The 41,777-nt window shown below is 64.4% G+C and carries 37 protein-coding genes; 22 read left to right on the top strand and 15 right to left on the bottom strand.

Going from position 1 to position 41,777, the window contains the following annotated elements; genetic code table 11:
• Positions 1-92: 92 nt before the first annotated feature.
• Complete coding sequence (locus GYA94_RS08160) at positions 93-983, bottom strand: LysR family transcriptional regulator (protein WP_110676823.1); 891 nt, start codon at positions 981-983, stop codon at positions 93-95.
• 102 nt (positions 984-1,085) lie between these two features.
• Between GYA94_RS08160 and GYA94_RS08155 the strand changes: the two genes are divergently transcribed.
• From GYA94_RS08155 to zapE, 5 genes are all read left to right on the top strand, one after another.
• Positions 1,086-2,165, top strand: a complete 1,080-nt coding sequence (locus tag GYA94_RS08155; RefSeq protein WP_161892100.1) for an extracellular solute-binding protein — start codon at positions 1,086-1,088, stop codon at positions 2,163-2,165.
• A gap of 24 nt (positions 2,166-2,189) precedes the next feature.
• Entirely contained in the window at positions 2,190-3,155 is a 966-nt protein-coding gene (gene speB / locus GYA94_RS08150) for an agmatinase (RefSeq protein WP_161892099.1), read from the top strand.
• Between the two features lie 143 nt (positions 3,156-3,298).
• Entirely contained in the window at positions 3,299-3,616 is a 318-nt protein-coding gene (locus tag GYA94_RS08145) for a hypothetical protein (protein WP_009684192.1), read from the top strand.
• 22 nt (positions 3,617-3,638) lie between these two features.
• Positions 3,639-4,790, top strand: a complete 1,152-nt coding sequence (locus GYA94_RS08140) for a PQQ-dependent sugar dehydrogenase (protein WP_110676829.1) — start codon at positions 3,639-3,641, stop codon at positions 4,788-4,790.
• A gap of 33 nt (positions 4,791-4,823) precedes the next feature.
• Positions 4,824-5,936 (top strand): cell division protein ZapE, encoded by a 1,113-nt coding sequence (gene zapE / locus GYA94_RS08135; RefSeq protein WP_110676832.1) that lies wholly within the window; start codon positions 4,824-4,826, stop codon positions 5,934-5,936.
• A gap of 13 nt (positions 5,937-5,949) precedes the next feature.
• Here zapE and GYA94_RS08130 read toward each other — a convergent pair whose 3' ends face one another.
• The 4 genes from GYA94_RS08130 to trhP all read right to left on the bottom strand — a co-directional run bounded on the left by GYA94_RS08130 (position 5,950) and on the right by trhP (position 9,269).
• Positions 5,950-6,948, bottom strand: coding sequence for an alpha/beta fold hydrolase (locus GYA94_RS08130; RefSeq protein WP_161892098.1), 999 nt, complete (start codon positions 6,946-6,948; stop codon positions 5,950-5,952).
• Positions 6,949-7,023: 75 nt separating this feature from the next.
• Positions 7,024-7,461, bottom strand: coding sequence for a YqaA family protein (locus tag GYA94_RS08125; protein ID WP_161892097.1), 438 nt, complete (start codon positions 7,459-7,461; stop codon positions 7,024-7,026).
• Positions 7,461-7,889, bottom strand: a complete 429-nt coding sequence (locus GYA94_RS08120) for a DUF411 domain-containing protein (RefSeq protein WP_161892096.1) — start codon at positions 7,887-7,889, stop codon at positions 7,461-7,463. The genes GYA94_RS08125 and GYA94_RS08120 overlap by 1 nt, the downstream gene beginning before the upstream one ends.
• 45 nt (positions 7,890-7,934) lie before the next feature.
• Positions 7,935-9,269 (bottom strand): prephenate-dependent tRNA uridine(34) hydroxylase TrhP, encoded by a 1,335-nt coding sequence (trhP, locus tag GYA94_RS08115; protein WP_161892095.1) that lies wholly within the window; start codon positions 9,267-9,269, stop codon positions 7,935-7,937.
• 135 nt (positions 9,270-9,404) lie between these two features.
• On the opposite strand from trhP, the gene GYA94_RS08110 reads away from it, so the two are divergent.
• The 13 genes from GYA94_RS08110 to GYA94_RS08050 all read left to right on the top strand — a co-directional run bounded on the left by GYA94_RS08110 (position 9,405) and on the right by GYA94_RS08050 (position 28,533).
• Positions 9,405-10,469, top strand: a complete 1,065-nt coding sequence (locus tag GYA94_RS08110; protein ID WP_161892094.1) for an AI-2E family transporter — start codon at positions 9,405-9,407, stop codon at positions 10,467-10,469.
• 92 nt (positions 10,470-10,561) lie between these two features.
• Entirely contained in the window at positions 10,562-11,584 is a 1,023-nt protein-coding gene (locus GYA94_RS08105) for an AraC family transcriptional regulator (protein WP_054904903.1), read from the top strand.
• 67 nt (positions 11,585-11,651) lie between these two features.
• Positions 11,652-16,151 (top strand): NEL-type E3 ubiquitin ligase domain-containing protein, encoded by a 4,500-nt coding sequence (locus GYA94_RS08100; RefSeq protein WP_161892093.1) that lies wholly within the window; start codon positions 11,652-11,654, stop codon positions 16,149-16,151.
• Between the two features lie 99 nt (positions 16,152-16,250).
• On the top strand, positions 16,251-20,744 hold the full coding sequence (locus GYA94_RS08095; protein WP_161892092.1) for an NEL-type E3 ubiquitin ligase domain-containing protein: 4,494 nt from the start codon (positions 16,251-16,253) through the stop codon (positions 20,742-20,744).
• A gap of 157 nt (positions 20,745-20,901) precedes the next feature.
• Positions 20,902-22,548: an AMP-binding protein gene (locus GYA94_RS08090; RefSeq protein ID WP_161892091.1), complete on the top strand. Its 1,647-nt coding sequence runs from the start codon at positions 20,902-20,904 to the stop codon at positions 22,546-22,548.
• A gap of 14 nt (positions 22,549-22,562) precedes the next feature.
• Entirely contained in the window at positions 22,563-23,330 is a 768-nt protein-coding gene (locus GYA94_RS08085) for an SDR family NAD(P)-dependent oxidoreductase (RefSeq protein ID WP_110676843.1), read from the top strand.
• A gap of 11 nt (positions 23,331-23,341) precedes the next feature.
• Entirely contained in the window at positions 23,342-24,535 is a 1,194-nt protein-coding gene (locus tag GYA94_RS08080; RefSeq protein ID WP_009684177.1) for an acetyl-CoA C-acyltransferase, read from the top strand.
• A gap of 8 nt (positions 24,536-24,543) precedes the next feature.
• Positions 24,544-25,671: an acyl-CoA dehydrogenase gene (locus tag GYA94_RS08075; RefSeq protein ID WP_110676847.1), complete on the top strand. Its 1,128-nt coding sequence runs from the start codon at positions 24,544-24,546 to the stop codon at positions 25,669-25,671.
• A 13-nt stretch (positions 25,672-25,684) separates the two neighbouring features.
• Positions 25,685-26,458, top strand: coding sequence for an enoyl-CoA hydratase (locus GYA94_RS08070; protein WP_054911760.1), 774 nt, complete (start codon positions 25,685-25,687; stop codon positions 26,456-26,458).
• A gap of 282 nt (positions 26,459-26,740) precedes the next feature.
• A complete protein-coding gene (locus tag GYA94_RS08065; RefSeq protein ID WP_003250099.1) occupies positions 26,741-27,145 on the top strand; it encodes a TraR/DksA family transcriptional regulator in 405 nt (134 codons plus the stop codon).
• Positions 27,146-27,322: 177 nt separating this feature from the next.
• Positions 27,323-27,517 (top strand): hypothetical protein, encoded by a 195-nt coding sequence (locus GYA94_RS08060; protein ID WP_054904896.1) that lies wholly within the window; start codon positions 27,323-27,325, stop codon positions 27,515-27,517.
• A 336-nt stretch (positions 27,518-27,853) separates the two neighbouring features.
• A complete protein-coding gene (locus tag GYA94_RS08055; protein WP_033744322.1) occupies positions 27,854-28,324 on the top strand; it encodes a hypothetical protein in 471 nt (156 codons plus the stop codon).
• Positions 28,321-28,533, top strand: a complete 213-nt coding sequence (locus tag GYA94_RS08050) for a hypothetical protein (protein ID WP_029885263.1) — start codon at positions 28,321-28,323, stop codon at positions 28,531-28,533. The genes GYA94_RS08055 and GYA94_RS08050 overlap by 4 nt, the downstream gene beginning before the upstream one ends.
• Before the next feature lie 12 nt (positions 28,534-28,545).
• Here the strand turns inward: GYA94_RS08050 and GYA94_RS08045 are convergent, their stop codons facing one another.
• The 7 genes from GYA94_RS08045 to GYA94_RS08015 all read right to left on the bottom strand — a co-directional run bounded on the left by GYA94_RS08045 (position 28,546) and on the right by GYA94_RS08015 (position 35,703).
• Entirely contained in the window at positions 28,546-28,911 is a 366-nt protein-coding gene (locus GYA94_RS08045; RefSeq protein ID WP_009684171.1) for a Na+/H+ antiporter subunit G, read from the bottom strand.
• The gene (locus tag GYA94_RS08040) at positions 28,908-29,186 is read right to left on the bottom strand and encodes a K+/H+ antiporter subunit F (protein WP_009684170.1); all 279 of its coding nucleotides are present in this window, start codon (positions 29,184-29,186) and stop codon (positions 28,908-28,910) included. The genes GYA94_RS08045 and GYA94_RS08040 overlap by 4 nt, the downstream gene beginning before the upstream one ends.
• Entirely contained in the window at positions 29,183-29,671 is a 489-nt protein-coding gene (locus GYA94_RS08035; protein WP_009684169.1) for a Na+/H+ antiporter subunit E, read from the bottom strand. The genes GYA94_RS08040 and GYA94_RS08035 overlap by 4 nt, the downstream gene beginning before the upstream one ends.
• Entirely contained in the window at positions 29,668-31,347 is a 1,680-nt protein-coding gene (locus tag GYA94_RS08030) for a monovalent cation/H+ antiporter subunit D (RefSeq protein WP_161892090.1), read from the bottom strand. The genes GYA94_RS08035 and GYA94_RS08030 overlap by 4 nt, the downstream gene beginning before the upstream one ends.
• Positions 31,344-31,688: a Na+/H+ antiporter subunit C gene (locus GYA94_RS08025; RefSeq protein ID WP_003250128.1), complete on the bottom strand. Its 345-nt coding sequence runs from the start codon at positions 31,686-31,688 to the stop codon at positions 31,344-31,346. Before GYA94_RS08025 ends, GYA94_RS08030 begins: the two co-directional genes overlap by 4 nt.
• A complete protein-coding gene (locus GYA94_RS08020; RefSeq protein ID WP_054911757.1) occupies positions 31,688-34,603 on the bottom strand; it encodes a monovalent cation/H+ antiporter subunit A in 2,916 nt (971 codons plus the stop codon). The genes GYA94_RS08025 and GYA94_RS08020 overlap by 1 nt, the downstream gene beginning before the upstream one ends.
• Before the next feature lie 149 nt (positions 34,604-34,752).
• Positions 34,753-35,703: a DMT family transporter gene (locus GYA94_RS08015; protein WP_161892089.1), complete on the bottom strand. Its 951-nt coding sequence runs from the start codon at positions 35,701-35,703 to the stop codon at positions 34,753-34,755.
• An 84-nt stretch (positions 35,704-35,787) separates the two neighbouring features.
• Here GYA94_RS08015 and GYA94_RS08010 point away from each other — a divergent pair, with 84 nt between their 5' ends.
• Complete coding sequence (locus GYA94_RS08010) at positions 35,788-36,351, top strand: helix-turn-helix domain-containing protein (RefSeq protein ID WP_161892088.1); 564 nt, start codon at positions 35,788-35,790, stop codon at positions 36,349-36,351.
• Positions 36,352-36,429: 78 nt separating this feature from the next.
• On the opposite strand, the gene GYA94_RS08005 is transcribed toward GYA94_RS08010, so the two are convergent.
• Positions 36,430-36,984 (bottom strand): cysteine hydrolase family protein, encoded by a 555-nt coding sequence (locus GYA94_RS08005; protein WP_110676855.1) that lies wholly within the window; start codon positions 36,982-36,984, stop codon positions 36,430-36,432.
• A gap of 82 nt (positions 36,985-37,066) precedes the next feature.
• On the opposite strand from GYA94_RS08005, the gene GYA94_RS08000 reads away from it, so the two are divergent.
• A complete protein-coding gene (locus GYA94_RS08000; RefSeq protein WP_161892101.1) occupies positions 37,067-38,050 on the top strand; it encodes a GlxA family transcriptional regulator in 984 nt (327 codons plus the stop codon).
• A 90-nt stretch (positions 38,051-38,140) separates the two neighbouring features.
• A complete protein-coding gene (locus GYA94_RS07995; protein WP_110676859.1) occupies positions 38,141-38,521 on the top strand; it encodes an antibiotic biosynthesis monooxygenase in 381 nt (126 codons plus the stop codon).
• Here GYA94_RS07995 and GYA94_RS07990 read toward each other — a convergent pair.
• Together GYA94_RS07990 and GYA94_RS07985 are read right to left on the bottom strand one after the other, a co-directional pair.
• Positions 38,500-39,270, bottom strand: a complete 771-nt coding sequence (locus GYA94_RS07990) for an alpha/beta hydrolase family protein (protein ID WP_054906204.1) — start codon at positions 39,268-39,270, stop codon at positions 38,500-38,502. The genes GYA94_RS07995 and GYA94_RS07990 overlap by 22 nt on opposite strands.
• Positions 39,254-40,366 (bottom strand): DUF3182 family protein, encoded by a 1,113-nt coding sequence (locus GYA94_RS07985; protein ID WP_161892087.1) that lies wholly within the window; start codon positions 40,364-40,366, stop codon positions 39,254-39,256. The genes GYA94_RS07990 and GYA94_RS07985 overlap by 17 nt, the downstream gene beginning before the upstream one ends.
• Positions 40,367-40,552: 186 nt before the next feature.
• Between GYA94_RS07985 and GYA94_RS07980 the strand changes: the two genes are divergently transcribed.
• On the top strand, positions 40,553-41,777 hold a 1,225-nt coding region (locus GYA94_RS07980; protein WP_161892086.1), incomplete at its 3' end, for an aminopeptidase P family N-terminal domain-containing protein.

Below are 41,777 nucleotides of genomic sequence, written 5' to 3'. Positions count from 1 at the left end.
GCTTCGCGGGCACGCCCGCTCCCACAATGAATCGCGCAGGCTTTTCAAGTTTTGAGAAAGGCAGTGGCTCCTGCAGGCACCGTGCTTGGCTTTCAGGCGAAGGCCGCCAATACATCTTCGGCGAATGCCTGCTGTGCCTCGCCGGCCACCTGCGCCCGGTGCCGGGCCAGGGTAAACGGCACGACAAAATCCAGCCCCGGGTCCAGCGCCCACAGTTGCCCCTCGGCTTCCCAGGCCAGGGCGCTGTGACACGGCAGATAACCAATGTGCCTGCCCGACAGAATGAACGTCAGCACGCTCTCGATCTGTTCTGCCACCGCCATGCCGTGCCTGCTCTGGAACGGCTCGTCGCCCTCGATGAAACGGTACGGGTGGCGCACTTGGTCCTGCTCCAGCAAACGCTGGCGCGGCACCTGCGGCATGCCGAACAAGGGATGCCCTTTGCCGCAGTACAGCCGCTGCCGTTCCTCGAACAAGGGCTGATAGTCGAACGCCGCCTGTTTACCGGAAAAATAGCTGATGGCGTAGTCCAGCCGCTGCTCCAGCAACAACCGCTCCAGCTCCGCCGGTGGCGCACTGATCAGTTCCAGTTGCACCGACTCGACGCGGCGGCGAAATGCCGCGATCGCCGCCGCCAGCTTGAGGCTCACCTGCTTGTCCTGGTTTTCCGCCAGGCCGATGCGCACGGTGCCCAGCAGTCGCCCGGCAACACCGTTGGCCTGCTGGCGGAACTGCTCGATGTTCAGCAGCAGCGTGCGCGTGGCTTCCAACAGCATCCGGCCTTTCTCGGTCAGCCGGAAACCACCCTTGCCCCGGCTGCACAGGCGGTAGCCCAGGCGTGTTTCCAGCTGGGCCATGCGTTGGCTGATGGTGGGCTGGCTCAAGCCCAGCAGCCCCTGTGCAGCGCTGAAGCCACCGGCCTCGGCTACAGTGACGAACAGCCGCAGCAGGTGCAGGTCGGGGTCATGCACTTGTCCGAGCATTGCATTGCTCCTGGTGAATGTCAGCTTTGCAAACTTGCCATTTCTTCAATGTAACCCGGCTGACATGCTCGCGGCATCCACCCATTTGCCGAGGTGTCTGTCATGCGTTCATCGTTGTGCCTGTTGTCGCTGGTACTGGCCTTGCCGCTGCAAGCCGAAGAGAAAGTCGTGAACCTTTACAGCTGGGCCGACTATGTCGCCCCGCAGACCCTGCAGCGCTTCGAGCAGGAGACCGGCTACAAGGTCCGCTACGACACCTTCGATACCACCGAAGTGCTGGAAACCAAGCTGCTTACCGGGGGCAGCGGTTACGACGTTGTCGTGCCGTCCGCCACGGTGCTGGCGCGGGCGCTGAAGGCCAATGCCCTGCAGCCGTTGCAGGCCCAGGCCATGCCCGGCTATGCCAACCTCGACCGCGACCTGCTGGCCAAGCTCGCCGAGGCCGACCCCGGCAACCGTTACGCGGTGCCTTACACCTGGGGCACGCTGGGCCTGGGGGTGAACGTACAGGCGGTGCGCCAGCGCCTGGGCGAGGTACCGCTGGACAGCCTCGACCTGCTGTTCAAGCCCGAGTACGCCAGCCGCCTGAAAGACTGCGGTATCGCCATGCCGGACTCGCCGCAGGAAGTGATCGGGGTGGCCCTGAACTACTTGGGCAAGGACCCGTACAGCCAGAGCAAGGAAGACCTGGCAGCTGCCCAGAAGCTGCTGGGCCAATTGCAGCCGTCGATCAGCTACGTTGCCAATGGCCGGCAGATCAGCGACCTGGCCAACGGCAGCGTGTGCCTGGCGCTGACCTACAACGGCGATGCCGCCATGGCCGCCGACCAGGCCCGGCGTGCCGGCAAGCCGTTCGAGTTGATCTACCGCATCCCCCGCGAGGGCACGCTGGTGTGGCAAGACAACCTGGCCATCCCCAAGGATGCACCGCACCCGGAGGCGGCGCGGGCGTTCATCGCCTTCATGCTCAAGCCCGAGTCGGTGGCGGCGCTGACCAACACGCTGTTTTTCGCCAACGCCAACCAGGCCGCCACGCCGCTGGTGGATGAAGCCGTGCGCACCGACCCGGATATCTACCCACCGGCCGAAGTTCGTCAGCGGCTGTTCGCCGACCGCAGCATGGCCCTGGCCGACCTGCGCCAGCGCAACCGCCTGTGGACTGCCTTTCGCAGCCGCCAATAACCCTGCAGACCGAGGAGCCCGACCGTGGAGCAAGCCTTGAACAACGACCAGGCCATTACCCGCGACAGCCTGTATGGCACTGCCGCCGAAAGTACCTATGCCGGCATCACCAGTTTTGCTCGCCGCCGCTACAGCCGCGACCTGCGTGGGGTGGATGTGGTGGTCAGCGGCGTACCGTTCGATACCGCCACCAGCAACCGGCCCGGCGCACGCTTCGGCCCCAGGGCCATTCGTGCCGCCTCGGTGCAGCAGGCCTGGGCCCGCCACTGGCCGTGGGCGTTCGACCCCTTCGACCACCTGGCGGTGATCGACTATGGCGACTGCGCCTTCGACAGCGGCACGCCGCAGTCGGTACCCGGCAGCATCGAAGCCCATGCCGAACGCATTCTGCAAGCCGGGTGCGCGATGCTCACCCTGGGCGGCGACCATTTCATCAGTTACCCACTGTTGAAGGCCCATGCCCGCCACCATGGCCCGTTGGCGCTGGTGCATTTCGATGCGCACAGCGACACCTGGCCGGACGAGGAGGGCAAGCGCATCGATCACGGCACCATGTTCTGGCATGCCGCCCGTGAAGGCCTGGTCGACCCCGCCCACTCGGTGCAGATCGGCCTGCGGACCACCAACGACGACAGCCAGGGCTTCGCCATCCTGGACGCCCGGCAGGTGCACCGGCAGGGCACCGAGGCGGTCATTGCGGCGATTCGCCAGCGCGTGGGCGAGCGCCCGGTGTACCTGACCTTCGATATCGACTGCCTGGACCCGGCCTACGCGCCTGGCACCGGCACGCCGGTGTGTGGTGGCTTGAGCACGGTGCAGGCACTGGAGATTCTCGGCGGGCTGCGTGGCATCAACCTGGTCGGCATGGACTTGGTGGAAGTGGCACCGGCTTACGACCATGCCGACATCACCGCCCTGGCCGGGGCAACCCTGGCGATGGAGATGCTGTGCCTGTATGCCGCCCGGCACAAGGTCGATACCGGCCAATGAGGGGGGGCCGCCAGCCGCCTCCGCTGCGCCTGCTGAAACATCAGGATGCAACTCCACCTGCTTTCACACATCTGGCCGCGAACCCCTGGCGCCTCAGGCTATCAAAGCCAGCAGGCGCCGCGTTTTCGTACAGGAGGTGAAGCATGAGTCCGACATTGCCCACGCTGGCCCTTGGCCTGGCCTTGTGCCTGCCCGTGCACGCGGCTCCACAGCCACCGTTGCAGCTCGCTGCCGACTACCGCAACCCGTACAACAGCCCGATTCAGCGCGCCAACCCCAACAGCCGCCAAGGCAGCCTGCCGGCCACCCCGCCGGTGCGCGGCCCGTCTACCGAGCCGCAACAGCGTGTGCCCACGCTGGACAACCGCGGCATCGGCAATGGCGACAACCTGCGTCGCCAGCAGCAAACCCCGAACCTGGAACCGTCCCGGCCAGCGCGCGACAACCCGCGTGCGCCATAAGCCCACTTGAAAGGAATTGTGCATGCTCCGAGCACCCTGGCTAGCCACCCTGACCGCCGCTGCGCTGCTGCCCCTGCTGGCCCAGGCCGCGTCCGAACAGCAGTTTCCCAGTGAAGAAGGCAGCCTGACCGTCAGCACCGTGGCCGATGGCCTGCGCAACCCATGGGCACTGGCTTTCCTGCCGGGTGGCAAGGACATGCTGGTCACCGAGCGTGCCGGCAACCTGCGCCTGGTCAACGCCGAGGGCAAGGTCGGCCCGCCCATCAATGGCGTGCCGAAAGTGTGGGCCGAGGGCCAGGGTGGCCTGCTGGATGTGGCGTTGTCGCCAGACTTCGCCAAAGACCGCACGGTCTACCTGTCCTTCGCCGAGGAGGGCAGTGACGGCAAGGCCGGCACGGCGGTCGGCCGCGGGCAATTGTCCGAAGACCGCGCCCGGCTGGAGAACTTCAACGTGATCTTCCGCCAGCAGCCCAAGCTGTCGGTGGGTAACCATTTCGGCTCGCGGCTTGTGTTCGACCGCGATGGCTACCTGTTCATCGCCCTGGGCGAGAACAACCAGCGCGCTACCGCGCAGGACCTGGACAAACTGCAGGGCAAGGTCGTGCGAATCTGGCCAGATGGCGAGGTGCCCAAGGACAACCCGTTTGTCGGCCGGGGCAATGTGCGGCCGGAAATCTGGTCGTATGGCCACCGCAACCAGCAAGGTGCTGCGCTCAACCCCTGGACTGGCAAGCTGTGGACCCACGAACACGGCCCGCGCGGTGGTGATGAAATCAATATTCCCGAGGCCGGCAAGAACTACGGTTGGCCGGTCGCCACCCATGGCATCAATTATTCGCTGCTGCCGATTCCCGAGGCCAAGGGCAAGCATGTCAAGGGTATGGTCGACCCACACCATGTCTGGGAGAAGTCGCCGGGCATCAGCGGGATGGCGTTTTACGACAGCCCCACCTTCAAGGCGTGGGACCACAACCTGTTCATTGGTGCGCTGGCCACGCAGGAACTGATCCGCTTGCAATTGAAGGGTGACAAGGTGGTGCATGAAGAGCGCCTGCTCGGTGATCTGAAAGCGCGCATCCGCGATGTACGGGTGGGGCCGGATGGGTATGTGTACGTACTCACCGATGACAAGGACGGCGCGCTGCTCAAGGTCGGCCTGAGCAAGGAGCCCTGAACCTGGCGCGCCCTTGGCCGTGTAGAATGCGGCATGGCCATGACCCCGCAATTCCTTTACCAGCAAGCCCTGGCTACCCAGGGCTATGTCGCCGACCCTGCCCAGGCGCGCGCCGTTGACGCCTTGCAGGGCTGTTTTCAGGCCCTTGGACAGGGCCGCCCGGCCCAGGGTATATACCTATGGGGGCCGGTCGGCCGTGGCAAGACCTGGCTGATGGACCAGTTCCATCGCTGCCTCACCGTGCCCAGCCGACGCCAGCATTTCCACCATTTCATGGCGTGGGTGCACCAGCGCCTGTTTCAGCTGAACGGCACTGCCGACCCATTGCAAGCGCTGGCCCGGGAGCTCGCCGGCCAGATCCGGGTGTTGTGCTTCGACGAACTGTTCGTCAACGACATTGGCGATGCGATCATTCTTGGCCGGCTGTTCCAGGTGCTGTTCGACGAGGGCGTGGTGGTTGTCGCCACGTCCAATCAGCCACCCGAGCAACTGTACCGCGACGGTTTCAACCGCGAGCGCTTCCTGCCGGCTATCGCCGCAATCCAGCGCCACATGCAGGTGCTGCCGGTGGCTGGCGGGCAGGATCACCGCCTGCACCCCGGCGCAGCGCAGCAGCGCTACTGGGTGGTAGAGGCGGGGCAGGCCAGTCGGCTGGGCGAGGTGTTCCGCCAGCTTGGCCCCGACGATGGCGGCACCGACCGGCCGTTGCCGATCGGCACCCGGCAAGTCCAGGTGGTGCGCCGCAATGACCACGCCATCTGGTGCCGTTTTGCCGACCTGTGCGAGCAACCCCTGGCAGCCGTGGATTTCATGGCTTTGTGCGACCGTTTTGCAGCCATTCTGTTATCGGCAGTGCCGGCGCTGGGCGGTGAACAGCGGGCGGGGCGCATTGCCCGTGGCACCGAGGATGCGGCGCTGCGGGTAGTGGCGGGCGATCGCCAGCTACCCGCCTTGTCGCCCAAGGACGACGCGGTGCGCCGGTTCATTGCCCTGGTCGACGAATGTTATGACCGCCGGGTGGCGTTGTACCTGGAGGCGCACGTACCGTTGGATGCCCTCTACACCCAGGGGTACCTGGCGTTCCCTTTTCAACGCACCCTGAGCCGGCTACGGGAGATGCAACTGCAGCGGTTTGGAGGGGGCTAAGCCCGACAGCCGCTCAGCGCCCCAACCATTCGATCAGCGTGCGGTTGAACCTGACCGGCTCTTCGATCTGCGGCGCGTGCCCCATGCCTTCGAAGGTGATCAGCTCACCCTTGGGGATCAGCTTGGTCACCTGCGGCCCCAGTTCGGCGTACTTGCCCAGCCTGGCCTTGACCTGCGGCGGCGCGATATCACTGCCGATCGCCGTGCTGTCCTTGTCGCCGATCATCAGCAAGGTGGGCATCTGCAGGTCCTTGAACTCGTGGTACACCGGCTGGGTGAAGATCATGTCGTAGATCAATGCCGAGTTCCACGCCACCGCTTCATGCCCGGGGCCCTGGTTGAGCCCCACCAGCATCTGCACCCAGCGCTCGTATTCCGGCTTCCAGCGGCCCGCGTAATACGTTTTGCGCTCATACTCGCGTACACCCTCGGCATTGAGCTTCAGCTCGCGGGCATACCACTGGTCCACGGTACGGTAGGGCACGCCAAGCGCCTTCCAGTCTTCCAGGCCGATCGGGTTGACCATCGCCAGCCGCTCGACCTGTTGCGGGTACATCAGCGCGTAGCGGGTGGCGAGCATGCCGCCTGTCGAGTGGCCGAGCACGCTGGCACGCTTGACCCCCAGGCGCTCCAGCAGGGCATGGGTATTGTCTGCCAGCTGCTGGAAGCTGTACTGATAGTGCGCCGGTTTGCTGGACGTGCAGAAGCCGACCTGGTCGACGGCGATCACTCGGTAGCCGGCCTTGCTCAGCGCCTTGATGGTGGTTTCCCAGGTAGCGGCGCAGAAGTTCTTGCCGTGCATCAACACCACGCTGTGGCCGTTGGCCTGGCCTTGTGCAGGCACGTCCATGTAGCCCATCTGCAGGGCCTGGCCCTGGGACTTGAAGTCGAAATGCTGGAGCGGATGCGGGTAACGGAAACCTTCGAGCTGGGGGCCGAAGGTGGGCGATTCGGCAGCGACGGCCGAACCGCCGGCCAGGCACGCCAAGGCCAGAGCTGTTGCGCGCAGCATGGGGGAACTCCCTGTAGAACCTTGTAGGAAAAAAGCACTGTAACAGCCCATGGACCAAGGGGAGGGCGAAAGGTGTTACCGAGCGTGAAACCAGCCCGGGGTGATCATGGTGAGCACTGCATAGCGCCCTGCTTTGGCCACACTCACCAGCAGCAGGAAGCGCCAGAACGGTTCGCGCATGATCCCGGCAATCAGCGTCAAGGGGTCGCCAATCACCGGCATCCAGCTGAGCAGCAGCGACCATTGGCCCCAGCGCTGGTAGCGTTGCTGCGCACGCGCCAACTGCGCGGTGCTGAAGGGGAACCAGCGCTTGTCGCGCAGGTGCTCGATGGCCCGGCCCAACAGCCAGTTCACCACCGAACCGAGCACGTTGCCCAAGGTGGCGACCAGCAGCAGGGTGGCCCAGGCCTCGGGCTGACCCAGTAACAGCCCGACCAGCACGGCTTCCGATTGCAGCGGCAGCAGGGTGGCGGCGCCAAAGGCACTGAAAAACAGCGCCCACAGGCCGAGCATCAGTAGTTGGCGACCACGGTGTCCTGGCCGCCCTGGGTCACCCCGATCACCTGGTAGGCATCCTTGTGGTCGCCCATTTCCATGCCCGGTGAGCCCATCGGCATGCCCGGCACGGCCAGGCCCTTGAGGTCGTTGCGCTGGCTCAACAGGCGTACCTGTTCGGCCGGCACGTGGCCTTCGACGAACTTGCCGTCGATCACACCGGTATGGCACGAAGCCAGGCGTGGGGCCACGCCCAGGCGCTGCTTGACCGCGCTCATGTTCGGTTCGACATGGTCGTTGACGGTGAAACCGTTATCGCGCAGGTGGCTGATCCAGGCCTTGCAGCAGCCGCAGTTGGGGTCGCGGTACACGTCGATGGTGTCGCTAGCCTGGGCCAGGCCGCTCATGGCCAGCAGGCCCAGGGTCAACAGATGTTTACGCAGCATGTCGCAACACTCCTTCAGAGCAAACCGGGCCATAGTACAGGATTCTCAGCAGGTGGCTGTTTCGGGGGCAAGGTCACGCATCAGCAACGCGTGGTCGAGGGCGACCTGTTCCGGAATCGGCAGGTAGACCACGTGGCCATCACCCGGCGCTACCTCGATGGCCTGCCGCTGACCGTTGCATAGGCGCTGCAAGTCGAAATGGTAGTTGCCGCGCGGGGTCATCAGCTCGAGGTGGTCGCCCACCCTGAAGCGGTTCTTCACCTTGACCTCGGCCAGGCCGTCGACGCGCACTCCGGTCAGCTCGCCAACGAACTGCTGGCGCTCGGACACCGAGTTGCCACGCTGGTAGTTCTGGTACTCGTCGTGCACGTGGCGGCGCAGAAAACCTTCGGTGTAGCCGCGTTGTGCCAGCGACTCCAGGTTGTCCATCAGCGCGCGGTCGAAGGGGCGCCCGGCCACTGCGTCATCGATTGCCTGGCGGTACGCCTGCACGGCGCGGGCGCAGTAGAAATGCGACTTGGTGCGGCCCTCGATCTTCAGCGAATGCACGCCCATGCCGACCAGGCGTTCCACGTGCTGGATGGCGCGCAGGTCCTTGGCATTCATGATGTAGGTACCGTGCTCATCTTCGAACGCCGGCATTTCGCTACCGGGCCGGTTGCTTTCCTGCAGCAGGAACACCTGGTCGGTAGGGGCGCCCAGGCCCAGGGTGGGCTGCACTTGGCGAACGATGTCGCCCACGGCGTTCTCGGTGGCGGGCGTGGCATCGTACTTCCAGCGGCAGGCGTTGGTGCAGGTGCCCTGGTTGGCATCACGCTTGTTGAGGTAACCCGACAACAGGCAGCGGCCGGAGTAGGCCATGCACAGGGCGCCATGCACGAACACTTCCAGCTCCATGCCCGGCACCTGTTGGCGGATTTCGCCGATTTCTTCCAGTGACAACTCGCGTGACAGGATCACCCGGCCAAGGCCCATGCCTTGCCAGAACTGCACGCTGGCCCAGTTTACCGTGTTGGCCTGTACCGACAGGTGCACCGGCATGTCCGGAAAATGCTGGCGCACCAGCATGATCAAGCCGGGGTCGGACATGATCAGCGCGTCCGGCGCCATGGCGATCACCGGTGCCAGGTCCTTGAGGAATGTCTTCAGCTTGGCGTTGTGCGGGGCGATGTTGACCACGACGTAGAAGCGCTTGCCCAGCGCGTGGGCCTGGGCAATGCCCAGTGCCAGGTTGGTGTGGTCGAACTCGTTGTTGCGCACCCGCAAGCTGTAGCGCGGCTGGCCGGCATAGACCGCGTCGGCGCCATAGGCAAAGGCATAGCGCATGGTCTTGAGGGTGCCGGCAGGGGCCAGGAGTTCGGGCTTGCTGATCAGGGTCATGGTGCGCACCGGGGCAAAGGGCGCGGATGCTAAGGCACGGGGCTGGTGCATGTTTTGATATATATCAACGGATGTAGCGGCACTTTTGGCCAAGCGGCGCGAACTAATATCGCATACGCCATTCGAGGACCTGCAATGAACGAAACTGCCCTACAGAACAAAGCCCTCGGGGTACTCCTGGCGCTGGTGACCATCGCATTCGTGTGGATCCTGCTGCCGTACTACGGCGCGATATTCTGGGCGGTTGTGCTGGCTATCCTGTTTGCCCCGCTGCAGCGCAACCTGGTGATGCGTTTTGGTCGCCGGCGCAATCTGGCAGCGATCACCACGACCATGATCTGCCTGCTGGTGGCAGTGCTGCCGGTGATCATCACCAGCCTGCTGCTGGTGCAGGAAGGCGCGACCCTGTACCAACGGATCGAAAGCGGGCAGCTGGACATTGCCGGTTACGTCGAACGGGGCAAGGACATGCTGCCGGCGTTCGCGCAAAACGGGCTGGACCACCTGGGCGTGGGCAACCTCGATGGTTTGCGCGACAAGATCACCAAGTGGGCGACCCAGGGCAGCCAGGTGCTGGCCAGCCAGGCCTTCAGCTTTGGCCAGGGTACGTTCGAGTTCCTGATCGGCTTTGGCATCATGATGTACCTGCTGTTCTTCTTCCTGCGTGAAGGCGCCGATGTGGCCCGCCGTGTGCGCCTGGCCGTGCCGCTGCCCGAGCACCAGAAACGCCGCTTGCAACTGAAGTTCAACCGGGTGGTGCGGGCCACGGTCAAGGGCAACGTGCTGGTGGCCGTGACCCAAGGTGCGTTGGGTGGCTTCATCTTCTGGGTGCTGGATATTCCCAGTGCGCTGGTCTGGGGGGTGCTGATGGCGTTGCTGTCGCTGCTGCCGGCAGTGGGCGCGGGCATTGTCTGGGCCCCCGTGGCCGTCTACTTCCTGCTGACCGGGGCGATATTGCCGGGCATCATCCTGACCGCGTTCGGGGTGCTGGTGATCGGCCTGGTGGATAACCTGCTCCGGCCGATTCTGGTAGGCAAGGATACGCGCATGCCGGACTACCTGATCCTGGTATCCACATTGGGTGGGTTGACGGTGTTCGGGCTCAACGGCTTCGTTATCGGGCCGTTGATCGCGGCGCTGTTCATGTCCAGCTGGGCGATCTTCGCCGAGGCCAAGCCGCAGGTGCAATTGCCGCAGTGACGGCCGGCCATGGCTGTTGCGCGGTGTGCCCAAGGGCTGGTGTTTTCGCGCCAGCGGCCTAAGATGGCCGGTGACTGGGCCCGGAACAACCGATGAGCACGAAAGATACGATCTCCATGCAACTGGTGCGTGAGGCGCTGATGCAGACCTGCCCAGCGGGCGAAGCCAATGCCGCCCTGCTGGCGCGTGCCGGCATCGATGCCAGTTGCCTCGAGCTGCCCGAGGCGCGCGTTGCCGCGCAATCCTATGCGCGCCTGTGGCGCTTGCTGGCCCGGCGCTGCAATGACGAGTTCTTTGCCATGGACCCTCGCGGGCTGCGCACTGGCAGCCTGGCGTTCATGTGCCGTGCGAGCATGGCTCAGCCAACCCTGGGGCAAGGCCTGGAAACGGCCCTGGGCTTTCTGGCGCTGATGCTCGAAGACCTGCAGCCGTGCCTGGTGCGCCAACCGGGCCTGGCCGAGATCGTTATCAACGAACCGCGCGCGGAGCCGCGCCGTGCCTTCACCTACTTCACCTTCTGGATGATCGTGCATGGCGTGGCCTGCTGGCTGGCCGGGCGGCGCATCCCCATCCTGGCGATCGACCTGCGCTGCGCCGAGCCACCGTTCTGTGATGATTACCGGGTGATGTTTTCCGAAAGCCTGCAGTTCGGCCGCCCGCGTACGCGCATGATCATCCCCGCCGATTGCCTTGGCCTGGCAGTGCGGCGCAGCGAGCAGGAATTGCAGCGTTTTCTTGCCGAAGCGCCCGCCAACATCCTGGTGCGTTACCGTGACCCGTCCAGCCTGGCGCGGCGCATTCGTACCGATCTGCTGCGCCAGGCACCTGCGCAATGGCCAGCGCTGGAGCACCTGGCGCAAACGCTGTGCCTGTCTGCTTCTACGCTGCGCAGGCGCCTGGCCGAAGAGGGGCAGACCTACCAGGGGCTCAAGGACAGCGTGCGGCGCGAGCTTGCCACCACCTGGCTGGTCGGCGCCGAGCCAGCCATGGGCGAAATTGCCGAACGGCTGGGTTTTGCCGATGCCAGTTCGTTCTACAAGGCCTTTCGCAAGTGGTTCGGCTGCAACCCGGGGCAATACCGCGCGGTGGTCCAGGCTCGCCACGCTGGCAACTGATTCCGTCTGCTGCACACAGCGCCAATGCGTCAGCGTCGGGGGTTTCCAGCCAAAGGAGCACCCCTTCATGCCACAGGCACCCCTGCACCCCAAGCTCGAACGCGCGACGGATGATTTCATCAGCCAGATACTGCCTGATTGGTTGAGGCGGGCCAGCGCCTCACAAATCATGGCGCTGCGCGATGCCTATAGCGCCTACCTCACAAGCCAAGCTGAAATGTCCGCTGTACTCCGGCAGTTGCAGCCGATCGATGCGTTTGCCCGCCGCTTGCTGACCCAGGGCCTTCACCGGGAGGGCGGCGCGCTGCTGGATCTCGACCGCTTGGAATGGCGCGAGCAGCGGCGCAGGTTCAAGGTCGAGCCAGGAAAATTGCCCACGGATGAGTCCTACTTCGTGAGGGTGCCGGCGTTGCAGAGGTTGATGCAAAACTTTGCCAGCGGCGAATCCTTTTATCTGGAGACGGCACTGGTATACCCCGCAGACCCCGCTACCGACGTGCCGGAACGGGTGGCCCTCGATGATTCAGCACGGATTGTAGAGGCCTGCCGCAGTACCGATGTGGGCGCACGCTACCAGGAACACCTGGCCCGGTTGTTCACCCCTGCCTTTGAGCAAACACTGGCCACCAGCCTGCGCCGAACCCTGGCCTTGCAACTGGAGATAGCCGCCACACGCGGGCTTCTGCCGGCAGAGGATGTACAGATAGTGCGCGATATAGTGGCAGGCCGCAGAACTGCCCTTTCAAACGGCCGCACCGTGCGCTGCGGCCCGTTGCAGGTGCTGGGTTGCACGGTGCACGGGGCACTGGTGGTTGAGGTTGCCAACGACAACCAGCGATATGCCGGCAGTGTGCAACTGGTGCTGTCGGACGATGCCCACGCTGCCTTCCGGCACTTGGTTTCCTGGCGTGTGGTGAACTTCGAGCTGGTCGAGATGTTCAAGGATCCCGCTCGGTATGCGGCGCTGGTGGAGCGCATTGCCTTGCATGAGCGGGCAGGGTTCGTCGCCACCCTGGCCAAGCGGCTGGCCGATGATGAACCTGACCTGGAGCCGACCTTCGCCAACTTGCCGCAGGGGCAGTTCGAAGGCCTGGCGTTACAGCAGTTGCAACGGATTCGCGAGGATGCGCGGTTCCTGGCGGTGCCCACCGCTGATGCCGATTCCAGCCAGACGCTGGCACGTGAGCACGCGTTGGCGTCGGCAGGGCTGGCACTGCTCAACCTGGCGGGGTTGTTCGTGCCGACGGTTGGGGCATTGCTGCTTGCCGACATGGTCGTGCAGACCTTGTCGGAGGTTTACGAAGGGGCCAGGCACTGGAGCCTGGGCCATCAGCATGAGGCTATCGAACATTTGCTGGGGGTGGCGGAGAACCTGGCGGTCACAGCGGCGGTTGCCGGTGGCGCCACGGTGGTGGCGCGTGGCTTCGTGCGCAGCACTTTTGTCGATGGGCTGGAGCCCGTCACCAACGATGCAGGGCAGCAACGGCTTTGGTCGAACGACCTGACGCGTTACCAGAGCGCGCGGCCGAGCGGAACACTGCGCGAACTGGACAATGGCCTGCTGAGCGATGGGGTTCGGCACTGGTGGTACCACGACGGTAGCTACTGGCGGGTACGGGCGCAGGGTGAGCATGGCCCTTGGCGCTTGCAGGACGTCACCGATGACAAGGCCTTCGGCCCTGCCCTGGAGTGGAACGCTGAAGCCTCCTGGCAACTGGCCGGCGAACGGCCGCTGGAATGGCAAGGCGCCCAAAGGCTGCTGCAGCGCCTGTGGCCTGCATCATCATCATTGGGCTCGGCGCGGGTTGCGCAGGTGCTCAGGGTTGCCGACGTATCCGAGGAGCATTTGCGCGGTTTGCTGGTGGAGAAGCGACCGATGCCGGTCGCGTTACGTGACACGTTGGAGCGCTTTGCTGCAGGTGAACGAATCGAGCGTTTCTTCGCCCAGGTGGGCAGTGCGGACGGTCAGCTGTGGCAATGGTGCCTGGACGCCCTTGGCCTGCAAGCGCTGCCGCGGGATGAGCAGGTGGTGCAGGTAACCCGGCATGCGGCCAGCCTGCGCCCCCGGCTGCTGGACTACCTGGGCGGCCGCTATCTGGAGGCAGACACCCAGGCCTGGCTCATACGCCGCGATTTTCCGGGCTTGCCAGACGCCTACGTGTTGGAGGTTCTGCGGCATATCTCGACCGAGCAGCGGGTCATCCTGCGCACCCAGGCGCGCCTGCCGTTGGCGGTGGCGCAGCAGGCCCGCGAGCTGTTGCAAGTGGCCAGGCTGACGCGCATGCGTGAAGGGCTGTTTCTGGCTGGCAGCCACCACCCCGGCCTGGACGAGTTGGTGTTCTGCCTGTTGCGCGAGCATGCCAAGTGGCCGGCAACAGCGCAGGTGGAGCTGCGTGAGGGGTCGCTTGCGGGGCGTCGGCTGGCGCAGCTGCCTGGGCCGGAACAAACCGCCGCCAACGTGGTGATGGTCCGGCAGGAGGGCCACTACCGCCTGTATGACGTGGCCGGTACCGAGCTACAGGCCAGCGCGCGGCGGCCGCTTGAATTCTACGAAGCGCTGCTGGCCTGCCTGCCCACGGCAGACAGGCAACGCCTGGGTTGGCAGGGCGACCAGGCGCGCAGTGCACTGCGCCTGGCCCTGCAACGCTGGCTACCGCAGGGGCGTGCTGCGCTGTTGAAATTACTGGGTGCCAGTGACGTTGGCGTGCCGCCGAACCCTGTTCGGCGCCTGCCCGATGGCCGGGTCGGCTACGTGCTCAGCGGCAGGGGCGCAGCGGGTAACTTCAGCCAGCGCGTGTTGCGTACCCGCATTCGAAGCCTCTATCCAGGTTTCAATGAAGAGGAAGTGGAAACCTTTCTGGAGCTGCTGCTGGAGCGGCCAGGTTCGGCGTTCTGCAATCTGTTGCTGCAGGAACAACAGTACCGCAGGTTCAGCGACGCGTTGACACGGTGGGTGGAGGGTACCCGCAACAGTGCCAGCCAGGCGGCGCGGCTGTCTGCTGCAGGCGAACTGCGACGCAGCTGGCGCCTGATCGGCGAGCGGATCGTCGACCAGCACGGCGTGTCCCAAGGCATGCGCCTGAGCCTGACGGGCGTACCCTTGCGCAGCCTGCCGGAGCTGCCGGCGGGCACCGATTTCAACCATCTTGCTGAACTGATACTCAGCGACCTGGCCGTGGAGCATGTGCCGGCCAGCTTCCTGCGCTGTTTCACCCAGCTGCGCTGGTTGAACATGAGTGGCAATCGCCTGAGCGAGGTGCCTGCCGACCTCAGGCACCTGTCGCACCTGACCAACCTCAGCCTGGCGGGCAACCAGATCCGCATGACGGCGGCGGGTGTTGCAACCCTCGGCAGCCTGACGCGCCTGCGTGTCCTCGATCTGAATCACAACCCCCTGGGCGCCATTGCGCTGCAGTTGGACACCTTGGGGCGCCTGCGCGAACTGCACATGCGCGGCGCCAACTTGCAGACGGTACCTGCGCAGTTGCACCGCTGCCGGTTGCAGGAGCTCGCGGATTTGCGCGACAACCATATCGGTGCACTGCCAGAGCCGCTGCTGGAGGCGCCTGAGGGGTTGCGGCGGGCGGTGCAGTTATCGGGTAATCCGCTGTCGAATGCCGTCAGGCAGCGCATGCTGGCCGCAGGTGCAGTGGAGGCTGCCGTTGACGAGCCTTTGCTGGCCATCGCCACCGCACGCGAGCGTTGGCTGGCGTTGGTCGCGGCGCCGCAGCGGGGTTTCAGTGAGGCCCGGTGGGATGGCGTTCAGCGTGAAGAAGGCAGCGATGCATTCTTCCGGTTGCTGACGGAGCTGACCGACACGCGCGATTATCAGGTCATTCCCGATGACCTGGGGCGGCGTGTGTGGCGCATGCTGGAGGCGATGCAGAGCGACACGGTGTTGCGCGAAGAACTGTTCAACCTGGCTGCCGACCCGCGAACCTGTGCCGACAGCGTCGCGAGCTGTTTCAGTGCCTTGGAAGTGCGCTTGTATCTGCGCCAGTCATTGCAACAGGTTGAACCCGTGGCCGCACGGCTCACCCGCTTGCGTGTGGCCAGGCAGTTGTTTCGCCTGGAACAGGTGGAGCGCCTGGCCCGAGAGGATGTGAAGGCGCGCCTGGCGCAAGGGCAGCATGTCGATGAAGTCGAGGTCAGCCTGGCGTATCGCACCGGCCTGGCTGAAGAGCTGGACCTGCCAGGGCAGCCGAGAACGATGCAGTTCGAGACCATCGCCGCGGTCAGCCGGCAGCAATTGGCTGCAGCGGCTGCAACGGTGCGTGAAGCGGAGGCTACCGAGCAGTTGCCCCGCTTCATCGCGCAACGTGATTTCTGGCAGGAGTACCTGCGGCGCGAACAACCAGCAGCGTTCAATGCCGTGGAAGCGCCTTTCTGGGGCCGCATGGAGGGGCTGAGCGCGGAGGCGGCCAATGAAGGCGCCTACCTGCGCGATTTCGACAGGCTCGCGGAAGAGCGCAAGGCGGCGATCGAGGCGTTGCTGTTGCGTTTGACCCGCGAGGCGATGGACCTGCCCACGGGGTCGGGCAGCAGGACTGAGCGCGCTTCGGGGTGACTGCCGGGCGTTGGCGGCAGGCGATCGTTTCCTGCTGCCATCGCCGCTGGGGAAGGCGGCACAGTCGGGGGTCATGATCCCCGTCAAGGAACACTGACCATGCCCTCGCAACCTGCAAAACCCTGGCTCCAATACCCGGTAGAGCGCTTCATTGCCAACCGCTTGCCTGATTGGCTAAGCAAGGCCAGCCCTGTCGGCCTTGCTGCGCTGCAGTCTGCACTGGATGCGCACCTTGCCAGCCAGCGCACACTCAGCAGTGCTACCGAACACCTGCAGCCACTGATGGCGTTTGCCGAGGCGCGCCTGAACGGCGCCCTGGGCCTTGCTGTACCGCTCGATCGGCTGACCTGGCGTGAAGAGCGCCGGCGCCTGCGTGTGGACCTTGGCGGCATCCGCCAGTTCGAATCGTACTTCGTCAGGGTGCCTGCGCTGGAAAAGCTGTTACAGAACTTCAAGCCCAGGGAGTCGTTCTTCGAGCAGACCGCGCTGGTACGGCCGCCCATCGCGCCCGAGCGTGAAGAACAAGCCCTGCCTGCAACTATCGACGCGGTCGTGGCCGCCTGCCGGGAAGCCGATGTCGGCAAGGCCTACCAGGGGCATCTGGCAGCGATCATGAACGCGGCCTTCGAACGCGACCTGGCCTTGGACAAGCGCCTGGAACTGGCGCTGGCTACAGAAATTGCCACCCTCAAGGGGCAGCTCAAGATCAATGAAGTGCGCATGCTGCGCCAACTGGGTCGTGGCGAGACCCCGACGAACCCCGGCAGCCATTATGTTCGGGTGGGCGGGCTGCAGGTGCTGGGTTGCCGGGTGGACGGCGCCTTGGTCATCGAATTGCTCGACTCGTGGTCGATTGCCGTCGGTGGGACAGGGAGGTTGCTGCTGCTCAAAGGGGTGCTGTTGTACCTGCCAGATGATCAGGCTCGGCCACTGCAGTACTACCCTGATTGGCCCACTGCCAACCGCGCATTGGTCGCGGCAATGGCTGCTCCCCATTACCGCAGCGCGTTTGCACGGCGGATTGCGCTCAGCGAGCGTGCCGGCTACCAGGCGTTGCTCGCCACACGCCTGCAAGACGACGAGCCTGATCTGCAACCGCGCAGGCTCTCGACGTCGACGCCCATCTTCGAGCAGATGGCCGCCTGGCACATTCAGCGCATCAAGGCCGATGCCCGATACCTGGCGGTGCCCACCGAACAGGCCGATAGCGATGCTGCGGCTGAGCGGTTGCGTGCCCTGGAGGGCGTCGGCGAGGTGTTGCTCAACCTGGCCGGGTTGTTCGTGCCGGTGGTTGGCACGCTGTTGATGGCCGACATGGCAAGGCAACTGCTGGGGCAGGTGTTCGAAGGTTTCAGTGACTGGAGCCAGGGCCATCAGCACGAGGCCTTGCAGCACATGATGCAGGTGGCCACCTCGCTGGCGGTCAACGGCGCTGTGCTTGGCGGGGCCTATGCCTTGCACAGCGCCTTTGTCGGGCAACTGCACCCGGTGACCAACGAGGCGGGCCAGGCACGCTTGTGGCACGATGACCTGGCCCCTTACCGCCAGGCGCTGCCAGCAGCGCCATTGACCACGCTGGAGAACGGTCTGTTGACCGATGGCAGCGGCCATTGGTGGCGTTGCGATGAGGCATTGTACAGCGTGCGAGAGGATCGCAACGGTACCTGGCGGTTGTTGCACCGGGAGGGTCCCGATGTTTACGGGCCAGCCTTGCAAACCAATGGCGAGCGCGCCTGGCGCCTGGTGACCGAACGGCCATTGGAGTGGCAGGGCACTGCACGTCTGCTGGCGCGATTGTGGCCGGCCGCACAGTCACTTGCCCCAGAGCGATTGACGCAGGTACTGAAAGTGGCCGATGTCGACGAGGCTTTTCTGCGCGGTTTGCTGGTTGAGGAGCGGCCCCTTCCGGTTCAGCTGCGCGACACCCTCGAGCGGTTTGCGGTGGATGCCAGGATAGAGACGTTTTTCCAGCAGCTCGATACCACCGTGAACGATACCGAGCTGTTGCAGTGGTGCGTGCATGAGCTGGATATCGACGCGGAGACGCTGCCTGCCCAGCTCGCGCAGATCGCGTTGCATGCGCAGAGCCTGCGCGAAGGGATGTTCGAGTACTTCTCGTGTTGCCACCTCGGTGCAGACACTTTGCAAAGCCTGCTGACGCGCGACTATCCCGGCTTGCCGCACGCCTACACGCTCGACGTGCTGAGCCACGCCAGCGATGCCATGCGGGCGCAGATGGAAAGCACCGGCCGGGTCCCCCTGGGCTTGGCGCAACAGGCCCGTGCCTCGTTGCAACTGGCCCGCCTGACAAGGGCGCGCGAGGCGTTCTACCTGCGCTGCAGATATCACCCCGATGCGGTCGCGCTGGCGTTTGCCCTGCTGCGTCGGCAGGGGTTTGCGCAAAGCATGCTCAACCTGGAGTTGCGGGACCGCTCAGTGTTCGGCCCTTTGCAGGAACGGTTGCTGCCCCAGGCGGGCAGCCAGCAGACGCTGGTCATGGTCTGGCGCGACGGGGCCTTTACCCTGTATGACGAACAGGGCCTGCCTGCCGAACGGGAGGTGGCAGAACCCGCTGGGCTGTTCGAGGTCCTGGCGGCGTGCCTGCCGAGCGCGTCTCGCCAGCGCCTGGGTACCACGGGTGGGGCTGCTGCCGACAGCTTGCGCCTGGCCCTGCAAGGCGCGATACCCGAGCGTTCCTCGGACCTGCTGAAGCTGCTTGGGTGGCGTGAAGCGCGGGCGCTGGGCGCCTCGATGCGACGCTTGCCTGACGGGCGCCTGGGTTACCTGCTCGGCGGCGGCGCCAGCAGGCTACCTTCCGCATCGTCGATCGAGCAGATGTTGCGCAACCGCCTGCGTGGGCTTTACCCGTCGTTCAGTGATGACGATGTCGAGCGTTACCTGGGGATCATGGCAGAGATCGACGGCTCGCCCTTCGACAGCCTGTTGCTGCAGGAACAGGAATTCCGGCGCCTGAACGAAGAGCTGCAGCGCTGGATGTTCCGCGTCATGGGCCCGGCCCGGCATGCGCGCCGGCGGTTGGCCTCTGCATTGCTCCGCGCCTGGCGGCTGGAAGGTGAGCGGGTGTTCGATGCGCAAAACAACCCGGTCGGCCTGCGGCTGCACGTGGCTGACATGGCGGTAGGGGAGTTGCCGACGTTGCCGCAGGGCAGCAGCTTTGGCCATGTGGCGGAACTGACACTGGCAGGTTTGCACGTTCCTGCGCTGCCCCCTGGTTTCCTGGGCTGCTTCCGGCACCTGCGCACGCTCGACCTGAGCGACAATGCCCTGCGTGAGCTACCTGAGGGCCTTGAAGAGATGCCCGAGCTGACCCAGCTGATACTGCGCAACAACAACATCCGCCCCAGCGCCGGGCAAGTGGCTGCGTTGTTGCGCTGCGTCAATTTGCGCCGACTGGACCTGAACGACAACCCGCTGGGCGCTCTACAGTTGGATGTATCGGCGCTGCACCGGCTGCAGCGGCTGCGCTTGCGGCGTACCGGGCTGACCAGCATGCCTTCAGGCCTGCAATGGTGCGCGCGCCTGGAGTATGCCGATCTGCGCGACAACCAGATTGCCGAGCTGCCCCAGGCATTGCTCGACGCCCCGGCCGCGGTGAGGCAAGTCGTGGACGTGGAAGGCAACGCGCTGCCCACTGCGTTGCGCGAGCAACTGTATGCACCTGAAATCGTGCCCGTCCCGCTCATGCTTGGCGAAGGTGCACAAGAGCAGGCCATGCACGCATGGCTGGGCACGCGCGCAGAGGCTGACCAGGCCCTAGGCCGCGAGCTGTGGCAGGCCTTGCGCAGTGAACCGGGCAGTGATGCATTCTTCGAACTGCTGGTGGGCATGACCCAGAGTGCCGAGTTCCGCCTTGCGCCTGAACAATTGGGCGCCAGGGTGTGGACCCTGGTCGAGGCGCTGTCGGTGGACCGGGACCTGCGCGAAGCCTTGTTCGCGCTGGCCGACGAACCACGTGCCTGCGCCGACAATCTCGCCAATTGCTTCAGCAACCTGGAGGTCCGGTACCAAGTACTGCACGCCACCCAGGGCGGTGAGCCTGTGGCTACCCGTGATGCCCGGCTGTTGCTGGCGCGGCGCCTGTACCGCCTTGACACCGTACTGGCACTGGCCAGGGCGGACATCAACAGCCGCTACGCGGATGGCCGTTGGCAGCGCGGCGATCATGCCGAAGAGGAAGTCGAGGTCAGCCTGGCCTACCGCACAGGGCTGGCTGAACGCTTGAACCTGATCGGCCAGCCACGGTACATGCTGTTCGGTGCGTTGGCCGTGGTCTCTGAAGCCGACCTGGAGCGTGCCTGCAATGCAGTGCTGGCAGGGGAGGCGAGTGAAGACATCACGCGCTACATCAGCCAGCGGGACTTCTGGATTGAGGTGTTGCGCGCCGAACACCCACAGGACTTCGCCCTGATCCAGCAGCAATTCGAGCAGGCCATGGAGGCGCTGGAAGAGCGTATGCAGCAGTTGGGCAGTGGTGCCTACGACGCCCAGGCCCGAACACTGATGCGCGACCGCCAGGAGGCGCTGGAAGCCTTGGCCCTGCGCTTGACCCGGGAACGCCTGAACAGGGCTTGACCCGCCGCAGGGCAGCGCGCGAGCGCATTGCACGGCCTGCGCACGGCCAAACCGGTCACCCAGATTGACAGCTTTGGCCATTGCCGCGGGTGACGCGCGGCGCGAACATCGTCGGACCGATGGTTAACTCCAAAAACAACAAACCAGGAGTCCGACGATGCGTGATTACGCCGAGGCTGTTCGCCTGTTCGAGCTTGGCAACACCGTAGCTGGGGCACTGCACGGCAACCTCGAAACCCTTAACGCGTGTGTCGAGTGCTGTGACCGCCATGTCGGCGGTGGCAAGGTGGCACTGCTGCATGTCGATCGCGATGGCCACACTGCCCGCTACAGCTTCGAGCAATTGCACATGCTGGCCGCACGGTTCGCCAATGTGCTCAAGGCGCAAGGCGTGCAGGTGGGCGACAGGGTGGCGGGGCTGTTGCCACGCACCCCCGAGTTGCTGGTCAGCATCCTGGCCACCTGGCGCATCGGGGCGGTGTACCAGCCCTTGTTCACCGCCTTCGGGCCCAAGGCCATCGAGCACCGTCTTGAACAGTCACGCGCCTGTGTCGTTGTCACAGACAGCGTCAACCGGGGCAAGCTGGACGATGTACACGCCTGCCCGACGGTCATCACGGTGAACGCCCGCAGTGGCGAACTGGATTTCCAGCAGTGCCTGGCCGGCGCCGCGCCTGAATGCGAGCCTGTGATGCGCTCGGGCGACGACCCGTTCCTGCTGATGTTCACGTCCGGTACCACCGGCCCGGCCAAGCCGCTGGAAGTACCGTTGCGTGCCATCGTCGCCTTCCAGGGCTACATGCGCGATGCCATCGACCTGCGCCGCGAAGACAACTTCTGGAACCTGGCCGACCCCGGCTGGGCCTATGGCTTGTACTACGCCGTCACCGGGCCGCTGTCCCTGGGGCATGCCACCACCTTCTACGATGGCCCGTTCAGTGTCGAAAGCTGTGTGCGGGTGATCGAAACGCTGGGCATCACCAACCTGGCCGGGTCGCCCACCGCTTACCGTTTGCTGATCGCGGCCGGCGATGCCTTCGCGGCACCGATCAGAGGCCGCCTGCGCGTTGTCAGCAGTGCCGGTGAGCCGCTGAACCCGGAAGTGATTCGCTGGTTTGCCGACGAATTGGGGGTGACCATCCACGACCACTACGGGCAGACCGAACTGGGCATGGTGCTGTGCAACCATCATGGCCTGCAGCACCCGGTGCACCCGGGCTCGGCCGGCTTCGCCATCCCGGGCCATCGGATCGTGGTGCTGGACGAGCAGGGGCGCGAGCTGCCGGCCGGCGAGCCAGGCATACTCGCGGTCGACCGCGAGCGTTCGCCGCTATGCTGGTTCGCTGGCTACCAGGGTTTGCCGACCAAGGCCTTCGTCGGCAAGTACTACCTGAGCGGCGATACCGTCGAGTTGAACCGCAACGGCAGCATCAGCTTCGTCGGGCGTAGTGACGATGTGATCACCACCTCTGGTTACCGTGTCGGCCCTTTCGACGTGGAAAGCGCGTTGATCGAACACCCGGCAGTGATCGAGGCTGCGGTGATCGGCAAGCCGGATCCGGAGCGCACCGAGTTGATCAAGGCGTTCGTGGTGTTGGCCAGCGGCTATCACGGCACCCCCGAACTTGAAGAGGCATTGCGTCAGCATGTGCGTCAGCGCCTGTACGCGCACGCCTACCCCCGCGAAATCGAATTCGTCAGCGACCTGCCCAAGACCCCGAGCGGCAAGCTGCAACGCTTCATCCTGCGTAACCAGGAAGTCGCCAAACAACACACGCCGCAGGCCACCCCTGCCAGCGCCTGAAAGGAAAACCGACCATGCAGATAGCGAACAAACACTTCATCGTCAGCGGCGCGGCATCCGGGCTGGGCGCTGCCACTGCGCAGATGCTGGTGGAGGCGGGTGCCAAGGTCATGCTGGTTGACCTCAATGCCCAGGCCGTTGAGGCCAAGGCGCGTGAACTGGGCGAGCATGCCCGTTTCGCGGTGGCTGACATCAGCGACGAGCAGGCTGCCCAGGCAGCAGTCGATGCAACCGTCAGTGCGTTCGGTAGCCTCCACGGGCTGATCAACTGCGCCGGTATCGTAGGCGCCGAGAAAGTGCTGGGCAAACAGGGGCCGCATGGCCTGGCCAGCTTCGCCAAGGTGATCAACGTCAACCTGGTCGGCAGCTTCAACCTGCTGCGCCTGGCTGCCGCCGCCATGGCTGAAGGCGTTGCCGGCGCGGATGGCGAGCGTGGCGTGATCATCAACACCGCCTCCATCGCGGCGTATGATGGCCAGATCGGCCAGGCGGCCTATGCCGCGTCCAAGGGCGCCATTGCCAGCCTGACCTTGCCGGTAGCCCGCGAACTGGCCCGCTTCGGTATCCGTGTGATGACGATCGCCCCGGGCATCTTCGAAACACCGATGATGGCCGGCATGAGCGAAGACGTACGCGCTTCCCTCGCCGCTGGGGTGCCGTTCCCGCCACGCCTGGGCCGCCCGCAGGAATATGCCGCGCTGGCGCGGCACATCATCGAGAACAGCATGCTCAACGGTGAGGTGATCCGCCTCGACGGTGCGTTGCGCATGGCTGCCAAATAAGGAGGATGACCATGACCCTCAGCAATGACCCGATTGTGATCGTCAGCGCCGTGCGCACGCCCATGGGTGGCCTGCAAGGCGACCTCAAGAGCCTGACCGCGCCGCAACTGGGTAGTGCCGCCATCCGTGGCGCAGTCGAGCGCGCCGGCATCGATGCCGCCAGTGTCGAGCAGGTGCTGTTCGGCTGCGTCCTGCCGGCCGGCCAGGGCCAGGCCCCGGCGCGTCAGGCGGCGCTGGGTGCCGGCTTGGACAAGCACACCACCTGCACCACCCTTAACAAGATGTGCGGTTCGGGCATGCAGGCCGCGATCATGGCCCATGACCTGCTGCTGGCCGGCACCGCCGAGGTGGTGGTGGCCGGTGGTATGGAAAGCATGACCAACGCCCCCTACCTGCTGGACAAGGCCCGCGGTGGTTACCGCATGGGCCATGGCAAGATCATCGACCACATGTTCATGGATGGCCTGGAAGATGCCTACGACAAGGGCCGCCTGATGGGCACCTTTGCTGAAGACTGTGCCCAGGCCAACGGCTTCAGCCGCGAGGCCCAGGACCAGTTTGCCATCGCCTCGCTGACCCGCGCCCAGGACGCGATCAAGCGTGGTCGTTTTGCCGCCGAAATCATTCCGGTGGAGGTCACCGAGGGTAAGCAAACGCGCGTCATCAAGGACGACGAACAGCCGCCGAAGGCGCGGCTGGACAAGATTGCGCAGCTCAAGCCGGCCTTCCGTGAAGGCGGTACGGTGACCGCGGCCAACGCCAGTTCGATCTCCGATGGGGCTGCGGCGCTGGTGCTGATGCGCCGCTCCCAAGCCGACAAGCGGGGGCTCAAGCCTTTGGCGGTGATTCACGGGCATTCGGCCTTCGCCGATACCCCGGCCTTGTTCCCCACTGCGCCCATCGGTGCTATCGACAAGCTGCTTGTGCGCACGGGCTGGAAACTGGCCGAGGTCGACCTGTTCGAGGTCAACGAAGCCTTTGCCGTGGTCACCCTGGCGGCCATGAAACACCTCGACCTGCCCCATGACAAGGTCAACATCCACGGTGGCGCCTGTGCCCTCGGCCACCCGATCGGGGCATCCGGGGCACGCATCCTGGTGACCTTGCTGTCGGCCCTGCGCCAGAACAACCTGCGCCGGGGTATAGCGGCCATCTGCATCGGTGGTGGCGAAGCCACGGCCATGGCGGTCGAATGCCTGTACTGAGGTGAACCATGCTGGTAACTGACGAGCAACAACAGATTTGCGACGCGGTCCGTGCATTCGCCCAGGAGCGCCTCAAGCCGTTTGCAGAACAGTGGGACAAGGCGCACCGCTTCCCCAGGGAGGCGATCGACGAAATGGCCGAGCTGGGCCTGTTCGGCATGCTGGTGCCGGAAGCCTGGGGTGGCAGCGACACCGGCTACGTGGCCTATGCCATGGCCCTGGAGGAGGTTGCTGCAGGTGATGGCGCGTGCTCGACCATCATGAGCGTGCACAACTCGGTGGGCTGCGTGCCGATCCTGCACTTTGGCAGCGAGCAACAGAAAGCGCAGTTTCTGGCGCCGCTGGCCAGCGGCGCGATGCTCGGTGCTTTTGCCCTGACCGAACCCCAGGCGGGTTCTGACGCCAGCAGCCTGAAGACCCGCGCCCGTCTGGATGGCGAGCATTACGTGCTCAATGGCAGCAAGCAATTCATCACTTCCGGCCAGAACGCCGGGGTTGTGATCGTGTTTGCCGTAACCGACCCGGATGCCGGCAAGCGCGGCATCAGCGCCTTCATCGTGCCCACCGATTCACCCGGCTACCAGGTGGCACGGGTAGAGGACAAACTCGGCCAGCACGCTTCCGACACCTGCCAGATCGTCTTCGACAATGTGCGGGTGCCGGTGGCCAACCGGCTGGGTGCCGAGGGTGAGGGCTACAAGATCGCCCTGGCCAACCTTGAAGGTGGCCGTATCGGTATTGCTTCCCAGGCGGTGGGCATGGCCCGGGCCGCGTTTGAAGTGGCGCGTGACTACGCCAACGAGCGGCAAAGCTTCGGCAAGGCGTTGGTCGAGCACCAGGCGGTGGCGTTCCGCCTGGCTGATATGGCGACCCAGATCGCGGTGGCCCGGCAGATGGTGTTGCACGCCGCTGCGCTACGCGATGCCGGGCGCCCAGCCCTGGTGGAAGCATCAATGGCCAAGCTGTTTGCCTCGGAAATGGCCGAAAAGGTCTGTTCGCACGCCTTGCAGACCCTGGGCGGTTATGGCTATCTGAGCGACTTCCCGCTGGAGCGGATTTACCGCGACGTTCGGGTTTGCCAGATTTACGAAGGCACCAGCGACATTCAGCGCATGGTCATTGCGCGCAACCTATGAAGGAGCATATTGCATGGCATTCGAAACCATCCTGTTGGATATCCACGGCAAGGTCGGCCTGATCACCCTCAACCGGCCGCAGGCGCTGAACGCGCTGAACGCGCAGATCGTCGGCGAAATCAACCAGGCCCTCGATCAGCTGGAGCGCGATGCCAATATCGGCTGTGTGGTGCTGACCGGCTCGGCGAAGGCGTTTGCCGCGGGTGCCGACATCAAGGAAATGGCCGAGCTGCAATACCCGCAGATCTATGTCGATGACCTGTTCAGCGATGCCGACCGCATCGCCAACCGCCGCAAACCGATCATTGCTGCGGTGTCCGGCTTTGCCCTGGGCGGCGGCTGTGAGCTGGCGATGATGTGCGATTTCATCCTCGCCGCCGACAATGCCAAATTCGGCCAACCGGAAATCAACCTTGGCGTACTGCCGGGCATGGGCGGCACGCAGCGCCTGACACGGGCGGTGGGCAAGGCCAAGGCGATGGAGCTGTGCCTGACCGGTCGCCTGATGGGCGCTGAAGAGGCGGAGCGGGCCGGGCTGGTGGCGCGGATCGTGCCGCAGGCCGAGCTGGTGGAGGAGGCACTGAAAGTTGCGGCGACCATCGCCAGCAAGTCGATTCCGGTGAGCATGATGGTGAAGGAAAGCGTCAACCGGGCGTTTGAAGTTACCCTCAGCGAGGGTGTGCGGTTTGAACGCCGTGTATTCCACGCGGCTTTCGCCACCGAAGACCAGAAAGAAGGCATGGCCGCTTTCATTGCCAAGCGTGAGGCACAGTTCAACGACCGTTGATTGAAGTGTGTGACCAACTGTTCGCGCCTGGGCGGCTCCGATCCGCTCGGCGCGCAACCCATCTGGGCGCTGGCCCCAGCTGCCAGCTCGACACCGACCAGCGGATTCTGGTGCCGGAAAGCAAATTCGCAGCCTTTTGCAGTTGCTCCACGCGACGTGGCGCCTTAGACTGCCGCCCCCTGTAAAAGAGTGCCGATTGGCGCTTGAAGAATTCCGTTGCCGATGCCGAGGCGTCGGCGGCACCTGAATCGCCCAAATGCACATTTTTTCATAGAGAAATCGATGACCAAGGAACAGTTGCTGGCCATGTCGGCCGATGACTACATGAACGCCGACCAGCTCGCCTTCTTCACTGAGCTGCTGCAGGCGATGAAAGTCGAAACCCATGAACGCATCGAGCTCAGCCGCACCACCATCGAAGGCCTGGACACGCCGTCGGACCCAGCCGACGTGGCTTCGGTCGAAGAAGAGCGCAGCTGGCTGGTGAATGCCATCGACCGCGACCAGCGCCTGCTGCCTCAGCTGGAAATGGCCCTGGACCGTATTGCCGACGAAAGCTTCGGCTGGTGCGACGACAGCGGTGAGCCCATCGGCCTGAAGCGTCTGCTGATCAGCCCGACCACCAAATACTGCATCGAAGCCCAAGAGCGCCACGAGCAGCTCGACCGCCACCAGCGCCAGGTGTAACCCCTCGCGCGGTGCCGAGCCCCACGGAGCGATCCCTGGGGCTTTTTGCGTTTGTTGTCGCCCCGTTTTTGTTGCTGCAGGCGTAACACAGCTGTACCGGGCGGCGCTGTTTCACCCTTGGGCGCAGGCGTATCATGGCTATATCGTTAGGGTGCTACTTAAATTCCGGAGGGAATGATGCATAGCCGAGTCGATGTGGCCGTGATGATCGGTTCAAGTGTGCCCGCCACAATGCAGGCACTGGGCAGGCGTGTCTGCTGGGTGGTGCTGGTCAACGGTGAGCGGCGCGGTACCGCTTTTGCCACGCGCGAGGAAGCGTTGGAGTGCCAGGCTGCCTGGCAGCAACAACTGAAGAAAGGGCTCGCCGCCTGAAAATGTTGTTTGCCTCTCGACGGGTTTCAGTGTTTTCGGGCATATTTGTCCTACAGTAATGCGCACCAGGGTTTGCCTTCTTGCAGGCTCACGCCTTGGCCGTGTTTTCTGGCGAGTGATCTCAGGCATCACGTTTCCCGTGCCGGGAATGGGCCAAACGCCTTCGGTTGAAGGCGAATCTGGCAAACCAGAGTAAAGTTTCCTGCGCGCTGCATCGTCGGCGGGCACAGACATTTCGTATATCGCTTTATTACTCTTTTCGCCTATCGATAAGACAGGGCCGTGCCTCCCCGAGCTTGGGTGAGGGCGGGTTGTAACCGGTTGAGGATTACTTCATTGGCAGTCAGCACACTTGATACCCATGCGTTGTTCGCCCTCGGCGACTTGCGCGGTAAATTGGCCCAACTGTTCCAGGGCCGCTTCATTTATGTAACCGAACAGAATCCCGAAGGCCTGTACATGGCCGAAATCGACACAGAAAGTGCGTTGGTGGTAGACGATAAACAGCGCCTGGAACTGAAAGTTGGCGACCATTTCCGCGCTGCCGTATTGCCCAGCCGCGAAGGCGGCAAGTTGGAAATGCGCTTCCGGGAAATCAAGTTGAATGTCTATGGCGTGGGTGATTACGCTTTCGTTTCCGTGCCGGAAGGCGAGGGCATCGTGTTTCGCGAAGGCCAAGGGGTCATGTTGGTATTCGCCGCGCAGCAGCAGATACAGGAAGGCCTGGGCAAGTTGCTGAAAGCGGTAACCGGCAAAGTTGCCAAATGGCGCAAGGGCGAGCTGACCACCTTCAAGGCCAGTGAATGACTGCAACTGATGATGCGCCCGCCAGCCGGGCGGAGTTTCATCGGCAGCATCATGCGGCTGCCGTAGCCGAGGCGCAGCGTATGCTGGCCCGGCGCGATGCATTGCAAGGGGCCTGGTTGAACTGGGTGGCGGCAGAGCTGTACAGGCTCGGCCCGCCACCTTACGCCGCCATGGTGCGCCGCGAGTTGCAGCGCCTGAGCCAGGTGTGAGGCGGCAGGCCTTCAGTTGCCACTGTCGCAGCCGCTGCTGACCTCTTCAGGCACTGGCTCTTTCGCCACCCGCTTGCGGAACAGCGCTGCCCGTGCGAGCAGCAACGTGGTCACCGGCACAGTGATCGACAGCAGAATGGGGATCAGCCAGGCGTGCAGCACCGCCGCGTCCTTCAACCACGAAAAGTAGATGATCGAGGCCAGTGCCACGCACCAGGCGCCGATGGTCGAGGCCAGTGCTGGTGGGTGCATGCGCTGGAAGTAGTCTTTCAGGCGTACCAGGCCCACTGCACCTACCAGGGCGAACAGGCTGCCGGTGATCAGCAGCACCGCCGTGATCAGTTCCAGCCAGAATGGCAGTACCAAGGTTTCAGTCATTCGATCACCTCACCGCGCAGCAGGAACTTGGCCAGGGCAAACGAGCCGACGAAGCCGAACAGCGCAATCAACAGGGCACCTTCGAAGTAGGTGTCACTGGCATAACGGATACCCAGCACCAGCATGGTCAGCATGGCCAGGATATACAGGTAGTCCAGCGCCAGGACCCGGTCCTGGGCAGACGGGCCACGGAACAGCCTGAACAGCGCCAGGGCCATGGCCAGGGCGAAAATGAACAGGCTGGCGAGGACAGCGTTGGCGAGCAGGCCTGTCATTGGAAAATCTCCATCAGTGGGCGTTCATACGTGTCCTTGAAGTGCTGGACGAAGGCCGCTTCATCGTCCAGGTCGAACACATGCAGCAGCAATACGCTGCGGTCCAGAGCCAGTTCCGACCAGACTGTGCCAGGCACCACCGTGGTAATCATCGCCAGTGCCGCCAGGCCGTGCGGGTCGCGCAGGGCCAGCGGTATATGCACGAACGCCGAACGTGGCGGCTGCTTGCCGGCCCGCAGCACGCCGCGGGCAACCAGCAGGTTGGACATGATGACATCGACGCCGACCCGGCCGATAAGCCGGGCGACGACCAGCGGCCGCTTGACGTGTGCGTGCTGCGGCCGCAAGGGGGCCATCAGCAGTGGCGCCAGTACGCCAAGGGCGGCGCCCAGCAGCAGGTTACCGGGGCTGACCGAGAGGTTGAGCAGCAGCCACAGGCCGAACAGCGAGACCGAGAGGAGCGGGGCGGGGAACATGCGGCTCATGGCAGCACCTCGGCGCTGGGCGAAGTCGGGCCAGGGATCGGCCGGGCGGCCATTACGGCATCGATATAGGCGTCTGGCGCCTGCAGGCTGGCGGCCGTGTCCTGGGTGTAGCGCAGCAATGGCTCGGCCTTGAGGCTGAGGAAGATGCACAGGCCGAGCAGAATGACGATCGGCAGGCATTCGAACCGGCGAAGTACGGGTGACGGGCGCTCTTCGGGCTTCCAGAAGCGTTGGATGCCAACCCGGCCGAAGGCGATCAGCGAGGCCATGCCCGAGAGTATCAGCAACGCTACCAGCCCCCAGCCGGCGGCACTCAGGGGCTGCTCGACGGGGCCGCCCAGGCCGTTTGGGTTGAACAAGGCGCTGATCAGGTTGAGCTTGCCGACGAAGCCCGAGAGGGGCGGCATGCCGATGATCAGCAAGGCGCAGGCGATGAAACTCAGGCCCAGGAAAGCCATGGTCCAAGGGATGATCTGGCCGATCACTGCCTTCTGCTCGTCATCGAGGTTGATACCTTTGGGGGGGTGTAGGGACTCCAGCGGGGGCGGCATCACATCTTCTTCTTCGTCCAGCGGCGCTTCGTTGGCCGAGCGCGAGCGTTCGACCAGCTCGGCGAGCAGGAACAGGGCGCACAGTACCAGGGTCGAGTTGACCAGATAGAACAGTGCCGCACCGGTCAGCGCGGGCTGGGCAAAGCCGACCGCGCCGAGCAGGGTGCCGGCCGAAACCAGGATGCTCAGCGCTGCCATGCGTTCCAGGCGCTGTGCTGCGAGAATGCACACTGCGGCCACCGCCAGGGTCACCAGGCCACCGTACACCAGCCACTGGCCGCCGAAATGGGCCGAAGCGCCGGCCTGGCCGGAGAACAGCAGCGTCCACAGGCGCAACACGGCGTACAGGCCGACCTTGGTCATGATGGCGAACAGCGCAGCCACCGGCGCACTGGCCGATGCATAGGCCGGTACCAACCAGAAGTTGAGCGGCCAGATGCCGGCCTTGACCAGGAAGGCCATGGCCAGGATGGCTGCACCGGCGTGCAGCAGGCCACGGTCAGCTTCTGGCACCAGGGGAATCTTCAGGGCAAGGTCAGCCATGTTCAGGGTGCCGGTCACGCCGTACAGCATCGCCGCGCCAATCAGGAAGAGCGACGAGGCAAACAGGTTGATGGCGATGTAGTGCAGGCCGGCACGCACGCGCGCGCGCCCCGAACCATGCAGCAACAGGCCGTAGGAAGCGGCCAGCAGCACTTCGAAGAACACGAACAGGTTGAACAGGTCGGCTGTGAGGAACGCGCCGTACAGGCCCATCAGCTGGATCTGGAACAGTGCGTGAAAGCTGGCCCCCGCACTGTCCCAGCGGGCGCGGGCAAACAAGAGGGCACTGAAGCCGATGACCCCGGTCAGGGTCAGCAGCAGCGCAGACAAGTGGTCCAGCACCAGCACGATACCGAATGGCGCTGGCCAGTTACCCGGCAGGTACACGCCGATCGATTCTGCCTGGCCCTGGGTGCGTACCCACAGCAGCAGGCTGACGGCGATGGCCAGGCCGGTGAGGGTCGACAGCAGGTTCAGGCGGGCTTTGATGCGGCGGTGTTTTTCGCCCAGCAGCAGCATCATGGCCGCCGTGACCAACGGTAGCAGGATGGGCGCGACGATCAGTTGACTCATGTCGCTCATTCGTCACGCTCCCGGCCATCGACGTGGTCGGTCCCGGTCAGGCCTCGCGAGGCCAGTAGCACCACCAGGAACAGCGCGGTCATGGCAAAGCTGATCACGATGGCGGTCAACACCAGGGCTTGCGGCAGCGGGTCGGTGTAATGCAGCAAGTCCTGGGTCACGCCGTCCTTGATAATTGGCTCTTTGCCAATGAACAGGCTGCCCATGCTGAAGATGAACAGGTTGACGCCGTACGACAGCAGGCACAGGCCCATGATGACCTGGTAGGTACGCGGGCGCAGGATCAGCCATACGCCCGAGGCGGCCAGCACTCCGATGGCGACTGCAATGACTTCTTCCATCAGGCGGCTCCTGCTTGGTTGGTTTTCGCCGGGTTACCCGGGCGGTAGGCACGCACCGACTGGTGCGCCAGCGCAGTGAGGATCAACAGGGTCGAACCGACCACCACGGTGTACACGCCGACATCGAAGAACAGCGCACTGGCCACGTGCACGTCGCCCAGCAAGGGCAAGTGCAGGTGGGCGGTATGGGTGGTCAGGAACGGGTAGCCGAGCAGCATGGCGCCGCCCCCGGTGAGGGTTGCGCAAAGCAGGCCGGTGCCCATCCAGCGCAGCGGCCGCAGGCTCATCTGCGCCTCGACCCATTGGGTGCCGGCCACCATGTACTGCAGGATGAACGCCACCGACATGACCAGGCCAGCGACAAAGCCGCCCCCTGGCTGGTTGTGCCCGCGCATGAACAGGTACATCGAGACCAGCAGGGCGATGGGCAGCAGCAGGCGCACCAGCACCGCTGGCACCATCATGAAGCCCAGTGCGGTATCGGTGGCATGCCGCGGGTTGATCAGGTCGGTGACCACGTCAGGCGCCAGTTGGCGCTGCTGGGCCGGCAACTGCATGCTCTCCTTGGGTGGGCGGAAGCGCCGCAGCAGGGCGAACACGGTCAGCGCCACGGCCACCAGCACGGTGATTTCACCGAGGGTGTCGAAACCGCGGAAGTCGACCAGCATGACGTTGACCACATTGGTGCCACCGCCCTGCGGCAGTGCGCGGCTGAGGTAGAACGAGGAAATGTCATTGGGTGTCGGCCGCGTCAGCATGGCATACGACAACAAGGCCATGCCGCCACCAACCAGTACCGCCAGCAGCAGGTCGCGCAAGCGGCGTATGCGCGCACGCTCCAGGCTGCCGGGCGATGGCGAGACACCTTCGATACGCCGAGGCAACCAGCGCAAGCCGAGCAGGATAAGCACGGTGGTGACGACTTCCACCACCAGCTGGGTCAGGGCCAGGTCGGGTGCGGAGAACCAGACGAAGGTGATGCAGGTCATCAGGCCGCAGACGCTGACCATGGTCAGGGCTGCCAGGCGATGGTACTTGGCCTGGTAGGCAGCGCCGATGGCGCAGGCGATTGCGATCAGCCACAGCGCGACGAATACCCCGGACCCGGGAATTTTCGGCCGCTCCCCCCAGCTCAGGCCGCTGTAGAGCATGGGCGTGAGGCCGGCCAGGAATGCGGCGACCACCAGCATGAACAGCTGCGACTGCAAACGCCGGCTGGTGAGCAGGCGCTCGATGCGCCGGGCAAGCAGCATCAACTGCACCTGGCCGTATTCGAACAGGCGCTTGCCGTTGAACCGCTCGATCACCGGCGGGGAAGGGAAGCGGCCCCGGCGCAGTTGCTTGCGCAACATGAGGTACAAGACGATACCGCCGCTCATGGCGAGCAGGCTCATGATCAGCGGCGCATTCCAGCCATGCCAGATCGCCAGGCTGTATTCCGGCAGGGTGCCGCCGACCACCGGCAATGCCGCGGCAGCCAGCAGCGGCCCGACCGACTGTGCGGGGAAAATACCCACGACCAGGCAGGTGAGTACCAGCAACTCCACCGGTGCACGCATCCAGCGCGGCGGTTCATGCGGGGTGTGCGGCAGGTCCTGTGCCGTAGGGCCGAAGAACACATCGACGGTAAAGCGCAGCGCATACGCCACGCTGAACGTGCCGGCGAGGGTGGCCACTACCGGCAGGGCGGCTTCGACCCAGGCGGTGGAGCTGATGAACACCGTTTCAGCGAAGAACATTTCCTTCGACAGGAAGCCGTTCATCAAAGGCACGCCAGCCATCGCGGCACTGGCCACCATGGCCAGGGTGGCGGTGTACGGCACCAGGCGGATCAGGCCACTGAGGCGGCGGATGTCGCGGGTGCCGCTTTCGTGGTCGATGATGCCGGCGGCCATGAACAGCGAGGCTTTGAAGGTGGCATGGTTGAGGATGTGGAACACCGCGGCGACCGCGGCCAGCGGGCTGTTCAGGCCGAGCAGCAGGGTAATCAGGCCGAGATGGCTGATGGTCGAGTAGGCCAGAAGGCCCTTCAGGTCATTCTGGAACATCGCGGCGAAGGCGCCGAGCAACAGCGTGATGGCGCCGGCGCCGCCGACGATCCAGAACCACTCCTCGCTGCCGGAGAGCACTGGCCACAGGCGGGCCAGCAGGAATACCCCGGCCTTGACCATGGTTGCGGAGTGCAGGTAGGCCGATACCGGCGTTGGCGCAGCCATGGCGTGGGGCAGCCAGAACTGGAAGGGGAACTGGGCGCTCTTGCTCAGGGCGCCGATCAGGATGAGGGGCAGCAGCACCGGGTACAGCGCGTGCTGGCGGATGGTGTCGCCGGCAGCCAGGACCTTGTCCAGGTCGTAGCTGCCGACCACATGGCCGAGCAGCAGCGCCCCCACCAGCAGGCACAGGCCGCCTGCGCCCGTTACCATCAGTGCCATGTAGGCGCCGCGGCGGGCGTCTGCCCGGTGGTGCCAGTAGCCGATAAGCAGGAAAGAGAACAGGCTGGTGAGCTCCCAGAAGAACACCAGCTGGATCAGGTTGCCGGAGATCACCAGGCCCAGCATGGCGCCCATGAACGCCAGGAAAAAGGCGAAGAAGCGCGGCACCGGGTCTTGGGGTGACATGTAGTAGCGCGCGTACAGCGACACCAGCGTGCCGATGCCCAGCACCAGCAGCGAGAACAGCCAGGCGAAGCCGTCCATGCGCAGCACCAGGTTCAGGCCCAGGCTGGGCAGCCACAGGAACTCTTCGCGAATCACGCCCCCGTGGGCGACCTGAGGGTAAAGCAGTGCTACCTGGACGGTACCGACCAGGGCTACGAGCCCGGCAAGGATGGACTCGGCGTTTCGTGCGTTGTGCGGCAGCACGGCTGCCAGGCAACTGCCCACGAACGGCAGAAGCAATAGCACTATCAAAGACATAGCGGCCTATTCTGGAGAAGTTTGCAAGGATCATACGTGCCGGGGGGGTGATCACCAACACGCAAGCTGTCGCAGAATCCTACAAATAGACTGTGACAAGTGATTTTTTTATAACAGTTTTTTACAAAGCATAGCTGCAGTTGGCTGCTTCATAGGCCTGCCTGCCGCTCACCCGGTACCTGTTCGTCGTCCGCTGTGGCGCATTCGCTGCGCCGCCGTACCTTGAGTTCGCTGACTACCACCGCGATCACGATCAGCAGGCCGCCCAGCAGTGCCACGCCGGGGAGCCGTTCGCCGGCGATTCGCCCGACGATACCAGCCCACACCGGCTCACCAGCATAAATAAGCGTTGCCCGGGTGGGCGAGACCGACTTCTGCGCCCAGTTCATCGCCACCTGGATTACCGCACTCATCGCGCCCAGGCCTACGGCGCTTACCAGCAGCAGCCAGGAAAAGTCGGGGATGCGCTCCTGGGTCGGGACGATCATCAAAAACGCCAACACCGACGCGGTCGCCAACTGGACAACGGTGACCCGACGCACATCGACCTGGCCGGCGTAGCGGCTGATCAGGATGATCTCGCCGGCGATCGCCACAGCGCTGACCAAGGTCACCATTTCGCCTTCACTGAAATGCAGGCTGCCGCCTTCCGGGCCGGCCAGCAGCATCAGGCCGGCGAACGCCAGGCAAATGCCGATGCTGGGCATCAGGCCTGGCCGGCGGCCGAGTACCAGCCACTGCAACAGGGGCACGAACGGCACATACAGCGCAGTGATGAACGCCGACTGGCTGCTGCTGATGGTTTGCAGGCCCATGGTCTGCAAACCATAGCCGAGCATGATCGTGACACCGATCAGCATGCCGGCCTTGAGCTCGGTGAAGGTCAGCCCAGGCAGCGCCCGCGCTGACACCACGCCCACGAACAACGCCGCTGCCGCAAAGCGCAGGCCGACGAAGAACATCGGGCCGCTGACACTCATCACGTTATGGACAAGCAGAAAGGTGCCGCCCCACAACATGGTAATGAACACCAGCACGACTTCTGCCTTGCTCAGGCGAAAGGTAACGGTGGGGGTTGGCTTGCTGCTGGGCTGGATCATGGTCTTGCACACTCGGCGTCAGGCGGCGCACAATCGCCGCAAAGTGGGCAGTATACTGCGCAATACAGACCGGTGAGCAATATAGTGCACAAAGAATCCGCGCACCGTGGTTCGGTGCTGCAACACGTCAGCCTCAATGTTCGCAGCCTGCGCAATGCCGCTGGTATGAGCCAGGCGGTACTGGCTGAACGCTCGGGGGTCAGCCGGCGCATGCTGGTGGCCATCGAGGCGGGGGAAAAGAATGTCAGCCTGACCACCCTGGATTTGATCGCCGAGGCGTTGGGGGTGGCCTTCAGTACGCTGATTCAGGCGCCGGACCTGCGTGATCCAGGGCGTATCGAAGAGCTGGCCTGGGCGGGCGAGCACCCCCAGAGCCGGGCGGTTTTGCTGGGCACCAGCGCGGCGCGGCGCGAGGTCGAGCTGTGGGAGTGGACGCTGGCGCCGGGCGAGCGTTATGCCAGCGAAGCCGATGCCGAGGGTTGGAGTGAGCAGATCTATGTGTGCGCAGGGCAACTTACCCTGATCATCGAGGGGATGGAACATCGCCTGCAGGTGGGGCAGTTCCAGGTATTCCCCAGCAATTGCCAGTACGCCTACCGGAACGATGGCACTGTGCCGGTGCGGTTTGTGCGCAATGTGGTGATTTGAGGCCCCGCAGGTTCGACGCCCCGTGGTGGCGTGCAAGTGATCTGCCGGCGGGATGGGGCGCAAAGCGCCCCGAGCACCTCAAGCCTGTGCGGCCACCATTTCGCTCGTCTTCACGACTTTGGCGTAGGCAAAGGCCAACGCTGCCATGGTCGCATCCTGTACCTGGGCCGCTGGCACCTGCTTGCCGTCGAACGTCAGTGCCAGGGTCGCGCAGGCATCGTGCACCACGGTCACTTCAAAGCCCAGGTCGGCGGCTGCCCGGGTAGCGGCATCAATGCACATGTGGCTCATGCTGCCAACGATGGTCACGGCTTCGATGCCATGCGTTCGGAGCGTTTGTTCAAGGCCAGTTTCGAGAAAGGCGTTGACCTTGTGCTTGAGTATCACCGGCTCGCCTGCAGCCGGCTGGACCTTGCTGTAGAAGGCGGCGCCCGGCGAACCCGGGGCAAAGAATGGCGCATCGGCGCTGGTGAACTCATGCCGCACGTGCACCACCAAGTCGCCGCGCGTGCGGGCCGCGGCCAGCACGCGGGCCGCGTTTTCGGCCGCTGCCTCAGCCCCATCGAGGGGCCACTTGCCGCCTGGGAAGTAGTCGTTCTGGATGTCGATGATGATCAGCGCGTGCTTGTTCATGCTGCCTCCTGTGGCAGTAGTCGTGGGTTGGCGTTAGTTATAGGCTGTGGGGCCCGACCTGAGGATTGGCGTGAACGACACTATGCGGGTGAAAACTGACAACACGGCCAGGCTGGACATCGGCTTGCTGCTTTACCCTGGGGTACAGCAGGCTGCCCTGTATGGCCTGCGCGACCTCTTTACCGTGGCCAATCGGGTCGCAGCCGAACTGGGTGCTGTCGCGTTGCCGCAGGTGCGCATCAGCTTCTGGCAGGCCGACGTCGCAGGTCACTTGCAGCTGGCCCCTGGCAGCCCGGCTGTCGACTTGGCAGGTGTGCGTGTCCTGATCATCCCGCCAAGCCTGGAATCGACCCCGCATGGCGACCTGCTGGAACAGCATCGGTCGTCCCTGTGCCTGTTGCACGGGCGTGGCGCGGTGCTGGCGTCGGTGTGTATCGGCGTGTTTTTCATCGCCGCCAGTGGCTTGCTGGATGGTCGCCCGGCCTGTACCCACTGGAACTACGTGCAGGCGCTGGCGCAGCGGTTCCCCAACGTGCGCGTGCAGACCCAGCAGCCGGTACTGGACGACGGCGACATTGTCACCTCGGCGGGGTTGATGGCCTGGACCGACCTGGGGCTGCGGCTGCTCGAACGTTTTCTGGGGGCGACGGTAGCGCGGGAAACTGCCCGCTATCTGGCAGTCGAACCTGTCACCGCGGCATTGCCCGGGGCGTTGTTCAACCCTCGCCTGGACCATGGCGACGAAGCCATCCTGAAAGTGCAGCATTGGCTGCAGGGCAGTGACGGGCAGCATGCAGACCTGGCTGCAATGGCAGCCTGCGCGGGGTTGGAAGCGCGCACGTTCCTGCGGCGTTTTCGAGCCGCCACCGGGTTGCGCCCCACCGAATACTGCCAGCAGGTGCGCGTAGGGCGCGCGTGCCGGTTGCTGGAGTTCACCCGGCGCAATGTCGAGCAGATCGCCTGGGGGGTTGGCTATCAGGATCCGGGGGCGTTTCGCAAAGCCTTTCAGCGCATCACCGGGTTGACGCCGAGTGAGTACCGGCGACGCTTTGCGGTAACGGCGTAGCGCGTGCACAAACCGCTTGACCTTGACTTAACTTGAGGTTTTACCCTGCTCGGCATCGCGCTGCATGCGCCCGTAGCCAGGAGACTGTCGATGTCGGCAAACCCTCAATCCCTGTGGTTCACCCAGATGATCGAATATGAAGTGCCGAGCCCGTGCCAGCAGGCGTTGGCTCAAGCGCTGGTGGTGCGCAGCGAAGTGTTGGCAGCGCGCTGTGAAGGCCTGCAAGGCGTCAGCATTCAGGCAAGCGACGATGGCAGCCGGGTGCTGCAGTACCTTCAGTGGCAGTCACGCCAGGCCTGGTCGGCGGCGGCCGTGTATTTCAACGAGGAACCCTTCCTCGAGCTGTTGCGCCGGCACCAGGCACGGGGTGTCAATTTTGCGGCCTACCAGACCTTGCGCAGCCTGGTGCGCAACGCCGATGGCGGCCTGCATTGCCAGGTAGGTGAGGGTCAGGCGTACCACGGTGCGTAGTGTGGGTAGCGGTCCAGGCGGGCACCGATGACCATTTCGCTGATCCATGCCGCCAGCATCGAGCTGTAGGCTTTCTGGCTTTCTTCACTGGATAACGCGTGGTCGGCGCCGTCGACCATGCGGTGGGTCAGTGAGTGGGCGCTGACGAATGCCGAGCGGTAGCTCATCAAGGTGCTGTGCGGGACATAGTCGTCCTGTTCGGACTCCACCAGCAGCACATCACCGACGAACTCGGCGCAGGCGGCCAGGGCGCGGTTGTCGGCTGGCCCCAGGGGGCGCTGGCGGTAGGCATTCAAGCGCTGACGATCAAGGGCTTGCTTGGGGCTGTCCCATTCTTCGTCCCAGTACATGGCCGGCACCCGCAGGGCCAGCCATTTCACCGGGCGTTCGCGGGTCAGCAAGGTGGCCAGGTAGCCGCCATAGCTGCTGCCGATGATGGCGATGGCGTTGCTGTCGACCGCCGGGTGGCTGATCAGGCGGTCGTAAGCCACCAGCAGGTCTTGCAGGTTCTGCTCACGGGTAACGGTCAGGCGCTGGCTTTGGGTTTTTTCATGGCCGCGCAGGTCGAAGGTCATGCACACGCAGCCCAGGCCGGTGATGTGTCGGGCGCGAGCCAGGTCACGTTGCTGGCTGCCACCCCAGCCGTGGACGAAGAGAATACCTGGCATCTTGCTGCCAGGGCTGACCAAGGTCCCGGCGATGCGGTCGTTCTCGACCTGCAGTTCGACGGTTTCACTCTGAATGGCCATGCTCGCGAATCCGCGCAAATTTGCTGAGTTGTCCGAGTTCACTGTCGTTTCCTTGGTAGAAAAGGGTGGCATCCGCGGGCAGGTCGGCGCTACCGAACACTTCATGGGTGGACGCACGTACCTGCTGCAGTGCCGGGTCGTCGGCAAATGCCTGCAGGGCCAGCAGCTCGGCGCTGCTGGCACCGCCCAGGCGCCAGGATTGTTCGAGTACCCCGCTGCATGGCTGGCCGGAGGCAGTGGTGCCGCGGGCGATATCGTAGTTGCGCCGCGACGCCACAAAGCCCGGAAAATGCCGTTCGGCAGCCTGTTCGTAGACCATGGCCTGGTTCACGGCCAGCCGCAGGTGGTCTTCAAGGGGGCGTTGCAACAGGGCCTGATAGTCGCCACGGACTACGATCAGGTCAGATCCACCGTACACCTCGCAGCCCTGATGGTCACGGGTGAGTTGCTGGGTGCCATGGTAGCTGCAGGTGAGGCCGGCCACCCTGACCTGACCAACGCTGAAGGTCTGCACTTGGCTCAGGTCTTCTTCCAGCACCAGTCCCCATACCGCCAACTGCTGGTCGTCCATACTGTTCAGCAAAGGGGTCAGCTGGTCCAGTTCTGTGATCACCTGTTGCCCGCGGCCTGCGCTGGCCCGTACTGGCTTGACCCGCACAGGGCCAGCGCGCAACAGCAAGGCTGCAGCATTGCGGGCATCGGGTTTGCTGAACACCGTAAAACCGCGCAGCAAGGCGTCGCCGGCCTGGCGGGCGAAGCCATCGGTCCAGCCCGCAGGGCTGGTGGCTCCCGCCGGCAGCGGGTGGGAAATGGCTTTGGTGGCCATGTAGGGGCAGGGTACTAAGCCGCCGAACAGATCGGACTCACTGACAATGCCCAGGCTGGCAGCCTGCTCGGTGTCGGTCAGGGTTTCGGTCGGGATGCAATAGCAGTTGTCGGTGGCAACAGGCAGCCGGGTGGGCTGCACATGGGGGCAGCCCAGCAAGCGTGCCAGGCCCTCGGCGAGCTTCAGGTGCACGGCCCGCTCATGCTCGGGTGTATGTTCCCGAGTGTCGAGCAGCACGACTGCAGTTTTAGCGGGGCAGGCACTGGGCATGGTCTGCTGCCTGTGTGTGGCGAATGTACAGTGTGTGAAGCCGTGACCCTGGGGAAGTTCAGCAATACTTGATCGGCGGTCCTTGTGTAGGACGGTTCCGGTTTCCGCCTGGGCGATTGCAGGGCTTTGGCGCCTGCTCCATTATCCGCCTATTGGATCAACCGTGATGTAGCCGCAGGAGAGCGCATGAACGTGCAGACCCCCTTTGAACACAGCGTGCCACAGCGCCTGATGCGTCTGCGCCAGGCGATGGCGGCAAGGCACATCGATGCCTTGCTGGTGCCTTCAGCCGACCCGCACCTCTCCGAATACCTGCCCGGCTATTGGCAAGGGCGCCAGTGGCTGTCGGGGTTTCATGGCTCGGTGGGTACACTGGTGGTGACCTCGGCGTTTGCCGGGCTATGGGTCGATAGCCGCTACTGGGAACAGGCCGAGCATGAATTGGCCGGCAGTGGCATCGAGCTGATGAAGCTGTCGCCGGGCAAGCCTGGCGCGCTGGAGTGGCTGGGAGAGCACGCTGAGCCCAACGGCACCGTGGCAGTCGACGGTGCCGTCATGGCATTGGCCTCGGCGCGGCAATTGGCAGAGCGGCTGAAGGCGCGCGGGGCGCGGCTGGTAACCGACCAGGACCTGCTGGGCGAGGTGTGGGACGGGCGCCCGGCGCTGCCTGGCAACCCGGTCTATCAGCATTTGCAGCCGCACGCCACGACGAGCCGGGCGCAAAAGCTCGCGCAGTTGCGCCAGGCCATGCAGGCCAAGGGGGCCGATTGGCACTTCATTGCCACCCTCGATGACATCGCCTGGCTGTTCAATCTGCGCGGTAGCGACGTCTCATACAACCCGGTGTTTCTGGCCTTCGCCTTGATCAGCCAGCAGCAGGCCATGCTGTTCGTTGGCCAGGGCAAGGTGGATGCGCACCTGCGCCAGGTACTGGCGAGCGACGGTGTCGAAGTGCGCGACTACAACGAAGCAGGGCAGGCGCTGGCTGCCGTGGCGGCAGGCAGCCGGCTGCTGCTGGACCCGGCACGCGTCACCTGCAGCCTGTTGGCCAACTTGCCGGCGGGTGTGGAGCTGGTCGAGGGGCTGAACCCCACCACCCTGAGCAAGGCCTGCAAGGGTGACGCTGATCTCCCCTACATCCGTCAGGTCATGGAGGAAGACGGGGCGGCATTGTGCGAATTCTTCGCCTGGCTGGAAGCCAACCTTGGTCGAGAGGTCGTCACCGAGCTGACCGTGGACGAGCAATTGAGTGCCGCACGTGCACGGCGGGCGAATTTCGTGTCGCTGAGCTTTTCGACCATTGCAGCCTTCAATGCCAATGGTGCGATGCCGCATTACCGCGCCACCGAGCAGTCGCATGCACGCATCGAAGGCAACGGGCTGTTGCTGATCGATTCGGGGGGGGCAGTAC

This window comes from Pseudomonas juntendi, from assembly GCF_009932375.1.
GTDB classification, from domain to species: domain Bacteria; phylum Pseudomonadota; class Gammaproteobacteria; order Pseudomonadales; family Pseudomonadaceae; genus Aquipseudomonas; species Aquipseudomonas juntendi.
This window is presented reverse-complemented; position numbering and strand designations above follow the sequence as displayed.

Bases quoted from the DNA above. Each gene is read 5' to 3' on its own strand.
- GYA94_RS08160 (WP_110676823.1), bottom strand. From the start codon at position 983: ATGCTCGGACAAGTGCATGACCCCGACCTGCACCTGCTGCGGCTGTTC.
- GYA94_RS08155 (WP_161892100.1), top strand. From the start codon at position 1,086: ATGCGTTCATCGTTGTGCCTGTTGTCGCTGGTACTGGCCTTGCCGCTG.
- GYA94_RS08145 (WP_009684192.1), top strand. From the start codon at position 3,299: ATGAGTCCGACATTGCCCACGCTGGCCCTTGGCCTGGCCTTGTGCCTG.
- GYA94_RS08140 (WP_110676829.1), top strand. From the start codon at position 3,639: ATGCTCCGAGCACCCTGGCTAGCCACCCTGACCGCCGCTGCGCTGCTG.
- zapE (WP_110676832.1), top strand. From the start codon at position 4,824: ATGGCCATGACCCCGCAATTCCTTTACCAGCAAGCCCTGGCTACCCAG.
- GYA94_RS08130 (WP_161892098.1), bottom strand. From the start codon at position 6,948: ATGCTGCGCGCAACAGCTCTGGCCTTGGCGTGCCTGGCCGGCGGTTCG.
- GYA94_RS08125 (WP_161892097.1), bottom strand. From the start codon at position 7,461: ATGCTCGGCCTGTGGGCGCTGTTTTTCAGTGCCTTTGGCGCCGCCACC.
- GYA94_RS08120 (WP_161892096.1), bottom strand. From the start codon at position 7,889: ATGCTGCGTAAACATCTGTTGACCCTGGGCCTGCTGGCCATGAGCGGC.
- trhP (WP_161892095.1), bottom strand. From the start codon at position 9,269: ATGACCCTGATCAGCAAGCCCGAACTCCTGGCCCCTGCCGGCACCCTC.
- GYA94_RS08110 (WP_161892094.1), top strand. From the start codon at position 9,405: ATGAACGAAACTGCCCTACAGAACAAAGCCCTCGGGGTACTCCTGGCG.
- GYA94_RS08105 (WP_054904903.1), top strand. From the start codon at position 10,562: ATGAGCACGAAAGATACGATCTCCATGCAACTGGTGCGTGAGGCGCTG.
- GYA94_RS08100 (WP_161892093.1), top strand. From the start codon at position 11,652: ATGCCACAGGCACCCCTGCACCCCAAGCTCGAACGCGCGACGGATGAT.
- GYA94_RS08095 (WP_161892092.1), top strand. From the start codon at position 16,251: ATGCCCTCGCAACCTGCAAAACCCTGGCTCCAATACCCGGTAGAGCGC.
- GYA94_RS08090 (WP_161892091.1), top strand. From the start codon at position 20,902: ATGCGTGATTACGCCGAGGCTGTTCGCCTGTTCGAGCTTGGCAACACC.
- GYA94_RS08085 (WP_110676843.1), top strand. From the start codon at position 22,563: ATGCAGATAGCGAACAAACACTTCATCGTCAGCGGCGCGGCATCCGGG.
- GYA94_RS08080 (WP_009684177.1), top strand. From the start codon at position 23,342: ATGACCCTCAGCAATGACCCGATTGTGATCGTCAGCGCCGTGCGCACG.
- GYA94_RS08075 (WP_110676847.1), top strand. From the start codon at position 24,544: ATGCTGGTAACTGACGAGCAACAACAGATTTGCGACGCGGTCCGTGCA.
- GYA94_RS08070 (WP_054911760.1), top strand. From the start codon at position 25,685: ATGGCATTCGAAACCATCCTGTTGGATATCCACGGCAAGGTCGGCCTG.
- GYA94_RS08065 (WP_003250099.1), top strand. From the start codon at position 26,741: ATGACCAAGGAACAGTTGCTGGCCATGTCGGCCGATGACTACATGAAC.
- GYA94_RS08060 (WP_054904896.1), top strand. From the start codon at position 27,323: ATGCATAGCCGAGTCGATGTGGCCGTGATGATCGGTTCAAGTGTGCCC.
- GYA94_RS08050 (WP_029885263.1), top strand. From the start codon at position 28,321: ATGACTGCAACTGATGATGCGCCCGCCAGCCGGGCGGAGTTTCATCGG.
- GYA94_RS08045 (WP_009684171.1), bottom strand. From the start codon at position 28,911: ATGACTGAAACCTTGGTACTGCCATTCTGGCTGGAACTGATCACGGCG.
- GYA94_RS08040 (WP_009684170.1), bottom strand. From the start codon at position 29,186: ATGACAGGCCTGCTCGCCAACGCTGTCCTCGCCAGCCTGTTCATTTTC.
- GYA94_RS08035 (WP_009684169.1), bottom strand. From the start codon at position 29,671: ATGAGCCGCATGTTCCCCGCCCCGCTCCTCTCGGTCTCGCTGTTCGGC.
- GYA94_RS08030 (WP_161892090.1), bottom strand. From the start codon at position 31,347: ATGAGCGACATGAGTCAACTGATCGTCGCGCCCATCCTGCTACCGTTG.
- GYA94_RS08025 (WP_003250128.1), bottom strand. From the start codon at position 31,688: ATGGAAGAAGTCATTGCAGTCGCCATCGGAGTGCTGGCCGCCTCGGGC.
- GYA94_RS08020 (WP_054911757.1), bottom strand. From the start codon at position 34,603: ATGTCTTTGATAGTGCTATTGCTTCTGCCGTTCGTGGGCAGTTGCCTG.
- GYA94_RS08015 (WP_161892089.1), bottom strand. From the start codon at position 35,703: ATGATCCAGCCCAGCAGCAAGCCAACCCCCACCGTTACCTTTCGCCTG.
- GYA94_RS08005 (WP_110676855.1), bottom strand. From the start codon at position 36,984: ATGAACAAGCACGCGCTGATCATCATCGACATCCAGAACGACTACTTC.
- GYA94_RS08000 (WP_161892101.1), top strand. From the start codon at position 37,067: ATGCGGGTGAAAACTGACAACACGGCCAGGCTGGACATCGGCTTGCTG.
- GYA94_RS07995 (WP_110676859.1), top strand. From the start codon at position 38,141: ATGTCGGCAAACCCTCAATCCCTGTGGTTCACCCAGATGATCGAATAT.
- GYA94_RS07990 (WP_054906204.1), bottom strand. From the start codon at position 39,270: ATGGCCATTCAGAGTGAAACCGTCGAACTGCAGGTCGAGAACGACCGC.
- GYA94_RS07985 (WP_161892087.1), bottom strand. From the start codon at position 40,366: ATGCCCAGTGCCTGCCCCGCTAAAACTGCAGTCGTGCTGCTCGACACT.